Annotated in this window: 39 protein-coding genes; 26 read left to right on the top strand and 13 right to left on the bottom strand. The window is 44.0% G+C overall.

Features of this window, described 5'->3' with window-relative positions; translation table 11 throughout:
• Window positions 1-156: 156 nt before the first annotated feature.
• A complete protein-coding gene (locus tag FN961_RS22890; RefSeq protein ID WP_185972871.1) occupies window positions 157-384 on the top strand; it encodes a hypothetical protein in 228 nt (75 codons plus the stop codon).
• Window positions 385-1,025: 641 nt separating this feature from the next.
• Here the strand turns inward: FN961_RS22890 and FN961_RS22885 are convergent.
• The 8 genes from FN961_RS22885 to betI all read right to left on the bottom strand — a co-directional run bounded on the left by FN961_RS22885 (window position 1,026) and on the right by betI (window position 9,158).
• On the bottom strand, window positions 1,026-1,577 hold the full coding sequence (locus tag FN961_RS22885; protein ID WP_144042471.1) for a hypothetical protein: 552 nt from the start codon (window positions 1,575-1,577) through the stop codon (window positions 1,026-1,028).
• Between the two features lie 255 nt (window positions 1,578-1,832).
• On the bottom strand, window positions 1,833-2,138 hold the full coding sequence (locus tag FN961_RS22880) for a hypothetical protein (protein WP_144042470.1): 306 nt from the start codon (window positions 2,136-2,138) through the stop codon (window positions 1,833-1,835).
• Window positions 2,139-2,625: 487 nt separating this feature from the next.
• Window positions 2,626-3,099: a MarR family winged helix-turn-helix transcriptional regulator gene (locus FN961_RS22875; protein ID WP_144042469.1), complete on the bottom strand. Its 474-nt coding sequence runs from the start codon at window positions 3,097-3,099 to the stop codon at window positions 2,626-2,628.
• A 111-nt stretch (window positions 3,100-3,210) separates the two neighbouring features.
• A complete protein-coding gene (locus tag FN961_RS22870; protein WP_144042475.1) occupies window positions 3,211-3,915 on the bottom strand; it encodes a TorF family putative porin in 705 nt (234 codons plus the stop codon).
• A 14-nt stretch (window positions 3,916-3,929) separates the two neighbouring features.
• Entirely contained in the window at window positions 3,930-5,147 is a 1,218-nt protein-coding gene (locus FN961_RS22865; RefSeq protein ID WP_144042468.1) for a BCCT family transporter, read from the bottom strand.
• 256 nt (window positions 5,148-5,403) lie between these two features.
• On the bottom strand, window positions 5,404-7,089 hold the full coding sequence (gene betA, locus FN961_RS22860; RefSeq protein ID WP_144042467.1) for a choline dehydrogenase: 1,686 nt from the start codon (window positions 7,087-7,089) through the stop codon (window positions 5,404-5,406).
• A 9-nt stretch (window positions 7,090-7,098) separates the two neighbouring features.
• Window positions 7,099-8,562 (bottom strand): betaine-aldehyde dehydrogenase, encoded by a 1,464-nt coding sequence (gene betB / locus FN961_RS22855; protein WP_144042466.1) that lies wholly within the window; start codon window positions 8,560-8,562, stop codon window positions 7,099-7,101.
• A complete protein-coding gene (betI, locus tag FN961_RS22850) occupies window positions 8,553-9,158 on the bottom strand; it encodes a transcriptional regulator BetI (RefSeq protein WP_144042465.1) in 606 nt (201 codons plus the stop codon). Before betI ends, betB begins: the two co-directional genes overlap by 10 nt.
• Before the next feature lie 472 nt (window positions 9,159-9,630).
• Between betI and FN961_RS22845 the strand changes: the two genes are divergently transcribed.
• A complete protein-coding gene (locus tag FN961_RS22845; RefSeq protein WP_144042464.1) occupies window positions 9,631-10,605 on the top strand; it encodes a nucleoside hydrolase in 975 nt (324 codons plus the stop codon).
• A gap of 102 nt (window positions 10,606-10,707) precedes the next feature.
• On the opposite strand, the gene FN961_RS22840 is transcribed toward FN961_RS22845, so the two are convergent.
• Both FN961_RS22840 and gltB read right to left on the bottom strand, forming a co-directional pair.
• Window positions 10,708-12,117 (bottom strand): FAD-dependent oxidoreductase, encoded by a 1,410-nt coding sequence (locus tag FN961_RS22840; RefSeq protein WP_144042463.1) that lies wholly within the window; start codon window positions 12,115-12,117, stop codon window positions 10,708-10,710.
• Window positions 12,118-12,121: 4 nt separating this feature from the next.
• Window positions 12,122-16,570: a glutamate synthase large subunit gene (gene gltB / locus FN961_RS22835; protein WP_144042462.1), complete on the bottom strand. Its 4,449-nt coding sequence runs from the start codon at window positions 16,568-16,570 to the stop codon at window positions 12,122-12,124.
• Between the two features lie 503 nt (window positions 16,571-17,073).
• Between gltB and mnmL the strand changes: the two genes are divergently transcribed.
• From mnmL to oxyR, 3 genes are all read left to right on the top strand, one after another.
• Window positions 17,074-18,000: a tRNA modification radical SAM protein MnmL/YtqA gene (gene mnmL, locus FN961_RS22830; protein ID WP_144042461.1), complete on the top strand. Its 927-nt coding sequence runs from the start codon at window positions 17,074-17,076 to the stop codon at window positions 17,998-18,000.
• A gap of 175 nt (window positions 18,001-18,175) precedes the next feature.
• Window positions 18,176-18,541 (top strand): Hpt domain-containing protein, encoded by a 366-nt coding sequence (locus FN961_RS22825; RefSeq protein ID WP_144042460.1) that lies wholly within the window; start codon window positions 18,176-18,178, stop codon window positions 18,539-18,541.
• Between the two features lie 209 nt (window positions 18,542-18,750).
• Window positions 18,751-19,662: a hydrogen peroxide-inducible genes transcriptional activator OxyR gene (gene oxyR, locus FN961_RS22820; RefSeq protein ID WP_144042459.1), complete on the top strand. Its 912-nt coding sequence runs from the start codon at window positions 18,751-18,753 to the stop codon at window positions 19,660-19,662.
• A gap of 83 nt (window positions 19,663-19,745) precedes the next feature.
• Here the strand turns inward: oxyR and FN961_RS22815 are convergent, their stop codons facing one another.
• Both FN961_RS22815 and mutH read right to left on the bottom strand, forming a co-directional pair.
• Complete coding sequence (locus FN961_RS22815; RefSeq protein WP_144042458.1) at window positions 19,746-20,813, bottom strand: adenylate/guanylate cyclase domain-containing protein; 1,068 nt, start codon at window positions 20,811-20,813, stop codon at window positions 19,746-19,748.
• Window positions 20,814-21,088: 275 nt separating this feature from the next.
• On the bottom strand, window positions 21,089-21,760 hold the full coding sequence (gene mutH, locus FN961_RS22810; protein WP_144042457.1) for a DNA mismatch repair endonuclease MutH: 672 nt from the start codon (window positions 21,758-21,760) through the stop codon (window positions 21,089-21,091).
• A gap of 690 nt (window positions 21,761-22,450) precedes the next feature.
• On the opposite strand from mutH, the gene rppH reads away from it, so the two are divergent.
• The 9 genes from rppH to FN961_RS22765 all read left to right on the top strand — a co-directional run bounded on the left by rppH (window position 22,451) and on the right by FN961_RS22765 (window position 30,614).
• A complete protein-coding gene (rppH, locus tag FN961_RS22805) occupies window positions 22,451-22,981 on the top strand; it encodes an RNA pyrophosphohydrolase (RefSeq protein ID WP_144042456.1) in 531 nt (176 codons plus the stop codon).
• Between the two features lie 92 nt (window positions 22,982-23,073).
• Window positions 23,074-25,308, top strand: a complete 2,235-nt coding sequence (ptsP, locus tag FN961_RS22800; RefSeq protein ID WP_144042455.1) for a phosphoenolpyruvate--protein phosphotransferase — start codon at window positions 23,074-23,076, stop codon at window positions 25,306-25,308.
• A gap of 41 nt (window positions 25,309-25,349) precedes the next feature.
• A complete protein-coding gene (locus FN961_RS22795) occupies window positions 25,350-26,153 on the top strand; it encodes a sulfite exporter TauE/SafE family protein (RefSeq protein WP_144042454.1) in 804 nt (267 codons plus the stop codon).
• Window positions 26,154-26,234: 81 nt separating this feature from the next.
• Window positions 26,235-27,086, top strand: coding sequence for a thymidylate synthase (locus tag FN961_RS22790; protein WP_144042453.1), 852 nt, complete (start codon window positions 26,235-26,237; stop codon window positions 27,084-27,086).
• Window positions 27,087-27,399: 313 nt separating this feature from the next.
• The gene (gene nhaA, locus FN961_RS22785; RefSeq protein WP_144042452.1) at window positions 27,400-28,599 is read left to right on the top strand and encodes a Na+/H+ antiporter NhaA; all 1,200 of its coding nucleotides are present in this window, start codon (window positions 27,400-27,402) and stop codon (window positions 28,597-28,599) included.
• Window positions 28,596-28,979, top strand: coding sequence for a hypothetical protein (locus FN961_RS22780; protein ID WP_144042451.1), 384 nt, complete (start codon window positions 28,596-28,598; stop codon window positions 28,977-28,979). The genes nhaA and FN961_RS22780 overlap by 4 nt, the downstream gene beginning before the upstream one ends.
• The gene (gene nhaR, locus FN961_RS22775; protein WP_144042450.1) at window positions 28,979-29,887 is read left to right on the top strand and encodes a transcriptional activator NhaR; all 909 of its coding nucleotides are present in this window, start codon (window positions 28,979-28,981) and stop codon (window positions 29,885-29,887) included. The genes FN961_RS22780 and nhaR overlap by 1 nt, the downstream gene beginning before the upstream one ends.
• Window positions 29,888-29,980: 93 nt before the next feature.
• On the top strand, window positions 29,981-30,220 hold the full coding sequence (locus FN961_RS22770; protein ID WP_144042473.1) for an FAD assembly factor SdhE: 240 nt from the start codon (window positions 29,981-29,983) through the stop codon (window positions 30,218-30,220).
• Window positions 30,195-30,614 carry a protein YgfX gene (locus tag FN961_RS22765; protein ID WP_229814787.1) on the top strand — a complete coding sequence of 140 codons (420 nt, stop codon included), beginning with the start codon at window positions 30,195-30,197 and terminating at the stop codon, window positions 30,612-30,614. The genes FN961_RS22770 and FN961_RS22765 overlap by 26 nt, the downstream gene beginning before the upstream one ends.
• An 88-nt stretch (window positions 30,615-30,702) precedes the next feature.
• Here FN961_RS22765 and nadB read toward each other — a convergent pair whose 3' ends face one another.
• Window positions 30,703-32,313 (bottom strand): L-aspartate oxidase, encoded by a 1,611-nt coding sequence (nadB, locus tag FN961_RS22760; RefSeq protein WP_144042449.1) that lies wholly within the window; start codon window positions 32,311-32,313, stop codon window positions 30,703-30,705.
• Between the two features lie 200 nt (window positions 32,314-32,513).
• Here nadB and rpoE point away from each other — a divergent pair, with 200 nt between their 5' ends.
• The 12 genes from rpoE to FN961_RS22695 all read left to right on the top strand — a co-directional run bounded on the left by rpoE (window position 32,514) and on the right by FN961_RS22695 (window position 44,435).
• On the top strand, window positions 32,514-33,092 hold the full coding sequence (rpoE, locus tag FN961_RS22755; protein WP_144042448.1) for an RNA polymerase sigma factor RpoE: 579 nt from the start codon (window positions 32,514-32,516) through the stop codon (window positions 33,090-33,092).
• Between the two features lie 36 nt (window positions 33,093-33,128).
• Window positions 33,129-33,737, top strand: a complete 609-nt coding sequence (locus tag FN961_RS22750) for a sigma-E factor negative regulatory protein (protein ID WP_144042447.1) — start codon at window positions 33,129-33,131, stop codon at window positions 33,735-33,737.
• Between the two features lie 49 nt (window positions 33,738-33,786).
• Window positions 33,787-34,719: a MucB/RseB C-terminal domain-containing protein gene (locus FN961_RS22745; RefSeq protein WP_144042446.1), complete on the top strand. Its 933-nt coding sequence runs from the start codon at window positions 33,787-33,789 to the stop codon at window positions 34,717-34,719.
• A 17-nt stretch (window positions 34,720-34,736) separates the two neighbouring features.
• On the top strand, window positions 34,737-35,192 hold the full coding sequence (locus tag FN961_RS22740) for a SoxR reducing system RseC family protein (RefSeq protein ID WP_144042445.1): 456 nt from the start codon (window positions 34,737-34,739) through the stop codon (window positions 35,190-35,192).
• Between the two features lie 118 nt (window positions 35,193-35,310).
• The gene (gene lepA / locus FN961_RS22735) at window positions 35,311-37,101 is read left to right on the top strand and encodes a translation elongation factor 4 (protein WP_144042444.1); all 1,791 of its coding nucleotides are present in this window, start codon (window positions 35,311-35,313) and stop codon (window positions 37,099-37,101) included.
• A 172-nt stretch (window positions 37,102-37,273) separates the two neighbouring features.
• Window positions 37,274-38,191 carry a signal peptidase I gene (gene lepB, locus FN961_RS22730; RefSeq protein WP_144042443.1) on the top strand — a complete coding sequence of 306 codons (918 nt, stop codon included), beginning with the start codon at window positions 37,274-37,276 and terminating at the stop codon, window positions 38,189-38,191.
• 1 nt (window position 38,192) lies between these two features.
• Entirely contained in the window at window positions 38,193-38,870 is a 678-nt protein-coding gene (gene rnc / locus FN961_RS22725; protein WP_144042442.1) for a ribonuclease III, read from the top strand.
• Window positions 38,867-39,856, top strand: coding sequence for a GTPase Era (gene era / locus FN961_RS22720; protein ID WP_144042441.1), 990 nt, complete (start codon window positions 38,867-38,869; stop codon window positions 39,854-39,856). Before rnc ends, era begins: the two co-directional genes overlap by 4 nt.
• Window positions 39,857-40,014: 158 nt before the next feature.
• Window positions 40,015-40,707, top strand: coding sequence for a DNA repair protein RecO (gene recO, locus FN961_RS22715; protein WP_144042440.1), 693 nt, complete (start codon window positions 40,015-40,017; stop codon window positions 40,705-40,707).
• A 101-nt stretch (window positions 40,708-40,808) separates the two neighbouring features.
• Entirely contained in the window at window positions 40,809-41,546 is a 738-nt protein-coding gene (pdxJ, locus tag FN961_RS22710; protein ID WP_144042439.1) for a pyridoxine 5'-phosphate synthase, read from the top strand.
• A gap of 62 nt (window positions 41,547-41,608) precedes the next feature.
• Window positions 41,609-42,007 (top strand): holo-ACP synthase, encoded by a 399-nt coding sequence (acpS, locus tag FN961_RS22705; RefSeq protein ID WP_144042438.1) that lies wholly within the window; start codon window positions 41,609-41,611, stop codon window positions 42,005-42,007.
• A 601-nt stretch (window positions 42,008-42,608) separates the two neighbouring features.
• Entirely contained in the window at window positions 42,609-44,435 is a 1,827-nt protein-coding gene (locus FN961_RS22695) for a hypothetical protein (protein ID WP_144042437.1), read from the top strand.
• Window positions 44,436-44,944 lie beyond the last annotated feature (509 nt).

Below are 44,944 nucleotides of genomic sequence, written 5' to 3'. Positions count from 1 at the left end.
AGAGCATATAAAGATAGGAAATTGAAGCTACTGAGGTTGCATTGGCGAACAGCCATTAAAACACTACAAGGCTTAATTCTGGAGCCACAAGCATGCTATTAAATTCGAGGGGATCCCTCAGGGTTAGAGGTGTACTTTGTTCGCTCCAATGAGACTGTGGAAACCGCAAAATTCAAGGTAACCAAGTGGGACTTTACTAAGAATCTAAAGATCTGGCTGCCAAAAGACAACTACACGGTGACAGTCGTGAAGAAGGGAGATAACGACACGTTAAACTTGTTGCATCGCCAAGCATTGACGCTTAAAGATAATCTGGATTACACCTTGGTGTTAACGCCGGATGAAAGTCAAACCTGGGGTTATCGCTTAATGGCATTTCAGTAAAATTTTTGAGCAATAATAATTATTAAATGAGCTGACTTGAAGTGATATTTACTCAGGTCAGCTTGATAACTATTGTTGATAAATTAAGGTGTATTGACACGATTTCATCGAGACGGTTAGTTACACTAATTTTGTTTTTATTATAAAAATAAAATCATTTATGAGTTTATTTTATGTAACTTTCTGAGTGAATGGTTGTTAATATAACGTACGCTGTTTTATCTTTGAATGAAAACATAAGTATCTAAGTGGTGTTTATTATGATTTCGGTAGCGGCTTACTGTTGTTTGTTTAAATGTGGTTTATTTAACAATTTTTTTTAAGTGTTTATTTTGTTTTCGGTGGGGTTGTTTCTGACTTATACTATTTCACATGATGTTTTGTTATTCAGTATAAGGTTTTTATTAGTTGTTCATTCGGTATAATATAAATTTTATAGTTTTTGAATGAGCCTATGATTTATGTTTGGATGAATATATAGTACATTTCATACTCTATGTTTCATGTATTGAACGTAATTATTTTGAAATGAATATTTTATAAGTAATGTTCTTAAAATAAAAACGATATTATCGACTGTGAGAATATTCTTAATTAACCTGAACTCGGAATAATGAGTTCAGGCCTATCTACATTATCGCTTATTTTATTTCTAGCTTGGGTAACCAGCGTAAGTTCTCCTCAACGTTATCTAGTTCAGCTTGGGTGATCGGTGCAGATGTTTGGTCTTCAGGTGCTGAGGCGAGTAGGTTGAGATCAACGGCTTGGGCAATGCCTGTTATCACACCGTCATTAAGGCTTAGCTGATAATAGATACCGTTATAAAAGTTAGCCCCAAAGTCGGCTTTCTTCTTGTACATAAATAGTAGGTCATGGGCTAACCAGCTCAGATCCTTTTGACTCACTTCGCGTGGAGTCATATACGGATAAGGCAGGTGACACCATAGCTCAGGTCCTTCTAAACACTTCATCTCTTTCATCGACAGAAAGAAGTCTTTAAAAAGACTGTGATTTAGGTGAATGTCATAGTGGGTTTTGTCGCCTGCAGTTGAAAAGCGTACATCGCCAATCATTAGCTCATTTCCCTTTATATCAATCAGGTAAATATGTTTGTTGCCCGAGAGTGGATCATTGGCAAGGGATTGAGCGCTGATGCTGAATAGGGCAAGTATCAAAAATAGTTTGTTAAACATATCTGTTTTCCAACTAAGAATTCTAGTCCTAGCATCGAATAAATGCTGGTGGATGTCTATTCTCCTTTGGGAGGAATATTAGTACTTACTGTTTTGATTGGATGAGGGAGGGAAGCTTAATATAGATAGGTTTTCGGAATTTATACAGGTTTCTGATAACAGTGCTAGTAAGTGTTTAAGACGAGTAAAAGAATGTAGGTTGTAGAGTGAAAAACCCATCAATAGATGATGGGCAAGGCTGATTATAAGTCTGGATTAGAATAGGGCAGCGTGAACTCTAACTTGATCAAAGTCATCGCAGTTATTATGGTCATGATCCCAGATAGTAACCTCTCTATTGAATGAGAAAGCCATGCGAAGCGCGGCGATTATTGATTTTCCACCATCATCATTCGCATTGTATTTATAGTTTAGTGGGATGATCACGCCATTAGCTAGATGTAAATTAAGCGCACTTGCCCAATCAGAACCACCATGAATATTAGTCACATATCCAAAATCAATCGCGGTAATGTGCTGTTTTTCTGCGCATATGACACCTGGGTTATTATTATTAGCCAAAGTGGGTAGGCTATCGCCATTAACGCAATAAATAATAAAACTGTTGTTTTTATGTTCAAAGTGACACCTCATCATATTTCAGTATGTTGTATGTAATTCATACAGCTCTGAATGGTATAATATTTCAATAAAGTTGTAAATATTGGTGTTTACTGTTGTTTTTGTGTGCTTTTTGTTGTTTTTATTTTGAGCGTAGATAAGCGGCGCACTTTTGTCTCGAAGGGAAGGGATCCGCACTGAAAGTGAGAAGCCTACATTGAGGAGGATATTTCTGGGTTGCGTTATGTCTGTGAAACCTCTTTGAGTGAATAGAGTGTGAGAGGATTAAGTTAACAATAATGCCATTGACAGTCGCAGCGACAACAGGGATTTTCCTGCCGTCATGCTTGAGTATTTGCAGATAAGATGGTTGTTTAACTTCTATGAACTATGAACTATGAACTATGAACTTTAGGTATCCTATTTCTGTATCGATATACAATAAGGATTAATCAGCTTGAATTTGGCCAACAAGCAATACAGGAGCTGCATCTAATTCATTGGCGTCCATCATAGAGGCAATACGTTCAACCGCTGACAGCAGTTGACTCTGTTCCCACTCTTCAAGGTTCTGGTAGCGAGTAATAAAGTGTTCCTGAAGTGGCTTTGGTGAGTGACTTAATAGCACCTTGCCAGCTTCACTGAGTGACAGATGCACTTTTCGTTTGTCTGTTTCACTGCGGGTTCTTATGACCAGTTCGCGACTTTCTAGTCTGTCGATAATCGTGGTGACGGTGGCAGGGCTTAATGCGACCTCTTTGGCTATCTCTTTGGCTAGTGGAGCATCAAGGTGATCAATGTTTTGCATGACCATCAACTGTGGACCAGTTAGGCCAGACAGCTTATGAAGCTGACGTGAATGAATGTCGATGGCTCGGATCACTCGGCGCAGTGAAATCAATAGTTGTTCGTACTTTTCCATACTCTTCCCTAAGCCCAGAGATTGAACTGTCAATAATGTAGCCATTAAATAAAAATGCGGTATAGCGCCTGAGCGTTATACCGCATTCTTTAGCTATTGAGCAAGGCCTGCTTAAAAATCAAAGGTTCTAGAGACTGATACTATCGCACGAGTATCAGAAGTATCCGTGTCCATGCTGGTGCCCTCAACGGCTAGATTGAAGTCAAAACCTTTAAAGCCGGTCATGTATTCAGCACGAAAGTGGTTATAAGACTCATCACCATCCCAAGCCCATTTAGCCACATCTTTTGATGTTGAACGGTCAATGCTGACACGAATGTCATGACCTTCAGTAAGGGTAAACGTGTGAGCAGCCATCATGATGTAGTGACCAACATCTGCACCGAAGTAATCCCAGGTGTACCAGAAGTTCAGTTCACTTTGACCGATTGATGAGGCGTAACCAAACTTAGCGTAAGCCTCTGGATACTGGTATCCGCTTGAAGCATCATCACCGTGATAAGTGTAATAGGCAATACCTGCGTCGAGAGAAGCGCTGTCGTTTAGCTGGAAGTATTTTCCGGCGTAAAAATCAAGCTCTAACCAAGTGTCATCAGTTGAGCCAAAATCAACATTTGAAGCCCATGAACCCACATACCAACCAGAATCTGCCGCGTAATCGAGGCTCGCCTGCAGAGCAGGGTTGTTGTCTGTTTGGCTAACACCGTTAAAGGTGTAATCTGATGTGGCGTTAATGGTTGAACTAACTCCAGCTATCGCAGTGGTTGGTAAGGCGATTAGGCCGACTAGTGCGAGTTTTTTTATTGTGTTTTTCATCATTTCTCTTCTTTTTAGTTAGCTAATTCAATTTTGCTGAAATCAATTTTGTTTTCTTTTGGTGAGCGTTCAATGGCCGCCACTTTCTTGTATTTTGTTGCCATAATATAACCAAAGCAGGCTAATATCAGACCAATCGCTAACGCGCCTACCCATTGTATTTCTAAGAAATTCAATTGGAAAAGCAAAGTGAGACTGCTCATCAGTACGATATTACCTATGATGTATTTCGTCTTACCTAAGCGCTCAACGGTGAGGTTAAGGTTGTCAGTGTAAAGACGGATCAAGGAGTCGAGAGAGTTCACCACAAACGTGATGCCGACAATGACCATCGCGAGGTTATAGAAGCCTGTGGTGGCTATCTCATTGGCGCTGTAGTAGTACAGGATGGTAAACCAAACCGCGATTGGCAGAGACGGGAACACCATCATGGCAATCAGTACTTGATAGGTTTTCATACCGCCGACAAAGCGTGATGTGAATTGACCAATCATGATGCTCCAAGCAAACCACCAAAATAGGTAGAACTCATGGTAATCATTCATTGGTAAAACAAAGTGGTGGATATTACCGAAGTAGTCACCAACCATGGCAAATGTAGTGAAGAACTCACCCACACCTGAACCGTCAGAGAGGAAGGCACCGGCCCACATGATTGCGATCAACGCCATGAATAACCAAGTACTGCCTAAGCTGAGTATCCGTACATAACGGATGCTGGTGCTTGAGTAGACTGCGGCGGCAATAATCACAAATACAATCAGGTAGAAGCTACTGACAATGGTCTCACCATCACCCATCTCGGGCAGATACCAAGGCAAGTTAGTCAACAAGAGGTAAGCGGTAAAGGCACAGGTGCCAATAATCACGAGATTATTGATAAACTTAATCAGCGGGATCTCAAAGAATTTCACTCTTGGCTCGATGACACAGAAGTAAAAACACGTTAAGAAGTAAAATGCCCAGATTAAGAATGCCCAGAAACCAAACTCAATGGCCAGCGGGTTGGTAAAACCATATTCAGGGCTGGCCCCTAAGTCGGCATAACCTGCAAACTCAGTCAACGGGAACATGATTAAGCCAACATCTAAGCCTGACGTAAACAGAATCGCGATAAAGGTAAAAGTACGTACCGGTGTCACACCAATACATTCAACATTACCCCAGCGATAGATCACAAAGGCAATGGCCGCGAAAGTAAATAATATCCCAATAGTAAGCCACGTAGTCATTATTGAACTCCTGACTTAATTTTTAGATAAAACATAGATTTAGTTCCTTGTTTTTATTTTAGTTATGCCGTCGTACAACAAATTTTGGTTGCACAAATCCCTCAAGCCTTAACCATCGCTTTCACGAAAGTTAAGGTTTGATAAATTCAATTTGGCGATTAGGGTCATTTAGCTTTTCAGCTTAGGCTGACCTTGTGCCTAAATTGCTTAATTTACGTATTAGGAAAAATAGTAAATCAAGCAAATAAAGGGGGAGCTACCTTACGGGTAGTTTGAGCCGTTGTTGCTGTTGCCAGTCGTCACTAATCGTGACGCTTGCACTGCTTGGTGCCAGCGGTGTCTTACCTAGAATAAGATCCGCCGCACGTTCGGCTAACATGATGGTCGGAGAGTTGAGGTTGCCATTTGGAATGGTGGGGAAAATAGAGGAGTCAACCACTCTAAGACCTTGTAAACCATGGACTCGAGTTTGTGAGTCCACCACTGCCATAGCATCTTCGCCCATTTTGCATGTACAAGATGGATGGTAGGCACTCTCTACTGCACTTCTGACAAAACGGTCTATCTCTTCATCGGTTTGCACTGAAGTTCCGGGCTGGATCTCTTCGCCGCGGTACTCATCCAGTGCAGGTTGATTGATGACCTCACGTGTTAAACGAACACAAGCGCGGAAGGCTTCAATATCATCTTGATGAGAGAGATAGTTAAATTGGATAGCGGGTGCAACGTGAGCATCATTCGATACGATTTTTACACTGCCGCGACTTTTAGGTTTATTGTGGCCAATATGCACTTGGAAACCGTGACCTGCAAAGGCTTCTTTGCCGTCATAACGCATCGCCGCTGGTAAGAAGTGATACTGAAGATCTGGCCACTCAAGCCCTGCTTTTGATCGGATAAATCCACAGGATTCAAAGTGGTTTGTCACGCCGAGTCCAGACTTGTTCAATATCCAACGTGTACCGATAAACAACTTGTTAAGTGGATCGAGTTTACCGTTTAATGATATTGGCTTTAAGCATTTAAATTGGAAATAGAACTCGAGGTGATCCTGTAAATTCTCACCGACACCAGGGAGTTCGTGTCTCTGCTCAATGCCTGCTTTAGCCAGTGTATCGGCGGCACCGACACCTGATAGTTGCAGTATGTGTGGTGAGCCAATAGAGCCTGCTGATAGCACGACTTCCTTGTTAGCGTGAACTTCGACATGCTTACCTTTACGCTCAAAGTTTACACCGATGGCTTTTTTGCCTGAAAATAATACTTCATGTACCAATGCATGGGTGATCACCGTTAGGTTTGAACGCTTCATTGCAGGTCTAAGGTAGGCGTTAGCTGTTGACCAGCGTACCCCGTTTTTAACGGTCATGTGCATAGGGCCAAAACCCTCTTGCTGAGCACCGTTATAATCTTTAGTCGCTAAATACCCTGCATCCACTCCAGCATCGACAAAAGCCTGATACAGTGGGTTTTTCATGTTATTGCCGTTGTTGACGCCTAATGGACCATCAACGCCGCGATAATCATCTTCACCGAAAGCCCAGCTTTCAGCTTTCTTAAAGTAGGGCAGACAATGGGCATAATCCCAGTCTTTTGCTCCCTTTTGTTGCCATTCATCGAAATCTCGAGCATGACCGCGCACATAGACCATGCCGTTAATCGAAGAGGAACCACCTAACACTTTGCCACGTGGGCAATGCATGCGGCGGTTATCAAGAAAAGGCTCGGCTTCAGTTTCAAACTGCCAAGCATATTTCTTAGTGTTCATCGGTATGGAAAGTGCTGTGGGCATCTGAATAAAGATGCTCTTATCACTGCCGCCGGTTTCGAGTAGCAGCACTTTGTTACTGGAGTCTGCCGATAAACGATTAGCCAGTACACAGCCAGCGCTGCCTGCGCCAACGATAATATAGTCGTACTTTTCACTTGTAGATTGAGTCATGTCAGCTCCTTAAAATGGACTTTCAAGAGGCTGCATACCAACGTATACGGCTTTGAGCTGAGTGTAAGCTTTGAGTGTCTCGCTGCCGTTCTCACGACCAATTCCGGACATTTTATAGCCACCAACCGGCATCTCTGCTGGCGATGCACCATAGGCATTGATCCAACAAATTCCGGCTTGCATTTGATGAATAACACGGTGTGCACGGGTGATATCTTGGGTGAATACACCCGCAGCGAGCCCTAGACGGGTATCGTTAGCACGGCGGATCACTTCGTCTTCATCGCTAAAAGGCAGCAATGACATGACAGGGCCAAAGACCTCTTCTTTACTCAAGGTCATGTCGTCTGTGCATTGGCCGAAAATAGTGGGCGCGACAAAATAACCATTGGGGCTATTGTCTGGCTTGAGTGCATGACCACCGGCAAGAAGCTCAGCGCCTTCATTTTTGCCTATTTCGATATGATTGAGGACTTTATCTTGATGATCTTTGGAAATAAGCGCACCAAAATTGGTGGCAGGATCCATTGGATCGCCACAGACAATGTTGTCTCGAGTGCGCTGTAGTAGCTTTTCAACAAAGGTCGGGTAGATATCTTGCTGCACAAATACACGAGTGCCGTTAGTACAGATCTCACCTTGGGTGTAGAAGTTACCAAGCATAGCTGCAGAAACGGCATTGTCGATGTCAGCGTCATTGAAGATAATCAAGGGGGATTTACCGCCAAGCTCCATGGTGACCTGCTTAAGCGAGCTTGCCGCTGCTGCCATCACTTTTTTACCCGTGCCAACTTCACCGGTGAAAGAGACTTTTGCAATCTCTTCATGGTGAGTAAGCCATGCACCGACACGGCCATCGCCTTGAAGGACGTTAAACACCCCATCGGGAACGCCAGCTTGAGTAAATACTTCAGCGAGTTTTAATGCGCCGAGTGGTGTTTCTTCTGATGGCTTAAAGATCATCACGTTGCCGCAAGCCAGTGCTGGTGCTGCTTTCCAACAAGCAATTTGTAATGGATAGTTCCATGCGCCGATACCAGCGCAAATGCCCAGAGGTTCACGACGAGTATAATAAAAATCATCGCCTACGGTTTGCTGATTACCTTCGATACTTGGTGCAAGACCTGCAAAAAACTCAATTGAATCGGCACCTGTTACCACATCGACAACTGAGGCTTCTTGCCAAGGTTTACCTGTATCAGTGACTTCAATTGCGGCAAGTTCGTCATTTCTTTCACGTAGCAGGGCAACAGCTTTTAATAGAATTCGGCTGCGCTCAATGGCGGACATTTTTGACCAGGTATGGAATCCCTCTTTAGCGCTTTTGATGGCAGCTTGCTGAATTTTCTCGTCGGCGACTTCGACTAAGTAGCTTACTTCTCCAGTGGCTGGATTGGTGACTTCAAAGGTTTCGCCTGTTTTATTTTTGAGCGCTTGGCCATGGATATAATTTAAGTGAATAACTAGTGACATCGGTTTTCTCCGTACTGCATGCACACTGCCTTGATAAAGGCTTTACATAAAATTTGAGCCTGCTCGAACTCTTTTTCCGGTGCGGGACTTAATGCACTGCGTAGCCAGAAGCCATCGATCATGGCGGCAGTTTGTTTTGCTGCGTTAATAGCATCTGCATTGGGAAGAAGTTGTTTAAAAGAGAACAACAGGTTGCTATATAAACGTTGGCTATTGATATGTTGGAGTCTGGCAAGCCCTTGTTCATGCATGGCTTGTGACCAGAAACTCAGCCAGGTTTTGGTGGCCGGTCTTGAACGTTGTAGCTCGGTAAAGTTAGCTTCAACAATGGCCTGTAGTCGCTCAAGAGGCGGCAAGGTTTGACCTGAGGTACGACTTAACAGTGCCTGCTTAAGTTGTTCAAGCAGGTATTTCTGGGTTGCTTCAATTAGGCCTTGTTTACCACCAAAGTAATGGCTGATTAAGCCCGATGATAAACCTGCCAAGCCGCTAATGGTGTTGATTGTTGTATTGTGTAAACCATGGCGTTCAACAGAGACTAATGTGGCGTCGATGAGCTGTTGTTGTCGGACGGTTTTCATTGGCGGGCGCGGCATAAAAAATCGAATTCCTAGTGTTGTTATTGTTAGTGTACTTGTTGGTATCGTTGTTAATTGAACGTTCAATTAATAACAACTCTAATGGTTAGAGCTGTAACTATCAAGCTTTATTCAAAATTGAGATGTATGTCACGGAATGATTTTTGTAAATAATGCAGAAATTAAATGCTTTTAACTAGCTGATTACTAAGGTGTAAAATGTGTAATTGTTGATTGGTTACATGAGTGGATTAACGTTGACCGATAACGAGAGCGTAAATTAGTTTTAGCCGTAACCTTTTAGTTGGTAGCATCCTTGTGGAGTTAATCAGATTATCCACCCAAAGCTTGGATATCCAGTTTTATGGACTCAATGGTTTGGGGTTGTTTTTAGTATAAATTTGATGATTTATCACAATACTGGACTGATTGTTCTCGTATATTAAGTCGCATAGAAGATTGGCAATAGAAGCAACAGGATGAGAGTACAATGCGAAAGAAAATCATATTAGACACAGATCCGGGTATCGATGATGTTATGGCGATCATGTTCGCTGAAGCGCACCCAGAGATAGAATTGAAGGCGATTACCACTGTTTTCGGCAACGTGTCGATAGAGACGGCAACGCATAATGCACTTTATTTGAAACAGAAATATCAATTGAAAGCTGATGTGGTTAAGGGCGCGAGCAAACCATTAGTCAGACCTCCCGTTGGACCCACGGTTGTGGTGCATGGTGAGAGTGGTTTTGGTGATGTTGAGGTGCCAGCCAAGGTTGTTGGTGAAGTTGATAGTCGCTGTGCATACCAATATATCATCGATGCCGTTAAGGCTGAACCGAACGAGATCACGCTTGTGGCAATAGGCCCTTTAACGAATCTGGCGTTAGCGCTGCAGGCTGAGCCTGATATCGTTAATCTTGTCAAAGAAGTGGTGGTGATGGGAGGTGCTTTCGGGGTGAATGATCACCGTGGTAATGTTACGCCTTATGCTGAAGCCAATGTTCATGATGATCCCCATGCGGCTGACATTGTTTTTAGCGCAGCCTGGCCTGTGGTGATTATTGGTCTGGATGTCACTGAACAGAGTTTCTTTACGGGGGATTACCTTGATAGACTCCGAGATGATGCAGCTGAGGTGGGACAGTTTATCTGGGATGTCAGTCGTTTCTACTTGAAGTTTTATAAAGAAAAAGTGGGTATCGATGCTTGCCACGTTCATGATCCTTCCGCTATTGCATATGTGATAGACCCAGAACTGTTTACGCTTAGAGAAGGGCCTGTACGTGTGATAACTGAAGGACCAGCTGAGGGGATGACCATTCAGAAGTTTGATGATCGCACCTACCCTAATGATGAGTGGTCTAAGCATACGCCTCAGCGAGTGGGTATCGCAGTGAAAGACACTGAACTACTGGCGATCTACAGACAGTGCATCATAGAATATGGTCATCGAATAAGCTGATCTTTGCAAAGCTGTGAATATAGGTAATAAAAAGCGCATCAATGGATGCGCTTTTAGCTTTGGACATCATCAAAACTGCCCGAACGATTATGGCTTGAAGAGTTAGTCCTCGAAGGTATTAAGAATACCTAATGCCGCATCTCGCCCTTCAGCGATGGCGGTGACCACCAAATCTGAACCGCGCACCATATCTCCACCAGCAAATACTTTCGGATTACTCGTTTGGAATGGATTGTCAGCCATTTTAGGCGCGATAACGCGTCCCCATTGATCTAAGTCGACATTATGGTCTTTAAGCCAAGCAGCAGGGCTTGGTTGGAAACCAAAGGCGATGATGATAGCGTCAGCTTCAAGAAGTGCTTCGCTGCCCTCAATGGCTTCTGCGCGGCGACGGCCACTGCTATCAGCTTCTCCCATTTGAGTTTCTGCACAGGTGATGCCAGTGACAACACCTTCTTTGGTTTCAATGGCCACGGGCTGTCTGTTAAAGAGGAACTTAACGCCTTCCTCTTTTGCATTTTGTACTTCCCGTCGAGAGCCCGGCATATTTTCTTCATCACGGCGGTAAGCACACGTGACTTCGGCTGCACCTTGTCGTACGGCTGTACGGACACAATCCATGGCAGTGTCACCACCACCAAGTACCACCACTTTCTTCCCTTCTAGGCTTAGATAGGGAGATTCAGGATCTGTGGTGCCCATGATGTTGTGAGTGTTACCAATGAGATAGGGCAGGGCTTGATGAACGCCTTGCGCATCTTCGCCGGGCAAACCTGCCTTCATTGCTGTGTAAGTGCCCATACCAAGGAAGACTGCATCATACTCTGCAACTAATGCTTCAAAAGCAATATCCTTGCCGACGTTAATCCCCATTTGAAATTCAATACCCATTCCTTCGAGCACTTCACGGCGAGTTGCCATAACGGATTTATCTAGCTTAAAAGCTGGAATACCGTAAGTGAGCAAACCACCAATCTGTGGATTTTTATCAAATACCACCGCTTGGACGCCGTTACGGGCAAGAATATCGGCACAGCCTAAACCTGCAGGTCCCGCACCGATAATGGCGACGCGCTCTTTACGAGGTGTCACTTTGGTTAAATCTGGACGCCAACCTTGTGCAATGGCCGTGTCAGTAATGTATTTTTCTACATTACCAATTGTCACCGCACCAAACTCATCATTGAGAGTACAAGCGCCTTCACATAATCTGTCTTGTGGGCAAACTCGACCACAAATCTCAGGAAGCGTGTTGGTTTCATGAACCAGATCAGCGGCCTCTAAAATACGGCCTTGTTCAGCGAGTTTGAGCCAGTTAGGGATGTAGTTATGTAGCGGACACTTCCACTCACAATACGGGTTACCGCAGTCAAGACAGCGATCAGCTTGCTCAACCACTTGGGTTTGAGCAAAAGGCTGATAGATCTCGATAAACTGAGTGGCACGTTTCTTTGCCGAGTGTTTAACGGGATCTTTGCGGTCAATTTCGATAAATTGAAAATCATTACTCATGTTATTACCCCGCCGCTACAGCTAATTCTGGTTGTGATTGTTCAAGCTTTAATAGATCAGATACTGGTACATTCTTAGGTTTTACTAAGACGAAGCAATCGATCCAATACTCAAAATCGGTCAATAACATTTTTGCATGTACACTGCCTGTTTCGGCTAGGTGTTCTTCTATCAAGCCTTTTAAATGACGCTGATGGACTGGAGAACTGACTTTTTGAGTGTCGACCAAGTCCGTGTTCACTCGGCGATGAAAACGTGAGTAACGGTCAAAGACGTAGGCAAAACCACCGGTCATACCCGCTGCGAAGTTCACGCCAGTTCTTCCAAGAACTAGCACGATTCCACCCGTCATGTATTCACAACCGTTGTCACCGAGACCTTCAATTACAGCTGTCGCCCCAGAGTTACGTACCGCGAATCGTTCTCCGGCCGTTCCTGCTGCAAACATTTTGCCGCCGGATGCACCATAGAGACAGGTGTTACCGATAATCGCTGAGCGTTCACTTTGGAATGTACTGCCTAGGGGCGGATGAATGGTGAGCTTACCGCCGGACATACCTTTACCAACGTAGTCATTACCATCACCACAGAGAGTCAGCTCTAGGCCTGGGCAGTTCCAGACGCCAAAACTTTGCCCTGCGCTGCCGTTGAATTTGATCTGTATTGGTTGCTTTGCGCCCTCTTTGCCTACCGTTTGTGCGATAAAGCCTGAAAGCGACGCGCCAACGGAACGGTCAGTGTTATTGATGTCGAATCTGGCTTGAATTGATTCTCCTGCAATAACTGCATCACGTGTTGCGTCGAGCAGTTTAATGTTCAGCTCACCTTTGTCAGCGGTGTGATTTAGCTCTCGCCACGTTTTTGCACTGCCTGCTGGTATTTTAGGCGTATACAAAATCGGCTTAAGATCCAGTCCCTGCTGTTTCGAGGTTTGCCCTTCGAGCGTGGTTAACCATTCGCTGCGACCGATAAGATCTTCGAACTTAGTGACACCCAATGCAGCCATGCCTTCGCGGATCTCTCGTGCCACAAACTCAAAATAGGTCATGACGCGCTCAGGTAAGCCGTGGTAATGCTCATTTCTCAATTGCGTGTTCTGAGTGGCGACACCCGTGGCACAGTTATTAAGATGACAAATACGCAGGTACTTACAGCCTAGAGCTATCATAGGTACGGTACCAAAACCGAAGCTTTCGGCGCCGAGTAACGCAGCTTTAAGTACGTCTTGTCCGGTTTTTAATCCACCGTCAACTTGTAGACGTATCTTGTGTCTTAAGCCATTTTCAACCAGAGACTGATGGACTTCGGCTAATCCTAATTCCCAAGGACTGCCAGCATACTTGACTGATGAAACTGGGCTCGCGCCAGTACCGCCGTCATAACCTGAGATGGTGATCATATCGGCGTAGGCTTTAGCAACACCGGTGGCGATAGTCCCGACACCAGGCTCTGATACGAGCTTGACCGAGACCATGGCTTTTGGATTGATCTGCTTTAAGTCAAAAATCAGCTGGGCCAAATCTTCAATCGAATAGATATCATGATGAGGCGGTGGTGAAATTAGGGTGACTCCAGGTCTAGCATTACGTAGCGCTGCAATTTCGACGCTGACTTTATGACCTGGGAGTTGACCACCTTCACCGGGTTTTGCGCCCTGTGCAACTTTGATCTGCAAGACTTCTGCATTCATCAAGTAGTGAGCCGTAACCCCAAAACGTCCAGAGGCTATCTGTTTGATTTTAGAGTTTCGCTCAGAGTTGAATCTGCTTGGATCTTCTCCGCCTTCCCCTGAATTAGAACGGCCACCGAGTCGGTTCATTGCCACAGCTAATGCTTCGTGAGCTTCTGGACTCAGCGCACCAATACTCATGGCGGCACTGTCAAATCGTGTATAGAGCGTATCTGCTGATTCGACGCTGTCGAGTTCGACTGCTGGTAGCTCGCCTTTTATTGCTATTAGATCACGTAATGTGGCTATTGGGCGGTTATCGACGAGTTCAGTAAACTTCTTATAGCTTACATAGTCTCTCTCTTTCAGACTGGCTTGTAGCGTGTTAACCACATCAGGGTTGAAGCAATGGTACTCACCGCCTTCCACATATTTCAGTAGCCCACCTTGATTCAGTGGCTGATGGGCACGAAAAGCCAACTTGTGCAGTATCACTTGATCTTGTTCTAGCTCTGTAAAGCTAGCGCCTTCGATACGGCTTATTACGCCTTTAAAACAGAGTTCGACGACGTTGCTGGCGATGCCAACCGCTTCAAATTGCTGACTGCAACGATATGAGGAAACAGTACTGATCCCCATTTTTGACATGATTTTCCGTAGGCCTTTATCGATGCCTTGACGGAAATTAAGCATCAACTGATAGTTTTCAGGGATGTTATTGAGCTTGGCCATTGCGGAGATACTTTCATAGGCCAAATATGGGTATATGGCCGTTGCACCAAAGCCGAGCAGTACGGCGAAATGATGTGGATCACGGGCAGAGCCTGTCTCTACAATAATGTTGGTATCACAGCGTAGACTCTTATCAACAAGAATGCGCTGAACGGCACCCACGGCCATCGCGGCTGGGATCACTTGCTTAGATTTGTCAGTCGCACGATCTGACAATATCAACAAGGTTGTGCCAGTGCGAGCCAATCTCTCCGCTTCATCACAGATGCGGATAATGGCTTGTTCAAGGCCTTCTGTAATGTCGTAGTTAAGATCGACGGTATTAGCGCGATAGTAAGTTGAGTCGAGTGCTAACAGCTGATTAAAATCGCTATACAGCAGCACTGGAGAGTTAAACATCACGCGATATGCATGACCCGTTGTTTCATTAAACAGGTTTTGCTCTCTGCCGACGCAGGTAGAGAGTGACATTACGTGTTTTTCTCTCAAAGGATCAATCGGTGGATTGGTAACCTGAGCGAACTTCTGTCTAAAGTAGTCATACACTGTACGAGACTTTTTAGAGAGCACGGCCATTGGCGTGTCATCACCCATTGAGCCTGTGGCTTCTTCACCTTTGTGGGCGAGTACCCAAATCACTTGCTCTAACTCTTCCCGCGAGAAGCCAAAGTGCTTCTGATATTGAAGAAGTTGATCAGGGGTAAATTCACATACGCCTTGTTCTCCTGCTGGGATCTCTTCAGCAGGCGTCAAAGTTTGACTGTTTTTTGCCATCCATTGTTTGTAAGGGTGACGGCGTTTGAGATCGTTATCGATCTCAAATGAGGAGTAAAGTTGGCCATTTAGGGTGTCGAGTACTAACAGCTCACCAGGTCCGACACGGCCTTTTTCGACGACTTCGTCAGGCGCGTAATCCCAAATACCGACTTCTGAGGCCAAGGTAAGAATTCTGTCTTTGGTGATCACATAACGTGACGGGCGCAGGCCATTACGATCCACGGCGCAAGCTGCGTGTCGGCCATTAGTCATCACGATACCAGCCGGTCCATCCCAAGGCTCCATGTGCATGGAGTTGAAATCGTAGAAGGCTTTGAGCTCTTCATCCATTTCTGGATTACTTTGCCACGCTGGTGGAATAAGCAGACGCATCGCTCGGTACAGATCCATACCACCGGCAAGTAACATCTCAAGCATGTTATCTAGGGAAGATGAATCTGAACCTGTCTCATTGACAAAGGGAGCGGCTTGTTGCAAATCGGGCAACAGTGGCGCATTAAATTTGTACGCACGGGCACGAGCCCACTGCCTGTTGCCAGTGATGGTGTTTATTTCACCGTTATGGGCAAGGTACCTGAAAGGTTGTGCCAGTGGCCACTTAGGTGAGGTATTAGTCGAAAATCTTTGGTGGAACAGACAGATTGAACTCTGCAGTCTGATATCTGCAAGATCGAGATAAAACTCAGGCAGATCGGCAGGCATCATCAGGCCTTTATAAACGATCACCTGGCCGGATAGGCTGGCTACATAGAAATCCTTGTCGTGGTGCAGTTGTTGCTCCAAGCGACGTCTTGCCATGTAGAGGCGACGTTCTAGATCTTTTTCTCGCCAGCCGATAGGCGAGTTAATCAGTACCTGGTATATCTGAGGTTGACTCGCTTTACCGATATCGCCAAGCACATCAGCGTTTACTGGGACTTTTCGCCAGCCAGCGACGCTTAACGTCTCTTTTTCCAATTCGCGTTCTAACAGGAGTTTTGCCTGATCCGCTAATTGGTCATTCTGGTTAAGGAAAAACATACCCACTGCAAATTTACGGCTAAGGTGCCAGTCATTTTCTGCCGCAATGGCTTCGAAAAATTTAACGGGAAGTTGCATTAACAATCCACAACCGTCACCTGTACGCCCGTCAGCAGCGATCCCGCCACGGTGTTTCATACGGTCTAAGCCGTGAATTGCAGTTCTTACTATGCGATGGCTAGGTTCACCATCCATCTGGGCTATCAGGCCAAAACCGCAATTATCTCTCTCGAAACTGGGGTGATACAAGCTCATACACAAACTCCCTAAAACTTAAACTGAATACTACGTCGGGAAAAGTGTTGTTATATATATGCACCCGAACCATTCAAAATACCGCCTGCACTGATAAAGGTCAAACCTAATAATTGCATAAGTAATGTACATTTGAGACGATTTTGTCTGTGATTTATCACTGCCTTACGTTAACGTAAACTGAAGATTCATTTATATAACCTTATGAATAAAAAGAATTTTGATTATTCGCTCTCTACATTGGTTAATGAGATGTAACAAAAGTGGTCGAAAATATATTTTTGATAAATATGAGTTTCATTGCAAATGTAACGAATTATCAGACAAAATCACATTTGCTTAATTATGCACTGTGGATGAGTTAACTTCATTTTTATACCTGTTTTTTTGATGAATCTCTATTTTTGCGATTTCTGGGTCATTTAACCTTTGTTTGATTTGGCGCATTTTTTTGATTGTGCGATGAATTAGACTCTGCTCATTAATTCTTGTTGTAGTCAAAAATGGGTTTAGATCACTACGTCAACACGTTCGGTGTTGCCTGTAAAAAGCAGTTTGGTGAAAAACTGAAGAAGTTAACCATTGATGCCAAATTTACCTGCCCGAATAGAGACGGCACTTTAGGGAAGGGTGGATGCACCTATTGTAATGTGGCTTCTTTTAGTTATGAGCATGGTACGGAACTATCGATACCTGAACAGCTTAATAAAGGTAGAGAAAGGTTTGCGGGGCGGACAAGTAAATATATCGCTTATTTTCAAGCCTACACCAGCACCTATGATGAATATCAAGTACTGAAAGCCAAGTATGATGAGGCGGTGATCGATCCTGACATCGTGGGCTTATGCGTGGGAACTCGGCCGGATTGCGTGTCTGATGATGTGATAGAGCTACTTGTTGGTTATCAGGAACGGGGTATTGAAGTCTGGCTAGAGCTTGGATTGCAATCTGCAAGTGACAAAACATTGAAGCGTATTAATCGAGGTCATTCGATGGCCGACTACGTCGATACTGTAACGCGAGCTAGAGCAAGAGGGATTAAGGTCTGTACTCATCTTATTCTCGGTTTGCCTGGTGAGGAACATCAGGATTACCTCAACAGTTTGCAGTCAGTGCTCAATGCGGGCGTTGACGGGCTTAAGTTGCATCCGTTACATATTGTCGAAGGAAGCACCATGGCAAAAGCATGGCGTAGCGATCGTATTGCACTACTGTCAATAGAAGATTACGCTTTTAGCGTGGGAGAAATGATCCGTTTTACACCAAAAGACATAATATTTCATAGGGTTACCGCATATGCTAAAAAACCTATGTTATTGGCTCCTGATTGGTGTGGGTATCGTTGGAATGGTTTAGTGGCGATTGTAGATGATTTGAAAGAAAAAGGCGGGCAAGGGAGTTATTTGATTTCTAAGTTAAAAATGACCTAAAACTATTGTGGAAAACGGTTAAATGACAGATTTTATTAAAATTTAGTTATAAGATGGTTAAAAAATGAATGTTTTTTATGTCTTATGACTCATTTAGTTGCGCCAGTTATTATAGCGGGTATTATGTTGTAAGTTAGTTTGTATACAATCAAGAACTTTTGAGAGGTGCCTTAATATGGCAACAGCTGAGATAGAATCAATTTTAGACCTTAATACACTAGAGCAATACTGCAGCGCAATCGGTGCGGGAACTTTACTAAAAAGTGTCGTTTTATTTGAGCAGCTAATGCCTGAGTATGTTGGCAACTTAGTTAATGCTAAAGAAGCGCAGGATAAAGATACATTATGTTCTGAAACTCATAAGTTTAAAGGTGCCGCCGGCTCAGTCGGTCTAAAACGTATTCAGCAGCTAGCTCAATTACTCCAGCACGGTGAAGATGTTGAATGGGCAAATGGACACGAAGCTTGGTTACAAGCCATTGTGGATAATGCCAGTTTAGATCTCGCAGAGCTTAAGCAATACTTGGAAGCAAAAGCCTAAGTTTATATCGCTTTTGTTCTACTATTTTAAAGCACTAAAGAAGCTCGCTTCACTAGTGCTTTTTTTGTGCCTGACGTTTATCGATTGCATGCTTCTCGATTATCAGAGAACCTTCACATTTTGACATCATAAAACCCTTAATTTGTGACAAAACTATGCTAGAGTCATATTGAATTTTTGAATGACAACTTCAGTTGGTAATCGATTTTATGAAGCACTTGCCTAGTTTAAAAAACCTCTATTATTTAGTGAACCTCTATCAAGAGCAGAACTTTAATCGAGCTGCGAAGATATGCCACGTAAGCCAGTCGACGCTCTCTAGTGGTATACAAAATTTAGAGGAACAACTTGGACATCAGTTGATCGAGCGTGATCATAAGTCATTTATTTTTACCGCGATTGGCGAAGAGGTCGTGCTTCGCTCACGAAAACTACTTACCGATGTGGATGATCTTGTTGAGTTGGTGAAACACCAAGGTGAACCCATGACTGGGGATATACGTTTGGGTTGTATTCCGACCATAGCGCCGTTTCTATTAAGTCGCGTCGTTAAACAGTGTCAGCAAGCCTATCCAAATTTGACCATGTATCTGAAAGAAGACACCACTGAGAAGTTACTTGATGCACTGGGCAAGGGGGAGTTGGACTTACTGCTATTAGCTTTACCAGTCGATACCAGTGGTTACCATAGTATGAAGGTGGGCATCGACCCCTTTAAACTGGTGGTACATAGTGAACTGGTGAGCGAAATTTATGAACCATTAGATTATCAATCATTACCCGATGAGAGTATTTTCCTGCTTCAAGCTGAACATTGCATCACCGGACATGCTATCAGTGCATGTCAGTTAGGCGACAGTGCTAAGGTTAATCCGTTTGCAGCAACGAGTCTGCATACACTCGTGCAGATGGTTAACGGTAAGCTAGGAACAACATTTCTACCTCAAATGGCGATTGATGCTGGGATCCTGAATGACACTGATTTAGTGGTCATGCAGCCACCGGGTGAAGCGCCATATCGAGATATAGGTCTTGTGTGGCGACAGACATCAAGCCGAATATTAACTTTTAGAACCTTAGGTTTAGCGATTCAAGAGTTATTGTGCAAAAAGATTAAGTGACCTAGCGCTGGAATTAGACGAGTGGTTAAGCGACTTCATGAAGCCTGAGTTTATCTCAGGCTTTTGTCTATAAAGTGTATGGATTATTTTTCCGAGACACCGAACACTTCAATAGAGTGTTGTTTGCCTTTTAACTTTATCGGACCAAGGCTGCTTAGCTTATATTGACTGCTGTCTTGATCTAAGCGAGATTCTAGAGAGCCTGAGATCAACATTCTCTGTCCCAGTGGATTACATTGATCCTGAAGTCTTGCCAAGGTGTTTAGCACATCACTAAAGAAACTGATCTCCTGCTTTTGCACCCCCACCACAGCTGTTACTACCTGACCACAATGCGCAGCGGCCTTGAATTTGGGAACAAAACCATATTGTTCTTCAAAGTATTGGCGTTGCCAGTTTAGTTGCTGGCTAAATTCAAAATAGATATTGAAACTGCGATCGTGCTGAATACCGTCTTTTAAAGGCCAATGGATTAAAACGGCATCGCCCATATAGCGATATATCTCAGCTTCATTATTGATCACTGTGTCGGATAATAGACTGAAGCTGTCTTGAATGAGTCGACTGAAACGATAGTCACCTAACGTCTCGGCATGGGTAGTTGAAGCCACCATGTCGAGATAGAGGAACAACCTTTGTTCATATCGAGGTTTATGGTATTTACCTAGACCGATGTTCAATAACACTCGTGGGCCAACAAGTAGCGCCATCTGCTCAATAAAGGCTAATCCAACTCTGACGACCACAAGGTAGACGATAAGCGCCTGAAATGAAGGACTGTAAAGAATGTGAGCTGTTAGCATCTGCCTCAAGGTGGCCATGTGATTTTCTATGGCCCACATATTAAGGAACTGAGTAATGTAGGCAATCGTGGTGGCGCCGAGAAGGAGAAATAATCCTTTAAAAATCACAGAGAACAGATATGGAAGGCGATTAATGGCACTGAAATCGGCAATCAGGTTAGACATCCAATGCAAACTGCCAAAGATGATCCCCATATAGATAGCCAATGTGGCTAAATCAGCTGAGCCAACAGCCCATTGAGGCAGTTCTGGTGCTTGAGCGTAGCGAAAGAATACAAATGCCGCCATGGCGATTCCCCAAGCGAATATTGCAAAAATAAGCTTTTTTGCTTGTATGCGGGCTCTCACTTTTACGGGGGTATCCTAAGGCTGGCGGTCAGGGGCGCTATTTTATAGAAAATACCCATAACATATCCACTAGTATTTGTGAACTTAGTCAAATGAAAGCCAATTTAAGTACTAAATTAGCTTAAAAGTGTACAAACGATCGAATGTGTATAAATAGTCGGCTTGATTATGGCTTTTTAAATGTAGGAGTTAATGCTAATAGATTGTTATTAAAGTGTGTTTTACGAACATTGTTGGTTCGATTATTCGAGATATGGTAAAGAATTGTGGGCAACTTAATCAAATGCACGGGATAAAATTGACTGAGTGAAAGGGATCTTAAGATAAAAGCCTCTCGGGTTCGTCATCATGGTGCTGCCGTTAGGACCGATGCTTTGTGTGACTGAGCGGCTATTTGCTCCTTTAGGTCTGAGCTGTAGTACTTCTCCATGTCTGGCAGTAAGCTGTTTTATCTGTCCAAGAGCAATAAACTCCATGATCTCTTCCCAATCCTGTTTTAACAAGGCGAGTTCAGTCTCATTTGGACTCCATAAAATCGGTGTGCCAATTTGCCGCTGAGAAACGGGAATATCTCTGTCTCCTTGAATGGGAACCCAAAGTACAGTCTGTAATTTGTGACTGACCACACTTGTTTCCCAGGTTAAGCCCTGAATGTCTATCAGAGGCGCGACGGTGACATATGTGGTTTCTATTGGTTTGCCCTTGCTGTCCACTGGAATGGTTTTAAGTTCTATTCCCAAATGCAAAAAATCAGGCTCAGGTCTGGAGCCTGCCAATGCGCCTAGCTCATGCTCAATCAACTGACCGACCCAACCTTTGTCGCGTTTAAGGTTCTCTGGCGTGGTAAAACCGTGAGAGTGAGCAAGTTGGCCCAAAGTTAACCCTGCCATATCATAGGCGCGGTTCATTAACTCATCGATTGTTTTAGGGGAGGAGGGAATTGTCATTTCGGCATTTTACCAAAGATGATGGAGATAGCAATCTGTGACTAAAAAACACTCAGGTTAACTTGTGTTGATAACTTTCTTTCGGCTTAACTTTTTAAACCACTGATAAACATACAGAAGTGTCACCAATCTTATATTCTTATTTAACCAGTTTTAAGTCAGTTTGGTTTTCCCCCAAATTCCCAACATACTTATCCACAGTTTTATTGGATAACTTCTAAATCTGAACTACTAGTTGGAAATTTTAGAGATGTCAAACATAGAATTAAGGATAAAATTAACAGATTAGATTAATTTTCCTCTTTACTTGTGAATAACCTAGTAATTTAAAACTTGAATAATTCAAAAGCCCTGAACTGGTCAATAAATGACCGAGTTTGTTTTTTAATTTGTTTATACCGAAATAAGGTTTACTTATACTTTTGTAATTAAAGGCTTTTATCTTTATTTGTTAAAAAGTTTTACAATAAGTGATTCGTTCTCTATTTACGTTTTTAACCGTTATAAATGAGTTAGGAACAGAGATATCCACAGAAATTGTGGATATCCTCAGATGTTCACTGGATGCGCTGTTGATAAGAATTAATAATTCGTTTTTTTATCCAAGATTATTCTATGACGGGATATTTGCCGAAGGCCCTGCTTTGTGAAACAATCGAGTGATTAAAATGGTGAATTCACGGAGTCCATGTGATTGATAGTGACGGCTTTCGGGCTAATGTGGGCATCATTATCTGTAATCGTTTTGGGCAGGTTATGTGGGCGAGAAGATTCGGCCAACATTCCTGGCAGTATCCTCAAGGTGGCGTCGATGAAGGCGAGACTCCTGAGGAGGCAATGTATAGAGAGCTCTATGAAGAAGTTGGATTAAGACCTGAGCATGTTCAGATTTTAACTTCAACTCGCTCTTGGTTACGTTACCGATTACCCAAACGCTTAATCAGACAAGATAGTAAGCCTGTGTGTATTGGGCAGAAACAGAAATGGTTCTTGCTCCAACTTAAAAGCAGTGAAAGTGCCATAAACCTTAATGCCAGTGGTCATCCTGAGTTTGATGATTGGCGATGGGTAAGCTATTGGTATCCTGTTCGGCAAGTGGTGTCATTTAAACGCGATGTTTATAGAAAAGTGATGAAGGAATTTGCACCTACTGCACTTCCGTTTCAAGCTTGGGAGTCCCACAGCAATAATAGTAACCTCAGAAGAGGGCGACGACGTTAAACACTGGTATTTGTTATACTCCCCTTTTACCTCAATAGAGGGGAGTCACCATCTGAATATTCCTGATTAGAGTGAAAATGGAGGTTTACTAAGTGTTAAAGACACTAAGAGATATTACACAAGCTGTTGCTGCTGCTCAGGATCTCAATTCAGCGTTAGCATTATTGGTGTCTCAGACTAAGTCTGCCATGGCGACTCAATGTTGCTCTATCTATCTATTAGAGGGACGAAAACTTATCCTTTCGGCGACAGATGGCCTACTCACCGATGCTGTGGGCTTGGTTAAGATGTCTCTTAGTGAAGGTTTGGTGGGGTTGGTTGCCGAACGAGAAGAAGCGGTAAACCTTGCTGATGCTCGTCAACATCCCAGATTTAAAGAGTTTATTGAAACAGAAGAAGACTGTTACCGGGCCTTCCTTGCCGTCCCCATCATCTATCAAAAGCGTATTTTAGGCGTGCTAGTTGTGCAGCAAATTGTTGCTCGCCAGTTTAATGAAGGCGAAGAAGCTTTCCTGATGACCTTAGCGGCTCAATTGGCGATGGCAATCAGAAACCTGAGAATGAAAGATGAGGTGAAAACCTGCTCCAATCAACTGCATTTTACTGGAACATCCGCCGCAAACGGTATCGCCATCGCTCATGCCTTAGTCTTAGGCGGCCAGATAGATCTGCAACAGGCTGAAACACGCACTAAGAACATCTCCTCTGAAGAGGCTAGATTACACACTGCTATCGAGGCCTGTAAAGACACGTTGACTTCACTGTCTCAGAGGTTTGATCAGGAGCAAGATAATGAAGTTGTCTCCATTTTTTCTGCACTTCTACTTCTGCTTGATAATGCCAGTTTGGGCGGTGAATACATTAAAGAGGTGAGAGATGGTTGGTGCGCCGTTTCGGCGGTCAGCCGTGTGTCACTGCGATACATTGAACAATTTACTCAGATGCAAGATCTCTACTTAAAGGAGCGAGCCAGCGACATTCGTGACTTAGGGCAGCGAGTATTACGTTTGTTGATTGAACCTGAAAGAATGGAGGTCGATCCAGAGATCCCAGTTATCTTGGTGACTAAAGAAGCCGACGCAACCATGCTCGCTGAGTTTCCACGGCAAAAACTCGTGGGGATTGTGACCGAACAGGGCGGTGTAAACTCCCATGCGGCCATTTTAGCAAGAGCCTTAGGTGTGCCAGCGATTATAGGTGTAGAGGGGATCCTCAACGCTGGAATCGATAAAAAACTGCTTATCATTAATGCCAATCGGGGACAGTTACTGGTGTCGCCGTCTCCGACATTAATCAATGAATATCGCCATCTCATTTCGGCTGAGAAAGCATTACAGCATAAATATGCGTTGGAGTTGAACTTACCAGCTGAGACCATTGACGGTAAGCGCATTCATCTCTATTTAAATGCTGGACTGCTCAGCAGTTTAGCGTCTGAAATCGCCGAGGGTTCTGATGGGGTGGGGCTTTATCGCACTGAGATCCCCTTTATGCTGCACCAGAGATTTCCCAGCGAATCAGAGCAGATAAAGGTTTACAAAGAGGTGCTTGATGCCGCCAGCGGTAGACCTGTTGTAATGAGAACCTTAGATGTCGGCGGTGATAAGCCACTGTCTTATTTTCCAATCAATGAGGAAAATCCATTCCTTGGCTGGCGTGGTATACGTTTGTCACTGGATCATCCGGAACTTTTCCTTGTCCAACTCAGGGCGATGGTACATGCCGGAGGTGAAGGAGAACAGCTGCATATTCTACTGCCGATGGTGAGTAGTCTAGACGAGATTGATCAGGCTAAGGCCTATTTAGAGCAAGCCTATTTTGAATTGAAAAACGATGTTAATCCTAATATCGTGCGACCTAAACTCGGTATCATGCTAGAAGTTCCGGCTTTATTGTATCAGCTGGCAGAAGTGGCCAGACGCGTCGATTTTGTGTCGGTAGGATCCAATGACCTGACTCAATACCTGCTAGCTGTGGATAGAAATAACCCAAGAGTCAGTACACTCTATGATTGTTATCATCCAGGGATCTTGCGCGCCTTAAAGCGGGCTCGCTTCGATTGCTGGCAATATAAATTACCCGTGAGTGTATGTGGAGAACTGGCAGGAGAGCCCATTGGTGTTATTTTGCTGGTTGCCATGGGGTACGATCAGCTGAGTATGAATCAGGGAAGTTTAGCTAAGATTAATTATCTACTGAGACGTGTGTCTCATTCAGATCTTAGTGAACTGCTAGAGATGGCGTTGACTTTAACCAATGGTAACGAGGTGAGAGAGCTGGTGAGGTGTTACTTTGAGACGCGAGAGTTAGGTGCGCTACTTAACTAACTGCTATAAACTATGTCTCTTTATGATGTGTAGGTGTTGCCTTGGATAGCTTAGTTTTAGTCTTTATTAGCTGCTTAGCCTTAGGTGCTATTATTGGTTTTATGGCTGGGTTACTGGGTATTGGTGGTGGCGTCATCGCTGTACCTGCATTGCTTATCTTGCTGCCCAGTCTCGGTTTTGTGCCCGAGGTTTTACCCCATGTGGCGATAGCGACTTCACTTGCGGCTATCATCTTTACTTCTCTCTCTTCAGCTCAAGCCCATCATCGTCGTGGTAATATTCCTTGGCCGATGTTCAAGCCTATGTTGCCTGGGTTAATCTTAGGCTCTATCTGTTCTGGATTTATTGCTCAAAAAATCAATGCGGATCACCTGCAACAGATATTCGCACTCTTTGTGATTTTAATGGCACTTCAGATGGTGTTCCCATTTCGTGTCTCAGCGGATAATAAACCGCTTCCGAATTCGGTCACTCTGTTTGTCTCCTCAGTTGTTATCGCCATCATTGCAGCTTTAATGGGAATTGGTGGTGGTATCTTGCTTATCCCATTTTTGAGCTGGTGCGGACTGCAGATGCGTAATGCTATTGGTTTTTCCTCAGCCTCAGGGCTATTTATCTCTTTGTTTGGCAGTGTGGGCTATGTGGTTGCAGGTTGGCAGGTATCGGGGCTACCTGAAGGCACGTTAGGTTATGTTTATCTACCGGCACTTATCGGCATCGTAATCACCTCAGTGTTAATTGCACCTTTTGGAGTGAAGGCGGCCAGTATATGGCCTACACCTATGTTGAAGAAGATTTTTGCACTCTTGTTAATCTTGACCGGTGTTAAACTCGCATTCACTTAGTAGGCTATGTAGAATTATCCACTGGGTGCACAGAAAGATTGTATTTTATTTTAATTAAGCGTTATCAGAAGGGCAGTGGCAATGAAGCAGTATTTAGATTTATGTAACAGAATTATCGATAAAGGCACTTGGGTTGAGAATGAGCGTACCGGTAAACGCTGTTTAACTGTGATTAATGCTGATCTGGTTTATAACGTAGCGGGTAATGAATTTCCGCTTATCACCACCCGAAAAAGTTTTTGGAAAAGTGCTATCGCTGAAATGTTGGGCTATATCCGCGGTTATGATAATGCCGCCGATTTCAGAAAGATCGGTGCTAAAACTTGGGATGCCAATGCCAACGATAACCAAGCTTGGCTCAATAACTCACACCGAAAAGGTGAAGATGACATGGGGCGGGTTTATGGCGTTCAAGGACGAGCCTGGAGTAAGCCGGATGGCGGCTCAATTGATCAGCTAAGGAAAATTGTCGATGACCTTAAAAATGGGATTGATGATCGAGGCGAAATATTAAGTTTCTATAATCCTGGTGAATTTCATATGGGATGTTTACGCCCTTGCATGCACACCCATAACTTTTCTTTACTCGGTGATACTCTCTACTTAAATAGTTTTCAGCGTTCATGTGACGTGCCACTAGGTTTGAATTTTAATCAGGTGCAAGTGTTTGCTTTATTAGCTATTGTTGCGCAAATTACCGGTAAAAAACCAGGCATGGCTTACCACAAAATAGTGAACGCACACATCTATGAAGATCAATTGGAATTGATGCGTGATGTTCAGCTGAAAAGAGAGCCTTTCGACTCAGCAGCGCTAAGCATTAATCCAGATATTAAATCCTTGGAAGATTTAGAAACTTGGGTGACGATGGATGATTTTGAAGTGTCGGGTTATCAGCACCATGAAGCGATCAAGTATCCGTTTTCTGTGTAAGAGTGAATTAACGGTTTTATCATTTTATTAGCTGAGATATCAGAGGTAACGAGCATTTAATATTTGGATTATTAATGTTTGTTACCTGATTTTTATGAATAAGAAAACCTAGCAATTTCCCATCTAAACCTACACTCTCCTGTTTTTACTGTGATTTTAATCTTGTTTGTAAGAAGAATATTTGATATCTATTCAGTCACTGGTTAAACTCAATACCTCGGAAATACCGATGTTTATAGCTGATGGAAACGAATATTCAAGTATATTCGTTTGAGCTAAACTCACTGTCATTAAGATTTTTTGGAGTGGTAATATGGAAAGGGCAATTAAGAGTTTTATGAGCCAGGAATCAGCAGGTGGCATTCTGTTAATGATTGCTGTTGCGCTTGCTATGATTATGGCTAACTCTCCTTTAGCTGGTGTTTATCAAGGTTTTCTCGATACAGAGATGCAGGTTCGCGTAGGCAGCCTGGATATTGATAAGACACTAATACATTGGATTAACGACGGTCTGATGGCTCTGTTTTTCATGCTGATTGGATTAGAAGTCAAGCGTGAACTTCTCGAAGGTGCATTGTCGAGTGCCGCACAAGCCTCATTGCCGACGTTTGCGGCGATAGGTGGCATGGTCTTCCCGGCTGGTATTTATCTGCTATTTAACTATGGTGATCCTATCACTCAGGCTGGATGGGCAATCCCTGCAGCGACCGATATCGCTTTTGCGTTGGGTGTGATGGCTTTATTAGGCAGTCGTGTTCCGGTCTCGTTGAAAGTTTTCCTATTAGCCTTGGCGATTATTGATGATTTAGGCGTAGTGGTTATCATCGCGATGTTCTACAGCACCGATCTCTCTATGTTAAGTTTGATTGTCGCAGGTATGGCAATATTGGGCCTTATCGGGCTTAACTTAAAAGGTGTCACGGCGCTGGGGCCATATGGTGTTTTGGGTATGATTCTATGGATTGCGGTATTAAAGTCCGGAGTTCACGCCACCTTAGCGGGTGTCATTATTGCCTTCTGTATTCCTTTAAGGGCAAAGGATGGCAGTTCGCCATCGGAAAGCTTAGAGCATAGTTTGCACCCGTGGAGTACCTTTATCATCTTGCCAATTTTCGCTTTTGCCAATGCCGGAGTCGATTTAAGTCCGATGAGCTTTGGTGATCTGTTATCACCTGTACCAGTGGGAATTGCATTAGGCCTACTGCTAGGTAAGCCATTGGGTGTGTTGATATTTAGTTATATTGGTGTCAAATTAAAGCTTGCTGTCCTTCCTGATGGAATGGGATGGAGGCATATTGCTCCAGTTGCTGTGATGTGTGGTATTGGGTTCACCATGTCGATGTTTATCTCTTCATTAGCATTTACAGGCGATGGAAAAGCTTATGGTGATTTCGCCAGACTGGGTATTTTGGTGGGGTCGTTAGCCTCTGCGCTAATTGGTTATTTCTGGTTATCAAAAGTATTACCTGAAGTCCCTACTAGTAAAGAAAAAAGCAAAGGAGAAGTGGCATGAGAACAGTATTCGTAACGTTAGCTCTATGTATTGGCATGACTTCTACAGCGAGCGCAAGTCAGTTAGATGCGTGTAACTTTGATATTAAAAGTCCATCTTGTCAGCACTACCTAGAAGGTGTTGTCGATGGTGCCTTGATGTTTAAGCCTAATGCTGTTGGAGCTCGTATAGAGACTGATAGCTATGAGTCGCGTGCGCTGAAATATCGTGGCGGTAAGCGTTTTCAAGAAGCAAACCGTACGTACTGTGAAGGACGAATTCCTGATCGCGATGTACTCGTGAATGGTTTAGCTGAGGCCTTCATCGAAGGTAATGTGAAAAGCATTGAGATGCTTAATAACGTGATGTACAACCTGATGGATTGTCAGCGTCTTAAGTAATGTCACATTTAAATTATAATCATCTGTACTATTTTTGGATGGTACATAAAAAAGGCTCGGTAGCAAAAGCTGCCGAGGCTTTATGCTTAGCGCCTCAAACGGTGACCGGACAGATTAGAGTGCTGGAGACACGGCTCAAGGGCAGTTTGTTTAAGCGAGTGGGACGCTCTCTTGAACCGACCGAACTTGGTGAACTCGTGTTTCGCTATGCCGATAAGATGTTTAGTCTGAGTTATGAGATGCTGGATGTTCTTAATTATCAAAAAGATGAAAACATTCGTTTTGAAGTTGGGATAGCTGATGCACTCTCTAAAGCACTAGCGAGTCGCGTACTCTTGTCTGTTGTACCCAGTGATGGCTCCATGCACCTAGCGTGCTTTGAGTCGACTCACGAAAGCTTAATCGAACGATTAAGAGAGCACAAACTGGATATGATCTTGTCAGATTGTGCTGGTGAATCCCTGAAGTATCCCGAAATTTTGTCTAAAAAGCTGGGTGAATGTGGAGTCGCTTTTTTCTCTGCTGAGCAATTTAGTCTTCCTTTCCCTGAGTGTTTAGAACAAGGCAAGTTACTGATACCCGGCAAACGAACCTCTCTAGGTCAACAGCTTTATCGTTGGTTCGATGAAAACGGACTCAACGTAAACATTTTAGGTGAGTTTGATGATGCAGCCATGATGAAGGCGTTTGGTTATTTCAAACAAGGCATTTTCGTCGCCCCCTCTATTTATAAACAAGACATTCTCGCTCATGGTATGTTCCTTATCGGTGAAACAACCGATATTAAAGAGGTTTATCATGTCATGTTTGCAGAACGGATGATCCAGCACCCAGCGGTAAAACGTCTGCTAGCTACCGATTTTTCTGATCTGTTTGAAGGTCGAGATCCTGAAGTGCAACGGCTATAATGATTGGTATTATTGCGTTCATATTGAAGTCACTCGTTGATAAGACTACACTATCGACAAATAAGAGAGAGGGAAGATTCCGTGTCTGAACCAATGAAAATAGCAAGAGTTAGATGGGCCTGCCGCAGAGGTATGTTGGAACTGGATGTTCTGTTTCAACCTTTTGTTGAAGATCATTATGACCAGTTATCTGATCAAGATAAAAACACCTTTGTACGTTTGTTAGAGGGAGAAGATCCAGCCTTATTTGCTTGGTTTATGGGTCATGAGAAGTGTCCAGATCCTGTGCTGGCTGAGATGGTCATTCGTGTCCGTGGAAGAGAAGCGGCATAGCTTTAGTTTAACCTCATCGTTTGACCAGCGGTTCTCGTTGGTCGTTCTTGCTTGTCTATGTTTAACCTCATTTCTTGCTTGGCCTACCTTCGATAATCTGTTTTATCAGCTAACTAAAGCCATGTTATTTACCCTTATGCTGATCTTCTTTATCTATCAGTTTAGACAGCTTAATCACTGGAAGTGCCATTTTGTGCTGAATGTGACAGGCGAGGGAGCGTTGGTCGGTGGTGGCAAGTTTACCTTATGTAAGACATCGTTCGTTTCTCCCTTTGTCAGTGCGTTCTATATCCAAGAGAGAAAAGGGCAGAGTTTAATGATGGTGTGGTCAGATATGTGTGATGACAACAATTATCGTCATTTGTGTCGTTTGCTGTTGGCTAAGAAAGCCTGAGCCTTTAAGCTGAAGACAAAGTGACTCTGAGTTCACTTTGCCTTCAAGGTGTCATGATAATGCTTATGCCAATTAACCTTTATGTGGTCTAGTCTGGCTGCAGTATCGTGGGGAGCGGATTCGGCAATTGCTTTGGATAATCGATATTGTAGTGAAGCCCTCGACTCTCTTTGCGCTCCATGGCACAACGAATAATAAGCTCGGCGACCTGCACTAAGTTTCTTAGCTCGAGTAGGTTATTGCTCACGCGAAAGTTACTGTAATACTCTTGTATCTCTTGTTGCAGCATGATGCAACGACGCAAAGCACGCTCAAGACGTTTATCAGAGCGGACAATACCAACATAATCCCACATAAACAGCCTAAGTTCATGCCAGTTATGGGCAATGACGACTTCTTCATCTGAGTTTGAAACCTGACTTTCATCCCAAGCTGGGATTTTACCTGGCATTGGTATTTTGTGCAGTTGGCTCTCAATATCTTCACCAGCAGCCCGAGCAAACACTAAACATTCAAGCAGAGAGTTACTGGCCAAACGGTTGGCGCCGTGTAAGCCTGTATATGCTACTTCACCAATGGCGTATAGGCCATTAAGATCAGTTTGACCATGCAGATCGGTCATTACGCCACCACAGGTGTAATGTGCAGCGGGAACCACAGGAATAGGATCTGTGGTGATGTCGATACCAAATTCAAGACAGCGTTTATGTATTGTCGGGAAATGTTTGATAACAAAGTCTGCTGGTTTGTGGCTAATATCCAAATAGACGCAGTCAGCACCTAAGCGTTTCATCTCATAATCGATAGCACGCGCAACAATGTCCCTTGGTGCCAATTCGGCACGCTCATCAAAGTCCGGCATAAAACGGCTGCCGTCAGCACGACGCAGGAATGCACCTTCGCCACGCAAGGCTTCGGTGAGAAGGAAATTTCTCGCATCAGCATGATAGAGACAGGTTGGGTGGAACTGATTAAATTCCATGTTGGCAATACGGCAACCTGAACGCCACGCCATGGCAATACCGTCACCTGAAGCGATGTCAGGATTAGAGGTATATTGATAGACCTTTGAACAGCCCCCTGTTGCTAAGGCAACAAAGCGAGCTTTAACCGTTTCAACATGTTCATCATCACGGTTCCAGACATAAGCACCGAGTACCCGATTACCGGACAGGTTCAATTTACGTGAGGTGATAAGGTCGATAGCGTTATATCGTTCGAGAACCCGAATGTTCGGATGAGCTTTAGCTCTTTCCTGCAGAGTCATCTGAACTTCTTTACCGGTTGCATCGGCTGCATGGAGAATACGTCTGTGACTATGGCCGCCTTCTCGGGTGAGATGGTAAGGAGCTTTGCTGGCATCGCCTTTAAAATTCTCCTCTTTGTCGAATGCGACGCCACATTCAATTAGCCACTCCATGGAACTTTTTGCATTTTTAGCGGTGAAGGTGACAACGGATTCATCACATAAACCAGCCCCTGCGACTAAAGTATCGGCAACATGAGACTCAATCGTGTCATCTTCGTCGAATACTGACGCAATTCCTCCCTGAGCATAATAGGTTGAACCTTCGCTCAGAGGCCCTTTGGATAAAAGTATTACTTGTGACTTTTCAGCAAGATACAAAGCTAGTGTTAGGCCGGCAGCGCCACTGCCAATAACCAAAACGTCAGATTGGTGTTCAACTACTTGTTTCATCAGGTATCATGGTGAGTCTATGGGTGTCATCTATGGTAAACCAAGTCAACAAATATGGATACATCCCTAGTTAACAGAAAAATAAATTCAACTTTATGCAATTTTTTTAGAACTTTTCAGAAGTAAGCTAGTCTACATATGTGAATATGATTCGAGCGACTGAGAAATCAGCATTTTAGATTTAGGAGTAGTCGGCTCGGATGAGTGGACAAATAAGTGATCAACAGTTAGTTGAGCGAGTGCAACAGGGAGATAAGAACGCTTTTAACCTCTTAGTGCAAAAGTATCAAAACAAGGTCATGAGTCTGATTTCGCGTTATGTACGCAATCAGGCAGACGTTGGAGATGTGGCTCAAGAAGCGTTTATAAAAGCTTATCGAGCACTGCCTAATTTTAGAGGGGAAAGTGCATTCTATACTTGGTTGTATCGGATTGCGGTTAATACCGCAAAAAACCATTTAGTGGCACAGGGGCGTCGCGCACCTGCTAATGATATCGATGCTGAAGATGCAGAGTATTATGATGGAAGCGATGCGTTAAAGGAGTTTGCTTCTCCAGAGCGTTTAATGATGTCAGAGGAGATCCAAAAAGTGATCTTTGACACCTTAGATACCTTGCCAGAAGAATTAAAGATGGCTATTTCGTTACGTGAGCTTGATGGCATGAGTTACGAAGAGATAGCTAATGTAATGGAATGTCCCGTTGGTACCGTAAGATCTCGTATCTTTAGGGCCAGAGAGGCAATCGATAAAAAGCTCCAGCCTTTGCTTGAGCAGTAAATCTTTTACTTATTATACGTAATATACAGGTGAAAAATGGATAAATTAGGTCAGGAATGGGTATCCGCTGCAGTCGATGGTGAAGTCGATGCGCAGACATTAGCTGAACTTTCAGCTGATAAGGATTCGCATGAACAGTGGCGTGATTATCATATGATAGGCGATGCAATGCGTGGTGAATTGCCTAAAACAATGAACTTAGATCTCAGTGCAAGTATTGCAGCTGCAATTGAACTTGAACCCGCAATTTTGGTTCCGGTTCAACCTAAACTTGAAGAGTCACAACCGACTAAAAAGTCGAACGTGATCCCGATGTTTAAGCAGTTTGGGCAATATGCGATTGCAGCGAGTGTGGCATTGGTCGCAGTGGTTGGCGTACAAAATTATGGTCAGGACAGTGCTATCGACGCATCGCCTTTACCAGTATTGAATACTCGTCCTCTTGTTGGCAGCGTGACGCCAGTCAGTCTACAGACTGGATCGGTTAAGCAAAATCAAGGCTACAGCAATGTGCAAGTGATGGAACAACGTCAACGCATCAATGCTTATATTCAAGATCATATGTTGCAGCAAAGATTGAACAATGGGGTTACTATAGGCGACAATAGTCACAGCGAACGCGATTTGGTTCCTGTGAACAACTAGTACTAAAAGGTACTATATTTCTATTTAGTTATACTCGTGAGGAGTTAGCTTGCGTCTTTTCCTGTTAGCACTGTTAGTTTTACATTTTCCTGCGATGGCGCAGGAAGATATGTCGGCAAAAGCTTGGCTAGATAATATGAGCCAAGCATTGCGTGATAAAGAATACAAAATATCCCTAATTCAACTCCAAGCCGATCATATACGCCCTTTAGTTTATATCCATGGCAAGATTGAAGATCAAGAGGTTGCTTTTCTAGAGCATCTCAATGGTCCACCTAAAAATGCCGTGAGAGTCGGAAATACCGTTACTTTTATTGAACATGACCAACCCGCTTACAGCGTGAATGCGAATCGGATCCAAGGCATTTTACCACCAGCTTTTGCTGGTAATATCTCAGCTTTAGAGTCGGGTTATACTTTCGTGTTGGGCGGTCGTAGTCGTTTAGCTGGACGTCCGAGTCAGTTAGTGCGGATTATTCCGGTGGATGATTTTAGATACGGTTATCAAGTCTGGTTAGATTTAGATACCTACCTGCCTTTGCGTTATGACATGTTGACCCAAGACAAGCAGCTACTAGAGCAACTTTTAGTGGTTGAACTGTTAGTGTTAGATGACGTACCAGCCATACTCAATGAAGCCTATAAGCAGAAGTGGCCTGGTGTGATTTCACAACCGACACGTGATGCAGGGGATAACTGGAAGTTTAAATGGTTACCTGAAGGCTTTAAGGTGCTAGTAAAAGACAGTCACAGATTAATGGGCAGTCATGAGGCGGTTGAATATATCGCGTTAAGTGATGGCATTGCCAATATCTCAGTGTATGTTGCTAGAGCGGGCGATGCCATGATGCCTGAAGAACTGGTCACTAGAAACGGCTTGTCGTTAGCGACAGAGCGTATTGGTAATGCGGAAGTGGTTGCAGTTGGTAAAGTGCCCGCTGAAACACTATCCCGTGTCGCTAAAAGCATCACCATCGAATAGTTGTTGAGAATATATCTATGATGGAAGAGATGGCAAAAGTACTCACATGTGATGGTAGCGGTTGGGTAACGGTTGAAGTTAAAGTGAAGAATGCCTGTAATCATTGCGATAACAGCGAGTCATGTGGCACTTCGGCCGTCTCTAAAGCGTTCTCACCTAAGGTGCAGTATTTTTCAATTCCATCGGATGATCACTATGCCCCTGGTGATTTGTTGAAACTTGGCTTGCCTGAAAGCGTGATTTTAAAAGCGGCAGCCTTGGTTTACCTATTGCCCTTAACGGGGCTTTTTGTTGGCGTCGCGTTAGCCTCCATTCTTAGCTCCCTGTTCAGCTTCGCGTCCAGTGACTTTGTGGTTATCCCATTTGCCCTTGTTGGTGCATTGCTATTTTGGTTTGCAGCAAGAAGAGTTGCAAAACGGATGGAAAATGATAGCCAGCCAGTAATTATTTCTCATCTCGGGCACTCAATATAGCCCTATTACCGCCTTAATTTTTCGCTTTAAAAGCGTTATTCGATTGGTATTATTAGCCTAATCGGGTACAATTCGGCACTTTCAAAAATTCTAACTTTGAGTACTCATCAGCCATATCATGAAGCACATTAGAAACTTTTCAATTATTGCCCATATCGATCACGGCAAATCAACACTTTCTGACCGATTGATTCAAGAATGCGGCGGTCTTTCTGAGCGTGAAATGGCAGCCCAGGTATTGGACTCAATGGATATTGAGCGCGAACGTGGTATTACCATTAAAGCGCAGAGTGTCACACTGGATTACACCGCATTAAATGGTGAAACGTACCAGTTGAACTTTATTGATACTCCTGGCCATGTTGATTTTTCTTATGAAGTTTCTCGCTCTTTAGCCGCTTGTGAAGGCGCGCTGTTAGTGGTTGATGCTGGACAGGGTGTGGAAGCACAAACCCTTGCTAACTGTTATACCGCGCTAGAGATGGAACTGGATGTTGTTCCTATTCTGAACAAGATTGATCTTCCTCAAGCCGATCCAGATCGTGTTGCTGAAGAGATTGAAGATATCGTTGGTATCGAAGCGACGGATGCGGTGCGTTGTTCAGCAAAAACCGGCGTCGGCATTAAAGATGTACTTGAAGTCATTGTTGCACAAATTCCACCACCAGAAGGTGATGTCGATGGGCCACTACAGGCCTTGATTATCGACTCTTGGTTCGATAGCTACCAAGGTGTTGTGTCTTTGGTTCGAATTAAAAATGGTATCTTGAGAAAAGGCGATAAGTTTAAAGTTATGTCTACTGGGCAAAACTATAACGCTGATCGCGTGGGTATCTTTACGCCTAAGCAAACTGATACGACAGAGCTGAAAACCGGTGAAGTAGGTTTCATTATTGCAGGTATTAAAGAGATCCACGGCGCACCAGTAGGTGATACCTTGACTCACGCTAAGCATGGTGCAGAAAAGCCTCTTGCAGGTTTTAAGAAGGTTAAACCTCAGGTTTATGCTGGCTTATTTCCAATCTCTACTGACGATTACGAGAACTTCCGTGATGCATTGAACAAGCTTAGTTTGAATGATGCCTCGTTGTTCTTCGAGCCTGAAACATCATCGGCACTAGGTTTTGGTTTCCGTATTGGTTTCTTGGGTCTGCTTCACATGGAGATCATTCAAGAACGTTTAGAGCGTGAATATGGTCTTGATCTGATCACCACAGCTCCTACGGTTGTTTATGAGATTGTAACGACAAGTGGCGATACAATTTACGTTGATAATCCATCTGATCTACCAGCGATTAATAATATTACTGAGATGCGCGAGCCAATCGTTGAGACCAATATTCTGGTACCAAAAGAGTATTTGGGCAACGTGATCACCTTGTGTATTGAGAAGCGTGGCGTACAAAAGAACTTGGTTTATCATGGTAACCAAGTCGCGCTAACCTACGAATTGCCTATGGCAGAAGTGGTCATGGATTTCTTCGACCGTCTTAAGTCAACCAGTCGTGGTTATGCTTCTCTTGAGTATAACTTCATTCGCTTCGAGCCTGCGGACATGGTTCGTCTTGATATCTTGATCAACGGTGACAGAGTCGATGCCTTAGCCATGATTATCCACAAAGGATTAATCCGTTCTAAAGGTCTAGCACTTGTGAATAAGATGAAAGAGCTTATTCCACGTCAGATGTTTGATATTGCAGTTCAAGCGGCAGTCGGCAGTCAGGTTATCGCTCGTTCATCGATTAAAGCGATGCGTAAAGACGTAACGGCTAAATGTTACGGTGGTGACGTATCCCGTAAGAAGAAGCTGTTGAATAAGCAGAAAGAAGGTAAAAAGCGCATGAAGCAGGTTGGTAATGTGGAAGTTCCACAAGAAGCCTTCCTCGCCGTATTGAAGCTTAACGATTAACGATACCAATCATTGATTTAATTTTAATGGTTAATAATTGTTAATAGACAGCGCCGCAGTTTGCGGCGCTTTCGTTAGTGCTATATAACAGTATAAATATAAGTGTTGTACCGATTCACTAACTCAGTTAGTGATTACTCAATTTTATGATCAAGGCAGGAGTTAATTATCTATGGCAGCCTATTTTTCCCTCATTTTGGTATTAGTGACCTTGTGCAGTGGCCTGATTTGGATGGCCGATGCATTGTTACTTGCACCTAAACGTCGTGAGAAGCTTGCGATGGCCCAAGCTGCCGATGCTGGGCTCAGTGAGGAAATAGCCGAGAAAATCACCCGTGAGCCTGCGTTGGTAGAAACCTCGCGCTCCATCTTTCCGGTGATTGCATTTGTTCTTATTTTGCGTTCATTTATCTATGAGCCATTTCAGATCCCATCGGGCTCTATGATGCCAACTTTGTTGGTGGGTGACTTTATTCTGGTTGAGAAGTTTACCTACGGCCTTAAAGATCCGGTTTGGCGCAGTCAGTTAGTTGAAAACGGTAAGCCTGAACGTGGTGATGTCACTGTGTTTAAATACCCAGTTGATCCAAGAATTGATTACATTAAGCGCGTAGTCGGTTTGCCTGGCGATAGAATTGTCTATCGTAATAAACAGCTTTTTATCCAACCGGCTTGTGCTGAAGGTGCAGAAACGTGCCCAGAGCTTAAGCAGGTTCCTCGTGTATCAGTGAATCAAGGTGAGTTTACCCATAATGGGACACCACTTTTACGCTTTACCGAGAAGTTGGGTGATGTCAGTCATGATATTTTGATTGACCCAAGTCGCCCTGATCCAGTTAATTACTACTTCCGCGAAGGTAATCTACCTGTGGGAGAGTTTATTGTGCCTGAAGGTCAATATTTCGTGATGGGTGATAATCGCGATAACAGTACCGACAGTCGTTTCTGGGGATTTGTGCCTGAAGAGAACTTAGTTGGGAAGGCAGTTGCAATATGGATAAGCTTTGAGTTTGACCGTACTAAAGCTGATTTCTTACCCACTTGGATCCCAACGGGTGTTCGTTTTGAACGTGTAGGCGGTATTACATAAGATGGAACCGATTAAGAACATACCTAGACTGTGTAGAACCTTAGGTTATGACTTTAATGAACTTGCTCTGCTTGATCATGCACTGACACATCGTAGCGCAGCGAGTAAGCACAACGAAAGATTAGAGTTCCTTGGTGACTCTATTTTGTCGATCATCATCTCAGATGCACTATTTCATCAGTTTCCTAAAGCGACTGAGGGCGATCTTAGTCGCATGAGAGCGACGTTAGTGTGCGGAAAGATGCTGGCTGAGATAGGATTTGAGTTTAAGCTAGGTGATTATTTAAAACTGGGTCCTGGTGAGCTAAAAAGTGGTGGGTTCCGTCGTGAATCTATCATCGCCGACGCAGTTGAAGCAATTATTGGTGCCGTTTATCTTGATGCCGATTTAGAAGTGACCCGTAGCTTAGTGCTAGGATGGTACAAAACGCGTCTTGAGATCATTGAACCGATTAATCAAAAAGATCCAAAAACCTTGTTGCAAGAGTTGCTACAAGGTTTCAAAAAACCGCTCCCTGTCTATAAAGTGACAGACATTAGAGGGGAAGCGCATGCGCAAACCTTTACGATTGAGTGTTATGTTGAAGAATTGCGTAAACCCGTTGTTGGGATTGCGAGTTCCCGAAGAAAAGCCGAGCAGCTTGCAGCTGCACAGGCTTTGGAGTTAATAAAACGATGAGCAAGAAAGATAGCAGTGGTAAGAGCGAGCCTAATTTAGACGACCTACTAGCACAAATGAATAATCCATCATCAGCGGCTAAGTACGATGTGACTTACTGTGGCATGGTTGCGATTGTGGGTCGCCCTAACGTAGGTAAATCGACACTGTTGAATAATCTGCTTGGTCAGAAGATCAGTATTACCTCAAAGAAGCCTCAGACTACTCGTCACCGCATCATGGGCATTCATACGGATGCTGAACGTCAGGTAGTGTTTATTGACACGCCAGGTTTGCATATGGAAGAGAAGCGTGCCATTAACCGTTTGATGAACCGTGCTGCGGCCAGTTCATTAGCGGAAGTGAGTTTGGTTATCTTTGTTGTCGACGGCATGACTTGGACGCCTGATGATGACATGGTGCTGCGAAAGCTTCAGAGCCGTGATGATGGTCGTAAGACTGTGCTTGCTGTGAACAAGGTCGATAACATCAAAGATAAAGAGCTGTTGTTCCCATATCTTGAAGAGTTATCGAAGAAGTTTCCTTTTGATGAAATCTTACCGATTTCAGCGACCAAAGGCACTAACGTGCAACGTATCTTAGAGATGTCAGTGGCATCTGTGCCAGAATCTGCCCACTTCTTCCCTGAAGATTATGTGACTGACCGTTCGCAGAAGTTTATGGCTTCTGAAATCGTGCGTGAGAAACTGATGCGTTTTCTTGGTGACGAGCTTCCATATGATTGCACTGTTGAAATTGAGCAGTTTAAGATGATGGAAAACGGTGTTTATCAGATAAACGCATTAGTGTTGGTTGAGCGTGAAACGCAAAAGCGTATGGTCATCGGCAACAAAGGCGAACGTATCAAGACGATCAGTTCTGCTGCTCGTAAAGATATGGAAGTCATGTTTGATAATAAAGTCTTCCTTGAGATGTGGGTTAAGGTTAAGTCTGGCTGGGCCGATGATGAGCGCGCATTGCGTAGCTTAGGTTATGGCGACGAGTAATAAAGGAAGCGTGTTCACTTCGTGAAGCTGCTTCCTTTATTGTGACAGCTTCGCTGAGTTTTAGTCTATAAGATTATAAATAGTATAAGTCGAGCTCTGAATGATGATCACTGTTAAATGAGATGGTTATATGATGAGCCTGATTTGGAACTAATTTAATGCTGCGTGGATATGTACTTCATACTCGTCCTTTTACGGACTCAAGCGTACTGGTCAATATGTTGATCGACGGCTTAGGTCGTGTGGATTGTGTTGCTCGCTTAGGCAGTGGCAAAACCTCGATTAAGAGTATCCTTCAGCCTTTTCAGCCACTGATTTTTGAACTATCAGGTCGCACAAGTTTAAAGAATCTTATTCAGATAGAAGCGGGCAGCCCCGCTGTCCCGATTAGCGGTGAAGTGAGCTTTGCAGGTTTTTATCTCAATGAACTACTGGTGCGCTGCATTAGTGTTGATCATGGCGCTGAGCAGTTGTTTTTTGTTTATCATAAAACCTTGATGGCCATGGCGGGGGGCTTTTGTCAAAGCCAGTTGCGCTATTTTGAGTTGAGCCTACTTAAAGAGATAGGCTTGATGCCAACCCTCAGTGTGGATATTTCTCAGGATGCCATAGAGCCAGATTATTACTACAGACTGTTGCCGGATCAGGGGTTTGTCAGTGCGCTTGGGCCTAAAACATCCCATTATAGCGGTGAGATGTTGCTGTCACTGGAGAGCCACACTCTGCACGCTGCTCACTTCAAGCAAGCCAAGCATTTAATGCGTCTGTTATTAGCGCCCTGTTTAGGGGATAAGCCCCTTAAGTCACGAGCCTTATTCAAACATAAAGCGAAATCTCAACACGCCAAATAACCAATGGAATCAAATCTAATAAGTTAGTGCTTATAGAGGCTGGCATTTCACCTCTAAATTTGTACAATAGCTGCAAATAACTCTATATCTAAGGAAATTCCATGAGCCGTATTCTACTAGGCGTAAATATTGATCACATAGCGACATTACGTCAGGCCCGTGGGACTTCGTATCCGGATCCTGTTCATGCGGCAGCGGTTGCGGAGCATGCGGGCGCTGAAGGTATTACCGTGCACCTGCGCGAAGATAGACGCCACATTATCGACAGAGATATCTATATCTTGGCTAAGACGATAAAGACGCGCATGAACTTTGAGATGGCTGTGACCGATGAGATGCTCGATATCGCCTGTGAAGTTAAACCGACTTATGTCTGCCTCGTGCCAGAGAAGCGTGAAGAGTTGACCACTGAAGGTGGCTTAGATGTAGCAGGTCAGATGGGTAAGATTGAAGCGGCTGTTCAACGTCTCACTGACGTTGGGGTTAAGGTTTCACTGTTTATCGATGCTGACAAAACCCAGATTGACGCTGCTGTTGCCGTTGGTGCACCCGTGATTGAAATTCATACTGGTTGCTATGCTGATGCAGACAATGATGTTGATCAGGCTAATGAATTAGCGCGCATTACCGAGATGGCAACCTACGCACATTCTAAAGGTCTAGTGGTTAATGCAGGCCATGGACTTCACTATCACAACGTTAAGCCTATCGCTGCTATTCCAGAGCTTTATGAGCTTAATATTGGCCATGCCATCATCGCCCGTGCTGCCATTGATGGTTTAGCGACTGCGGTTAAAGACATGAAGCAGTTAATGGACGAAGGTCGCAGAGGCGAATAGATGTTTAAGTTCCTAGGACCTAGGTTCTAGGAACTCTTCACTTCTCTGTTTTAAGGACATATATGATTGTTGGTTTAGGGACGGATATTGTCGAGATTGAGCGTATCGAACACAAGGTTCCTGCAGCAGGGGAGCTGGATAATCTGGCTAAGTGCCGTTTAGCTAAGCGGGTACTCACTGAACTTGAAATGGCCATTTTTATCGCCTCGTCTCAACCCGGACGCTACCTTGCTAAACGATTTGCAGCTAAGGAAGCTGCCGCCAAAGCCCTAGGTACAGGTATTGGCCGTGGTGTCTCGTTTCAACATATCGAGATCAGCAACGATGATAATGGCGCCCCGTTAATCCGTTTTAGCGACGGAGCCGCACAAAGACTCGCTTTTCTTGGTGGCGTTCGAGGTCATATCTCCATCGCCGATGAGAAACACTACGCCACCGCCACCGTTATTCTTGAATCATAAATAGCGGGTTCGCCTTCTCTACGGAAGCTCTTTTTAGTTTCAATGAATGGAGATTGGGCTGGCGTTATCGACCTGATTTTCTGCCTAATACTCAAGGTCAGTGAGTTTCCTTATCTCTCTGTTTTTATTATTTACATCTCCTTCTTTGCCCGATTTTTCCCTAAATCCCCCTGTATTACCACAGCCATAAATTGCTCTGAACATTCCACCTGCATAGTCTAACAATACCAATCAGTATAAAGATTTGATCGCTCAGCGAGAGTTTAGCGGTACTGAGGCAAGGCAACGAGTGAAGAGCATAGTTATTCTACGGTTTAGCTCGTTAACACAGCATCAGAACCGCTAAAACTCGCCTGTAAGGAGTGTTTTTGGCTGCCTACTTCTGCGTTGAATGAACTCATAAGGGAACAACCATTATGTCATCCATTCGCCTTGAATTAGTTTGCCAAAAAACACTCTGAGTAGATCAACTTCTTATACTGATTGGTTAAGACCACTAACAAGTGCTGGATGGTAAAAAGGCCGCCATACAAAACAGCAATGACAGGGAAACTGGCCAATCAATTTATGATTATGAATGTTTATAGAAGGATTTATTGCAATGAAGATTAAATTGTTTACTCGACAAGTTAGGGAACATCGTCAACGAAAAGTGTCTAGATTAACAATGACTGGCAGCAAGCTTGCCCTGTCGTTGACTCTGCTGTTTGGTTCATCATATGCCTTTGCCACTGATTGCCCTTCGGCTGCGGTGAGTAGCCCTAAAAATAGTAATTTGTATCTATACTACCCCGCAGTAGTCGATCCCTTATTTCCTAATTTTCAACCGGGTTTTGGTGTGACACCAGCCCAGCCTTTTAATGTTAGCGATCTTGATGGCAGCATTGGAACCACAGCTCAACTTCGAGATGAAATTACTCAAGTCGTCGTGAACGACTATTGTGAATTCAGTGTTGATGTGCTTCCTGTGACCTCAATGCCAACCCTTACGGAGCCTAGATGGCAAGTTTTAGGAATAGGCTCTGACATTTCCAGTTACAGTGCGGGCTTATTTGGTATCGCCTCTGCGGTAGATATCAATGATAGTGATGCTCAGGATCACGGCAGGGTGTTTGCCCAAGCGTTTGCAGCATCTTGTAGTCCAGCGTTGTCTGGAGCAAGCTCAACATTAGCGCGCTGGGGTTATGCTATTGGCGGTACTGCCAGTCATGAAGCTGGCCATAACTATGGTATCGGTCATGGTAACTCTGCAGCGCTTCCTGGTGAAACTCCCACGAATTCACATTTACTGGCTACTGGGTCTACTGGGCTTACTTGTAATGGACGAGTGCTAGATCGTCATTTCAGCGACACTAGCTACAGTATACTTGGCCATAATGTCGGCCTGAATTCTGAAACCCTTCACAACTGGGACTTTGTAAACCCCAATGGAGCGCCTGCTCACGGGATGAAGATCAAGATACTCAGTAGTGCGACGTCATTAAACATGAACTGGGTTTATCTCTGGACAATGGCACCTTGGGATTCGCCAAATGTGTCAGGTATTCTCGGTACTCAAGTGTATCAAGGGACAAGCTACAATGTATTTGAGCTCACATACTCAACGCCAAAATCGTGGAGTGGTGGTGCTAATGGCGTAGTGCCTCCTGGAAGCGTATTCCATTTGGGTGCGACGTTTAATGAAAATGTCATTGTTGTCGATACCCAGTTGTTTGACAGTAGTAATAACTTGATGGTGCTAGCACCCAGAATCCCCAGTTACGATGTGGGCGACATAAACATCGTCAATGGTAACTTTGAGATCGCACTGTCTAATGTCGAACCCGATCGTCCTTTCATCATCCGTGATCTTGAGGTGCAATTATTGCCGCGTACCGCTGCCGTTGAGTCTATGATGCGCAACGAAGCCCCGTTCTTCCTCTCTAATGGTGAACGGGTACGCATCAATCCAGTGACTAACGTGCCTATTTTATGGGAAAGTGAAGGTGGCAAAGAGATCATTCTTACCGAAGAGCCTTTAGTGGTACCAATTGCCAATCTGGCAAAAGGCAGAAATATCGATTTCATCTATGAAAACGAGCCAGATTGTATAGAAGCGGATCCTCAACGACCCGATGTAGTTAAGGATGCTGCAATTGGCACGCCTGAAGTGAATTACTGTAAAGAAGGAACAGCGCTGAGTTTGTTCCCAGCAACCCGTGTGTATATCACTGCCACTGTTATCGAGCCTGATGTGAAACATTGGGATCCGAGTCGTCGTCAATACGTCATGGGCCCGCAGGAAACACGCATCTATTTTCAAACTGAGGGTCTAATTCCTGATTTGAATAAAAACGGTACCGATGACTTGCTGGATATCCGTTATGGTGAGTCTAAAGACCGTAATGATAATGGTATTCCAGATGAGGTAGAAAGACGCCGCCGATAGAGGACTTTGGCATTTAGAGAATAACCAGCTTGGTTCAATCAAGCTGGTTTGCCTTCGAATGAAGGCTAGTTACATTTTCTTATTTTGCTTTTTAGGCTGAATTGGCATTGGGAAGTATGTTTATAAATTTCCGCTTAATTGTTATTTATTGCCTGCCGCAGGCTTAAGTGCAGATACTTCTGCGAGACGCTGTGAAGCCGTCCGTGGCCGCTTTACAGTTTCCAATAACATCCCTGTGAAACTGCCAGTTCGGTATCCTTACCTCTCGCTCAAAGAGTTTCACAGGGTGAAACTTCGCCCTGAAACCGAAACTCGCAGCCGCATCTACACCCGTTTATTTATCTCTTCGATTTTGACTTTCTGAGTAAGCCACTAACACGGAAATGCCCGTGCGACGTGAAGTCGTATGAAGCGCTGTTCACCGCTTTGAGTGAACCATCTGTATCACCAGATGACCCTATGGCTCTGAATAAAGTAGCGAGCCAGACAATGTAACGAAATTTGGTTTT

Origin of the sequence: Shewanella hanedai (assembly GCF_007197645.1) — a bacterium.
GTDB classification, from domain to species: domain Bacteria; phylum Pseudomonadota; class Gammaproteobacteria; order Enterobacterales; family Shewanellaceae; genus Shewanella; species Shewanella hanedai.
The sequence above is the reverse complement of the archived record's forward strand: the minus strand, read 5'-3'. Positions and strand labels throughout refer to the sequence as shown.

What these genes read in the sequence shown, in the direction of transcription:
- oxyR (WP_144042459.1), top strand. Translation starts at nt 18,751, where the DNA reads ATGAAGCACTTGCCTAGTTTAAAAAACCTCTATTATTTAGTGAACCTC.
- gltB (WP_144042462.1), bottom strand. Translation starts at nt 16,570, where the DNA reads ATGAGCTTGTATCACCCCAGTTTCGAGAGAGATAATTGCGGTTTTGGC.
- recO (WP_144042440.1), top strand. Translation starts at nt 40,015, where the DNA reads ATGCTGCGTGGATATGTACTTCATACTCGTCCTTTTACGGACTCAAGC.
- rpoE (WP_144042448.1), top strand. Translation starts at nt 32,514, where the DNA reads ATGAGTGGACAAATAAGTGATCAACAGTTAGTTGAGCGAGTGCAACAG.
- lepB (WP_144042443.1), top strand. Translation starts at nt 37,274, where the DNA reads ATGGCAGCCTATTTTTCCCTCATTTTGGTATTAGTGACCTTGTGCAGT.
- nhaR (WP_144042450.1), top strand. Translation starts at nt 28,979, where the DNA reads ATGTCACATTTAAATTATAATCATCTGTACTATTTTTGGATGGTACAT.
- FN961_RS22780 (WP_144042451.1), top strand. Translation starts at nt 28,596, where the DNA reads ATGAGAACAGTATTCGTAACGTTAGCTCTATGTATTGGCATGACTTCT.
- betI (WP_144042465.1), bottom strand. Translation starts at nt 9,158, where the DNA reads ATGCCGCGCCCGCCAATGAAAACCGTCCGACAACAACAGCTCATCGAC.
- FN961_RS22840 (WP_144042463.1), bottom strand. Translation starts at nt 12,117, where the DNA reads ATGAGTAATGATTTTCAATTTATCGAAATTGACCGCAAAGATCCCGTT.
- betB (WP_144042466.1), bottom strand. Translation starts at nt 8,562, where the DNA reads ATGTCACTAGTTATTCACTTAAATTATATCCATGGCCAAGCGCTCAAA.
- rnc (WP_144042442.1), top strand. Translation starts at nt 38,193, where the DNA reads ATGGAACCGATTAAGAACATACCTAGACTGTGTAGAACCTTAGGTTAT.
- nhaA (WP_144042452.1), top strand. Translation starts at nt 27,400, where the DNA reads ATGGAAAGGGCAATTAAGAGTTTTATGAGCCAGGAATCAGCAGGTGGC.
- FN961_RS22870 (WP_144042475.1), bottom strand. Translation starts at nt 3,915, where the DNA reads ATGAAAAACACAATAAAAAAACTCGCACTAGTCGGCCTAATCGCCTTA.
- FN961_RS22825 (WP_144042460.1), top strand. Translation starts at nt 18,176, where the DNA reads ATGGCAACAGCTGAGATAGAATCAATTTTAGACCTTAATACACTAGAG.
- acpS (WP_144042438.1), top strand. Translation starts at nt 41,609, where the DNA reads ATGATTGTTGGTTTAGGGACGGATATTGTCGAGATTGAGCGTATCGAA.
- FN961_RS22875 (WP_144042469.1), bottom strand. Translation starts at nt 3,099, where the DNA reads ATGGAAAAGTACGAACAACTATTGATTTCACTGCGCCGAGTGATCCGA.
- FN961_RS22770 (WP_144042473.1), top strand. Translation starts at nt 29,981, where the DNA reads ATGAAAATAGCAAGAGTTAGATGGGCCTGCCGCAGAGGTATGTTGGAA.
- FN961_RS22845 (WP_144042464.1), top strand. Translation starts at nt 9,631, where the DNA reads ATGCGAAAGAAAATCATATTAGACACAGATCCGGGTATCGATGATGTT.
- FN961_RS22865 (WP_144042468.1), bottom strand. Translation starts at nt 5,147, where the DNA reads ATGACTACGTGGCTTACTATTGGGATATTATTTACTTTCGCGGCCATT.
- FN961_RS22885 (WP_144042471.1), bottom strand. Translation starts at nt 1,577, where the DNA reads ATGTTTAACAAACTATTTTTGATACTTGCCCTATTCAGCATCAGCGCT.
- FN961_RS22695 (WP_144042437.1), top strand. Translation starts at nt 42,609, where the DNA reads ATGAAGATTAAATTGTTTACTCGACAAGTTAGGGAACATCGTCAACGA.
- FN961_RS22750 (WP_144042447.1), top strand. Translation starts at nt 33,129, where the DNA reads ATGGATAAATTAGGTCAGGAATGGGTATCCGCTGCAGTCGATGGTGAA.
- mnmL (WP_144042461.1), top strand. Translation starts at nt 17,074, where the DNA reads ATGGGTTTAGATCACTACGTCAACACGTTCGGTGTTGCCTGTAAAAAG.
- era (WP_144042441.1), top strand. Translation starts at nt 38,867, where the DNA reads ATGAGCAAGAAAGATAGCAGTGGTAAGAGCGAGCCTAATTTAGACGAC.
- FN961_RS22790 (WP_144042453.1), top strand. Translation starts at nt 26,235, where the DNA reads ATGAAGCAGTATTTAGATTTATGTAACAGAATTATCGATAAAGGCACT.
- pdxJ (WP_144042439.1), top strand. Translation starts at nt 40,809, where the DNA reads ATGAGCCGTATTCTACTAGGCGTAAATATTGATCACATAGCGACATTA.
- nadB (WP_144042449.1), bottom strand. Translation starts at nt 32,313, where the DNA reads ATGAAACAAGTAGTTGAACACCAATCTGACGTTTTGGTTATTGGCAGT.
- FN961_RS22740 (WP_144042445.1), top strand. Translation starts at nt 34,737, where the DNA reads ATGATGGAAGAGATGGCAAAAGTACTCACATGTGATGGTAGCGGTTGG.
- mutH (WP_144042457.1), bottom strand. Translation starts at nt 21,760, where the DNA reads ATGACAATTCCCTCCTCCCCTAAAACAATCGATGAGTTAATGAACCGC.
- betA (WP_144042467.1), bottom strand. Translation starts at nt 7,089, where the DNA reads ATGACTCAATCTACAAGTGAAAAGTACGACTATATTATCGTTGGCGCA.
- lepA (WP_144042444.1), top strand. Translation starts at nt 35,311, where the DNA reads ATGAAGCACATTAGAAACTTTTCAATTATTGCCCATATCGATCACGGC.